Raw genomic sequence first — 55661 nt, forward strand, 5'->3', positions numbered from 1 at the left:
CTTCGTCGAAGCCCTGGCTTTGCAGCAGCAGTCGGCCGTGCGCGTCGTTGAGCTTGAAGTAGAAGCGGCCGTCGGCCTCGCGGTACTGCTTGAACATCGGCAACGCCGACTTGGACGGTGCGGCGTCGGACTGGCGCTTCGTCGTGCTCGACGCCAGCATCGGCCGCAGGCCGACGGCGTTGCGCAGCTGGGCCAGGAAGGGCTGGGCCACCGCGCGCGCCTTGGCGGCACCGGCCTGCAGGGTCTTCTCGATCTCTTCCGGATGCGCCATCAGCGCGTCGTAGCGCTCGCGCATCGGCGCGATCTGCGACTCGACCAGCTCGAACAGCTGCTGCTTCGCGTCGCCCCAGCCCAGGCCCTCGCGCAGCGCGGCGCGAAAGGCCCGGCGCTGCTCGGCGGTGGCGAAGGCGTCGTACAGCGTGACCAGCGTCGTGCCTTCGGGCTCCTTGGGCTCGCCGGGCAGGCGCGAGTCGGTGACGATGCGCGCGATCGACTCGCGCAGCGCCTTCGCGCCGCCTTCGAACAGCGCGATCGCGTTGTCGTAGCTCTTGGACATCTTGCGCCCGTCCAGGCCCGGCAGCTGCGCGACCTCTTCCTCGATCTCGGCTTGCGGCAGCACGAAGAGATCGTGGCCCTGTCCGAACAGGTGGTTGAAGCGCTGCGCGACATCGCGCGCCATTTCGATGTGCTGCACCTGGTCGCGGCCGACCGGCACGCGGTGCGCGTTGAACAGCAGGATGTCGGCGGCCATCAGGATCGGGTAGCTGTACAGGCCCATCGTGACGCCGGCGTCCGGGTCCTCGCCGGCCGCGACGTTGGCGTCCGTCGCAGCCTTGTAGGCGTGGGCGCGGTTCATCTGGCCCTTGGAGGTCACGCAGGTCAGAAGCCAGGTGAGCTCGGGCGTCTCGGGGATGTCGCTTTGCCGGTAGAAGACCACGCGCTGCGGATCGAGCCCGCAGGCGAGCCAGGTCGCGGCGATCTCCAGTCGCGAGCGCTCGATGCGGTCCGGCTCGTCGCACTTGATCAGCGCGTGATAGTCGGCGAGGAAGAAGAAGCTCTGCACGCCCGCCTCGCGGCTGGCGGCGATCGCGGGGCGGATCGCGCCGACGTAGTTGCCCAGGTGGGGCGTGCCGGTGGTGGTGATGCCGGTGAGGACTCGGACTTTCATGGGCTCTTCGATCAAGGGATCGTTCACAACTTCTCAGGCCTGGGCGCTCAGCACCGCGTTGAGCGACGGGAAGACGGCGCGCATCACATTCAGCGTCGCGCGCATGACCGGCAGCATCCACCAGGTCGCGACGAGCCCGGCGATCACCAGGCCCATCACGATGAAGAAGCCGAAGGGCTCGATGCGCGCGACCACCGCCGCCAGCGGCCGCGGCAGCAGGCCCACCAGGATGCGCCCGCCGTCCAGCGGCGGCACCGGAAACAGGTTGAGCGCGAACATCACCAGGTTGACCAGCACGCCGGCCTTGGCCATCAGCAGGAAGAAGGGCTCGGCCGTGCCGAGCATCAGCTGGGAGGTGCCGAACAGCGCCCAGGCGAAGGCCTGCACGAGGTTGGCGCCGGGGCCGGCCGCGGCCACCCAGACCATGTCGCGCCGCGGATGGCGCAGGCGGCGAAAGTCCACCGGCACCGGCTTGGCGTAGCCGAACACGAACTGACCCGACGTGGCGACGTAGAGCAGCAGCGGCATCGCGATCGTGCCGATCGGGTCGATGTGGCGCAGCGGGTTGGCCGAGATGCGCCCGGCCTCGGCCGCCGTCGTATCGCCGAACATGCGCGCCACGTAGCCGTGCGCGGCTTCGTGCAGCGTGATCGCGAACAGGACGGGCAGCGCATAGACGAGGATCGTGCGCAGAACATCGGACTCCATGGCCCGAGGATTCTAGGCGTCGCCCCTGGCCGGGCCGGCCGTGGGGACGGGCCTACACTGCGCGCCGTCATGAGCGTGCCCGTTCCCTCGTCTTCCCCTTCGTCGGCGCCTCGCCGGCGCATCGCGGTGCTCATCTCCGGCCGCGGCTCCAACCTGATGGCGATCGCCGAAGCCTGCGCGCGCGAGGCCTGGCCGGCCGAGATCGTCGCGGTGATCGCGAGCCGACCCGACGCGGGCGGCCTCGCCTGGGCCGCCGCGCGCGGCCTGCCGACGGTGGCGCTGGACCACCGCCAGTACCCGGACCGCGCGAGCTTCGATGCGGCGCTGGCCGCGGCCGTCGATGCCGCGCGGCCCGACCTCGTCGTGCTGGCGGGCTTCATGCGCATCCTCACCGAGGCCTTCGTGCAGCGCTACGAGGGCCGGCTGGTCAACATCCATCCTTCGCTGCTGCCGGCCTTTCCGGGGCTGCGCACGCACCGTCAGGCGCTGGACGCCGGCGTCAAGCTGGCCGGCGCGACGGTGCACCTGGTCACCGCGCGCCTGGACCACGGGCCGATCGTCGCGCAAGCGGTGGTGCCGGTGCACGCCGGCGACGACGAGGCGGCACTCGCGGCGCGCGTGCTCGAGGCCGAGCACCGGCTCTATCCGATGGCGCTGCGCTGGCTGGTCGAAGGCCGCGTCAGCGTCGACGCCCAGGGCTGCGTGACCCAGCTCGACGGCCAGGCGCAGCTGCTGATCACCTGACGATCAGGACGGGCAGCGTGGTGTGGATCAGCACCCGCTGCGTCTCGCTGCCCAGCAGCAAGGCGCTCATGCCGCGCCGGCCGTGCGAGGCCATCACGATCAGGTCGCAGCCGGTCTGCTTGGCGTGGTCGATGATCGCCTGCCATGGGTGCAGGGCTTCGATCGCCGTCGTGCGGCAGGCGATGCCGGCCGCTTCGCAGGCGCTCGCCACGGCCTTCAACCGCTGCTGCGCGATGCGTTCCTGCGCGTCGTAGTACTCCTGGGGCGCGATCGGCTGTATCTCGCTGACGGCGCTGTAGGGGAACGGATCCTTGGCGGCGAGCGCTTCGATGCTGGCGCCGGTCAGCTTGGCCAGCCCGACGGCGCGGTCGACCGCCTTGACCGTGATGTCGCTGCCGTCGGTCGGAACAAGAATGCGCTGGAACATGGCGTTCTCCTGCTCGAAGAAGGCCATCATGCTCCGTCGTCGCGTGCCACGCCAGCTTGATGCGGCGCAATGCTTCGGCTTGGATCCGCCCGGACCGATCCCTCAGCCGCGGGCCACGGGCCGCGCCGGGTCGGCACTCCATTCGCTCCACGAGCCCGGATAGAGCACGCCCTCGCCGAGCCCGGCCGCGGCCACCGCGAGCAGGTTGTGGCAGGCGGTGACGCCCGAGCCGCAGTGGTGCACGACGGCATCGGCCGCATGGCCCACCAGCAGCGGCGCCCAGGCGGCGCGCAAGGCATCGGCGTCGAGGAAGCGGCCGTCGGCCGCGAGGTTGTCCTTGAACGGCCGGTTGCGGGCGCCGGGGATATGGCCGGCCACCGCGTCCAGCGGCTCGATCTCGCCGCGAAACCGCTCTGCGGCGCGCGCATCGATCAGGCGCAGCTGACCGAGCCGGCGCGCGAGCGCGTCGGCCTCGACCGTGCGCGCGAGCGCAGCCCGCTCGGGATAGGGCGCACGCGGCGCGGGCACTGCGGCGGCGCCCGACACGAGCGCAGCGCCGGACGCGCTCCAGGCCGGCAGGCCGCCGTCGAGCACCAGCACCGGGTCGTGGCCCATCCAGCGCAGCATCCACCAGGCGCGCGCGGCGTACATCGAGCCCTGGCGGTCGTAGGCGACCACGGTCGTGCCCGGCCCGATGCCGAGCCGGCCCAGCGTGGCGGCGAAGGCCTCGGGCGAGGGCAGCGGGTGGCGGCCGCGAAAGCGTCCGTCGGCGCCGGTCTTGGGCCCGCACAGATCGCGGTCCAGGTGCACGTACAGCGCGCCGGGCAGATGCGCGTCGGCGAACTGCCGCTCGCCGGCGTCGGGATCGGTGAGCTCGAAGCTGCAGTCGAGCAGAACGGTTGGCTGGCCTTCGGCCAGGCGCGCGGCGAGCGCGGCGGCGTCGATCAACGGTGACGGGCAGGGCATCTAGGACTCCATGGAGCTGTGTTCGGCGTCGCGCGGCGCCGCGCGGCTGCGCAGCAGCGTCGCGCCGAGGCCGGCGGCGATGATCAGCACCATGCCGGCCACCGCCATCGGCTTGATGGGGTCGTCGAACAGCATGGCGCCGTAGATGAACGAGAACACGATGCCCAGGTACTGCAGGCTGGCGTTGACCAGCGGCCGCCCGCGCGCATAGGCCTTGGTCATCAGCAGCTGCGCGGCGGTGGCCAGCGCGCCGGTGGCCAGCAGCATCAGCACGCCGAACGGCGTGTGGCCGTGAAAGCCGTCCGAGGCGCCGGTGAAGGGCATGCTCAGCAGGCCCGCGACCATGCCGCCGACCGAGAAGTAGAACACCACGCGTTCTTCGGGCTCGCCGGCGCGGCCGAGCGCGGTGACCTGCAGGTAGGCCATGGCCGAGAGCATGCCCGACAGCAGGCCCAGCAGGCCGTGCCAGAGCTGGTCGCGCTCGATCGTCGGGCGCAGTACCAGCGCGACACCGACGAAGCCGACCAACACCGCGGCGATCAGGCGCGGATCGATGCGGTCGCGGCCCATCATGATCGCGCCGCCGATCAGGAACAGCGCCATCCACACCGAGGACATGTAGTTCAGCGTCATCGCGGTGGCCAGCGGCAGGCCGCCGATCGAATAGAACCACAGCGACAGCGCCGTGACGCCCGACAGGCTGCGCCAGAAGTGCATGCCCGGCACCCGGGTGCGCAGCGTGCCGCCGCGCGCACGCGTGAGCACGGCCATCGTCAAGGCGCCGACCAGGCCGCGGTAGAACACGATCTCGCCGGTCGCGTACAGCGCGGATGCGAACTTGACGCACACACCCATCGTGGCGAACAGCAGTGTGGCGAGGACGAGCAGCAGCGGTGCAGGCATCGGGCGATGCTAACCAAGGGCAGCAAAGAAAACGGCCGCCTCGAAGGCGGCCGTCCGGGGCGCTCGGGATCAGAGCGCGGCGCCCATCTTGCGCCGATACCACTCGTGGAAGTGCTGCATTCCGTCTTCCATCGGGCTCTGGTAGGGGCCGGCGTCGTCGTCGCCGCGTTTCATCAGCGCCTCGCGGCCGGCGTCCATGCGCAGCGCGATCTCGTCGTCCTCGATGCAGGTCTCCATGTAGGCGGCCTGCTGCGCCTCGACGAACTCGCGCTCGAACGCGGCGATCTCCTCGGGGTAGAAGAACTCGACCACATTTAGCGTCTTGCGCGGCCCCTGGGGGTGCAGCGTCGAGACCACCAGCACGTGCGGGTACCACTCCACCATCGTCAGCGGGTAGTACGTGAGCCAGATCGCGCCGTGCTTGGGTGCCACGCCCTCGCGGTAGTTCAGCAGCACGTCGTGCCACTGGCGGTAGATGTCGGAACCCGGCTTGCCGAGCGCCTGCCCGCCATGCTTGGCGACGCCCACCGTCTGCACCGAGTGCTCGGGGCCCCATTCCCAGCGCAGGTCTTCGCAGGTGACGAAGTTGCCCAGGCCCGGGTGGAAGGGGCCGACGTGGTAGTCCTCGAGGTAGACCTCGATGAAGGTCTTCCAGTTGTAGTCGCACTGGTGCAGCTGCACCTTGTCGAGCACGTAGCCGCTGAAGTCGAGGTCGGCCTTCGGCCCCAGGCCGGCGAGGTCGGTCGCGACATCGGGGGCGCCCTCGCCGCCTTCGAACAGCAGGCCGTTCCACTCCTGCACCGGAAAGCGCTTCAGGTGCAGGCAGGGATCCTCGGCGAAATGCGGCGCGCCGAGCAGCTCGCCTTGGGGCGAGTAGGTCCAGCGGTGCAGCGGGCAGACGATGTTGGCGCCGGTGTGGCCGCGCCCGCGCAGCATGACGGCCTGGCGGTGGCGGCACACGTTGGACAGCAGCTCGATGCCCGAGGCGCTGCGCACCAGCGCGCGGCCCTCTCCTTCCTGGGGCAGGGCGTAGTGGTCGCCGACCTCGGGCAGCGCGAGCGCGTGCCCGAGGTAGCGGGGCCCGGGCCTGATGAGCACCTCCTGCTCGCGGCGATACAGATCCGCATCGAAGTAACTGGCCACGCCGAGTTGCGTGCGTGGGCGAGCCAATGCCTGGGAGGTGATGCTCAGGTCGGACATGATCCCCGAAATCTCCAGCAGAAACCGAAGAAAGGCCGCCTCCCGCCGTACGTCTTGCGATTCGCGGCGCGGCCGGGGTAGACCATGCGCCGCCGCCGTGCGGGAAGGGAACTGCCCGTCGAGCGACGGGGACGCGAATTGTACCGAGGCCTCCGTCATCCTGGGGTTGGCAGGACCGAGGGCCCACGGTCCAATCGCCCCCCTCGTTGCATGCCGACACGCTCCTCACGAGGGCCGCGGCCGGAGCTGTCGGTCGGCTGACTACAATTCCAAGGTTTCTCGAACAATTCCATGGCGCTCGCTCCCACGTCCCCCCAGCCAGCGGCGAATGAACCCGCCAGCTACGAGACCGCGCTCGCGGAGCTCGAATCCCTGGTGTCCGCGATGGAAGAAGGGCAAATGCCGCTCGATCGCCTGCTCGACAGTTATCGACGCGGCGCCGAACTGCTGGGTTACTGCCGCTCGCGCCTCGAGGCGGTCGAACAGCAGGTGAAGGTCGTCGAGGACGGGCAGCTCAAGCCGTGGACGGACGCATGAGGCGCGACCACGATTTCGATGTCTGGATGTCCCGGCAGCTGGCGAGCGTCGAGGCGGCGCTGGGCCGCTGGGTGCCCGAGGAGGCGCCGGCCGGCCTGAGCGAAGCCATGCGCTACGGCGTGCTCGACGGCGGCAAGCGCCTGCGCCCGCTGCTCGTGCTGGCCGCCGCCGAGGCCGCCGGCGCGCGCGACAGCGACGCCGCGATGCGCGCGGCCTGCGCGGTCGAGCTGATCCACGCCTATTCGCTGATCCACGATGACATGCCCTGCATGGACAACGACGTGCTTCGCCGCGGCAAGCCCACGGTTCACGTCAAGTTCGGCGAGGCGCTGGCAATGCTCGCCGGCGACGCGATGCAGGCCCTGGCCTTCGAAGTCCTTACCCCCACCGACGGCAGCATCGAGCCGGCGCTGCAGGCGCGGCTGGTCGCCCTGCTGGCGCGCGCGGCGGGCCAGCACGGCATGGCCGGCGGCCAGGCGATCGACCTCGCCAGCGTCGGCCAGCCGCTCGACGAATCGGCGCTGGCCGACATGCACCGCCGCAAGACCGGCGCGCTGCTGCAGGCCAGCGTGGTGATGGGCGCGGCCTGCGGGCGCCTCGACGCTGCCGCGGCCCGGGCCCTGGCCGACTACGGCGCCGCGATCGGCCTGGCGTTCCAGGTCGTCGACGACATCCTCGACGCTACGCAAGGCTCAGACACGCTGGGCAAGACCGCCGGCAAGGACGCCGGCAACAACAAGCCCACCTACGTCACGGTGCTGGGCCTGGCCGCAGCGCGCGAGCATGCGCGCGCGCTGCATGCGCGGGCCCAGCAGGCGCTCGCGCGCAGCGGCCTGACCGACGCGGCCTGGCTGAGCCTGTTGGCCGATCGCGTCGTCGAGCGCGACAGCTGACGCATTCAACAAGAAGCCCCATGAGCGCCAAATACCCGCTGCTCTCGCGCATCGACTCGCCGGCCGACCTGCGCCAGCTCGCCCGCGGCGACCTGAAGCAGCTGGCCACCGAACTGCGCGACTACCTGCTGCAAAGCGTCGCCCAGACCGGCGGCCATCTCTCGAGCAACCTCGGCACGGTGGAGCTCACGATCGCGCTGCACTACGTGTTCGATACGCCGCGCGATCGCCTCGTCTGGGACGTGGGCCACCAGACCTATCCGCACAAGATCCTCACCGGCCGGCGCGACCGCATGGCCACGCTGCGCCAGCTCGGCGGCATCAGCGGCTTCCCGCGCCGCGACGAGAGCGAGTACGACACCTTCGGCACGGCGCACAGTTCCACCTCGATCTCGGCCGCGCTGGGCATGGCGCTGGCCTCGCAGATCAAGGGCGAGTCGCGCAAGGCCGTGGCCATCATCGGCGACGGCGCGATGACCGCCGGCATGGCCTTCGAGGCGCTCAACAACGGCGGCATGCCGCACGCCGGCAAGGTGCCCGACATCCTCGTCGTGCTCAACGACAACGACATGTCGATCAGCCCGCCGGTCGGCGCGCTGAACAAGTACCTCGCGCGGCTGATGAGCGGCAAGTTCTACGCCGCCGCGCGCGAAGGCGCCAAGGGCCTGCTGAAGAACGCGCCGCCGCTGTTCGAGCTGGCGCGCCGCTTCGAGGAGCATGCCAAGGGCATGGTCGTGCCTGGCACGATCTTCGAGGAGTTCGGCTTCAACTACGTCGGCCCGATCGACGGCCATGACCTCGACGCGCTGATCCCCACGCTGGAGAACCTGCGCGACAAGCCGGGCGCGCAGTTCCTGCACGTGGTCACGAAGAAGGGCCAGGGCTACAAGCTGGCCGAGGCCGATCCGATCGCCTACCACGGCCCGGGGAAGTTCAATCCGGCCGAGGGCCTGAAGAAGCCGGCCACCCCGCCCAAGCCGACCTTCACGCAAGTGTTCGGTCAATGGCTGTGCGACATGGCCGCCAAGGACTCGCGCCTGGTCGCGATCACGCCCGCCATGCGCGAAGGCTCGGGCATGGTCGAGTTCGAGAAGCGCTTCCCCGGCCGCTACTTCGACGTCGGCATCGCCGAGCAGCACGCGGTGACCTTCGCCGCCGGGCTGGCCTGCGAAGGGCTCAAGCCGGTCGTCGCGATCTACAGCACCTTCTTGCAGCGCGCCTACGACCAGCTGATCCACGACGTCGCGATCCAGAACCTGCCGATGGTGCTGGCGCTCGACCGCGCCGGCGTCGTCGGCGCCGACGGCGCGACGCACATGGGCGCCTTCGACATCGCCTACCTGCGCTGCATCCCCCACTGCAGCATCGTCGCGCCGGCCGACGAGGCCGAATGCCGCCAGGCCCTGACCGCGGCCTACGAGCAGGACCACCCGGTCGCGGTGCGCTATCCGCGCGGCGCCGGCGTCGGCACCGCGATGGCGGGCGACCTGCAGCCGCTGCCCTGGGGCCGCGGGGAGATCCGCCGCGAGATCAAGAAGCCGCTGCCTGGCCAGCGCGTCGCGATCCTCGCCTTCGGCACCCTGCTGTACCCGGCGCTCGAAGCCGCCGAGCGGCTCGACGCCACGGTGGCCAACATGCGCTTCGTGAAGCCGCTGGACACCGAGCTGCTGCAAGACATCGCGCGCCGCCACGACGCCATCGTCACGGTGGAAGAAGGCTGCGTCACCGGCGGCGCGGGCAGCGCCGTGATGGAGACGCTGCAGGCGGCCGGCGTCACACTGCCGGTGCTGGCGCTGGGCCTGCCGGACGAGTTCATCGAGCATGGCGATCCGGCCAAGCTGCTGTCGCTGATGGGCCTGGACGCCGCCGGCATCGAGCGCTCGGTGCGCGAGCGCTTCGTCGACCGCGCCGGCCGGCTGGAACTGGTGCGCGCCGCGAGCAACGGCTAAGGCCGCGATAGCGGCGCGAGCCCTTGCTCGCCCGCGGGTCGGGCCTCATCTGTCATGCTCGCGACTCGCCGCCGGGAGCGGCCGCGCCGACAATCAAGACTGCGATGAACGACCTGACCCATCCCACTACCGGGCTGCTGCACATCCCCGATACGCAAAGCGAGCGCGACGAGCGTCACCTCGCGATCCAGCGCGTCGGCGTGCGCGAGCTGCGCTACCCGATCAACCTGCGCATCGACGGGCAGGTGGTCGGCACCGTGGGCAGCTGGAGCCTGGACGTCGCGCTGCCGGCCGAGCAGAAGGGCACGCACATGTCGCGCTTCGTGGCCTGGCTCGACGCGCTGTCGCAGCGCGGCGCCGCCTTCGACCTCGCGACGCTGCGCGAGAGCTTCGACGCCATGCTCGACAAGCTGCACGCCACCGAAGGCCGCGTCGAGGCGCGCTTTCCGTTCTTCCTGCGCAAGCACGCGCCGGTCTCCGGCGTCTCCAGCCTGCTCGACTACCAAGGCGCCTGGATCGCCGAGCGCCGCGCCGGCGTCACCACGATCTGGTGCGAGGTGCTGGTGCCCGTGAAGAGCCTGTGCCCGTGCTCGAAGGAGATCTCCGACTACGGCGCGCACAACCAGCGCTCGCACGTGACGATCCGCGCCGAACTGAAGGCCGAGATCGGCTTCGCCGAGCTGGTGAAGATCGCCGAGGGTGCGGCCTCCAGCGAGATCTGGGGCCTGCTCAAGCGCCCGGACGAGAAGTGGATCACCGAGCGCGCCTACGAGAACCCGAAGTTCGTCGAGGACCTGGTGCGCGACGTCGCGCTGGGGCTCAATGCGGAGCCGCGCGTCGGGCGCTATCGCGCGACCGTCGAGAACTTCGAGTCGATTCACAACCACAGCGCGTTCGCGGTGATCGAGCGCTGAGGCACGAGGGTCAGTCGAGCATCAGGATCGGCCAGCTGTGCGCGACCGCATGCTCGCGCAGCCTCACGTCAGGCCTCACCGCAACCGGATCGCTGACCGCCTCCATCAGCGCCACGTCGTTGATCGAGTCGCTGTAGAACCAGCTGCGCTGCAGCGCGGCCCACGTGAGACCGCGCAAGGCCAGCCAGCGCTCGACATGGGCGCGCTTGCGTTCGCGAAAGCACGGCTCGCCCGCGATCGCGCCGCTCCAGCGTCCTTGTTCGTCGATGGCCGGTTCGCTGGCCAGCACCTCGTCGATGCCGAACAGCGGCGCGACGGCCTGGGCGATCGGCCGCGTCGTCGCGGTGAGCAGCACGCACAGATCGCCTTCGTCGAGGTGCCTGCGCACCAGCGCCCGCGCCGCCTGCGGCACGCGCGCGGCCAGTGCCTCGCGAAAGCCGGCCAGCTCCGCGTCGACGCGCTCGCGCGGGAGCGCGGCCAGCGGCGCGACCAGTTGCCGGTGCAGCGCATGGATATCGAGCGCGCCGGCCACGTGACGCTGGCAGGCGGCGAGGTAGTCCTCGGCATAGCCCGGCCCGAGCAGGCCCTGCGCGATCGCGTGGTGCGTCCACGCCATGCCGCTGTCGAAGGGCAGCAGCGTGTGGTCGAGGTCGAACAGCGCCAGTCGCATGGCGCGGCGGCTCAGGCCGCGATGGCGGCGTGCGCCAGCTGGGCGGGCAAGACGCCGCGCAGCGCATTGGTGACGACGATGGCCTTCGCGAGCGCGAGGTCGGCCAGCGTGAGGCTGCGTTCGCGCGCGCCCCAGACCGGATCGTCGAGCAGCACGCCGCGCATCACGCCGGGCAGCACGCCGTCGGCCACCGGCGGCGTGAACCAGCGGCCATCGAGCTGCACGAAGACGTTGCTGCGCCCGCCTTCGAGCAGGCGACCGTCGACGGTGTGGAACAGCGTGTCGAACGCGCCTTGCGCCTGCGCGGTGCGCACGCCGGCGTCCAGATGCGCGCGCAGCGTGGTCTTGTAGGGCGCGAGCACCGCGTGCGCGTCGCACGGCAGTGGCGCGAGCAGCAGCGAGACCGGCCCCGCCGCCAGCGCATCGAGCGCGGCGCGCGTGGTCGCGAGCGCGCCGTCGTGCGCGAGCTCGAGGCGCAAGCGCCATTCGCCGTCGGCGGGCAGCGCGGCCAGCGCGGCATCGAGCGACGCATTTACCTCCGCGGCGTCGGCGCGAAAGCCCAAGGCGCAGGCACTGCGCAGCAGCCGCGCGACATGGCGCTCACGATGGCGGATGCCGGCGGCGCGCGTCGCGTGCATGGTTTCGAACAGCGCGAAGCCTGGGTCGAGGCCGGTCAGGAAGCGCGCCTTGGTCTTGCACTCCTCGAACTCGTCGTCGTCGACGCTGTCGAGCACGATGCCCGCGCCGACGCCCAGGCGTGCGGAGCGCGTGCGGTCGGGCCGCTCATCGCCCAGCACCAGCGTGCGGATCGCCACCGACAGGCAGAAGTCGCCCAGCACGCGGCCCCCGGACGGCGCGTCGACCCAGCCGATCGCGCCGGTGTACAGGCCGCGCGGCGTGCTCTCCAGCGCGCGGATGTGCTTCATCGTCTGGCGCTTCGGCGCGCCGGTGATCGAGCCGCACGGAAAGCTCGCGCGCAGCAGCGCCGGCATGTCGAGCCCGGGGTCGAGCTCGGCCTCGATCGTCGAGGTCATCTGGAACACGGTCGCATGCGCCTCGACCTCGAACAGCGCGGGCACCCTGACGCTGCCGACGCGCGCGATGCGGCCGAGGTCGTTGCGCAGCAGGTCCACGATCATCAGGTTCTCGGCGCGGTTCTTCACGTCTTCGTGCAGGCCGCGCGCGGTCTCGCTGTCGGAGATCGGCCAGTTGACGCGCCGCGCCGTGCCCTTCATCGGCTGCGCGCCGAGGCGGCCGTCGGCGTGGCGAAGGAACAGCTCGGGCGAGCACGACAGCACGTGCGTCGGCGCCTGCGCATCGGGCGAGGCCGGCAGCGCGATGAAGGCGCCGTAGCGCACCGGCTGGCGCGCACGCAGCCGGCGGTACAGCGCGACGGGCGGCCCGAAGGCCGGGCCGTCGAGCCGGTAGGTGTAGTTGACCTGGTAGGTCTCGCCGGCACGGATGGCCTCGTGGATCGCGGCGATCGCGGCGCGGAACTGCGCGCGATCGACGCTGCGCGACAGGCGCAGCGTGCCGGCGGGCGAGGGCTCGGGGCGACCCTCGTCCTGTGCCGCGAGCCAGGCATCGACCTGCTCCCGCGAGAGCTGCGCGAGCGATTCGAACATCAACACGCGCAGGGCGCCCGGCGCACCATCGCGGTGGCCGGCGCCGACGATGCCACAGCCCCATTCATAGTCGGCCAGCAGCACCGCGTGCAAGCCGGCACGCTGGTCCGCGTGGACCGCGGCCCACGTCGCCTCGAGCGTCGACGCGTCCTCGCAGACATGCTCGCGCACGAACCCGGTGTACAGGCGCGAGCGCGGCTGCGAGGCAGTGGCCTCGCAGTCGTCGAGCAGTGCGAAGACGTGGGTCATCAGGACCAGTCGTCGTAGTCGTGCTTGATCTTGTGGCGGTTGGCGATCAGTTCGTCGATCGAAGGCTCGTTGTTCAGCGCGCGCTTGATCGCCAGCTTGGTCGCCTCGTAGTTGGTGCGGTACATGTCCTTCTTGTCGAGGTTCGGATCCTTGGCGCAGCGCGGGTCGATCCACACCAGGCTGATGATGCACAGCTCGTCGACCAGCTCCTTGGGGATCACGCCCTCGATCACGCAGTCGAGCACCGCATCGGCGGTGGCCGATTGCACCACGCCGCCGAAGAGATCGATGTTGGCGCTGTCTTTCAGCGTGACCTTGGGCACCGTGATCGTCGCGGGCCTGACCATCTGGTTGCAGGCGCGGATCGCGAACATCGCGGTGTGGCCCTTGGTCTGCGCCATCATGTTGGCGAAGGCCTGGCCCACGGGCCCGTCGGTGCGGCCGATGAGGATCTCGGGCATTGCATCGGTGGCCTGGCCTTCCTTGGCGAGCACGGTGGCCTCGCCGGCGTGGAAGAGGTACTTCTTGGCGGTCATTCAGGGATCTCCGGAAACGGATCAGGAAGCGGGGGATCAGGGGCTCGCAAGCCACCATTCTCCGCGGCCGTCGACCCCGAGGTCGCCGACCGCGCGCTGCGGCGTGCGACGCGAAAGCTCCGCGAACGCGTCGGCCACACCGTTGGCATGGGCCAGCCGTTCGATCTCGCGCGCAAGCAGCTGCCACGCCACGCGCACGTCGGATTGCACCGGCACGAAGGTCGCCGGCAGCTCGGGCCGCGCGCTCGCGAACACCAGGCTGCCGCGCCGTTGCGCATAACCGGGGTGGGCGCCGCAGCCGCCGGCCAGCGCGATCGTGCCGGCCACCAGGCGCGAGGCGAGGAAGTCGCCCGCGTCGCCGGCGATCAGCAGCGTGCCGCGGCGCATGCGGTCGGCGCAGCGCGCACCGACCGAGCCGTGCACGACGATCGTGCCGCCGCGCACGCCGTCCATCTCGCCCGGCAGCGCGCCGAGCGCGTGGTCGCCCAGGTCGCCTTGCACCGCGAGCAGGCCGCCGCGCATCGCGCAGCCGGCCAGCAGGCCGGCATTGCCGCACAGCAGGATCTCGCCGCCGGACAAGCCGGCCGCGAACCAGTCGCCGACGCTGCCTTCCACCTCGAGCCGGCCGCCGTCCATGCCTTGCGCGAGGCGGTCGCAGCGGTGCAGGTCGCCTTCGATGCGCAGGAACGGCGTCTCGCTCGGCACCGCGGCAACGTCGAACCAGTCGCCCAGCAGCGAGGGTTCGTTGCCGTGCCACACCGGCACGCGCAGCGCGTCGACGTTGGCCAGCGCCGCGGGCGAGACGCGGCGCAGATCGAGACGCTGCGTCGGTGCCTGGCGCAGGCGCAGATGCCAGCCGCTCATGGCGAGGCTCCTTCGCCCATGATGCGCCGCAGGTGGAAGTGGAAGGGCCCGAGCTTGCCGCCGTAGTTGCCGGCCGCGATGCGCGTGATGCCGGCCGCGGCGCCGCGCTCGATCACCGCCTGCATGCCGGCGCGCATTGCCGCGGCGACGTCGGCTTCGGTCAGGCCGTCGATCACGATCTCGAGCACGCAGCGCACCTCGGGCGTGAGGTCGGTCTTCCTCGCCAGGCCGATCAGGCTCGGGCAGTAGGCGTCGTTGGTCGAGGCGCTCAGCGCCGGGTACTTGCTGCCCACCTTGGAGCCCGAGCGCACGACACCGCCGGGAAACGGCATCACGACGCCCGGCACGCGGCGCATCGCCTCGACCGCGGCCTCGGCTCCGGCGAGCGCCTCGTCGGTGCCGGCGGCCAGCAGCAGCAGGTTGCCGCCGCCCACCGCCTTGACGACCGGCGTTGTCTCCTGCGCGACGAACTCGCCGTCCATCACCGGCACGCGCCAGTAGCGCTTGCCCGCGATCAGCTTGCTCTGCTGCCAGCCGTCGCCGAAGAAGCGCAGGTTCTTGCCCAGCGCGATCGCCTCGCCTGCATCGGCCGGCAGGCCGGCGTAGATCGCGGTGGTCGGGCAGGTCAGCACGCACTGGCCGACGCGGCGCTCGATCTGCTTGGCGAGCTCCTTGCCGCTCATCGAGAAGATCAGCACCGCGAGACCGGGGCGGCCGTCGGGCGTCTCGTCGGGCGAGAGCTCGCGCTCGATGCCGGCTTCGCAGCCGCAGGCGATCACGCTGGTCGCGAAGCCGGTCGCCGTGGTCGCCGCGTGGCGCGCCCACGTGAGGTTGTGGGCGGTGATGACGAGCCGCGTGGCCTTCATCGGGAAGGCTTCCGCAAAGCTCTCGTCGACGGCAACGCCATTGATGTTCATGGCGCCCCCACGCTTGCGGCTTCGCCGCTGCGCTGCCCCCCGAGGGGGCCCAGCTCGACTTGGGGCGGCCCAGCGTCGAGCTGATTCATTGCGCCCCCACCTGCAGCTTGCACGCATGCGGCAGCAGTGCGCCGTGGTTCGCGCAAGTGCACAGCTCGTCGCGGCCGATCGTCGAGCGCTGCGGGTCGAGCCGCCCGCTGCGCCGCGCCGCGTCGGCCAGCGTCTTCTCGATGCCGCGGTCGAACTCCGGCTCGGCGAAATGCACGCCGCCGGTCGGCGTCGCGACGATGCGGCCGTTCTCGGCGACCAGGCGGCCGTCCTTGAACACCCACACCGGCTTGGCAAACATCGCCTCGCGGTCGGGCTGGTCGCGGTAGACCGCGATGTCGGCCGCCGCGTCGGTGCCCAGGTGGCCGCGGTCGCGCAGGCCCAGCAGGCGCGCCGGGCCGGTGCGCGTGAGGATGGCGATCTCGTTGAGGTCGAGCTCGCGCGTCATCGCTGCCAGCGGCGAGCCGCTCGCGATGTCCGGATGCAGCTTGGCGAGCTGCTCGTCGCGGAAGCTCTTGTCCATCAGCAGGCGGATCAGGTGCGGGTAGCTGGTGAATGGCCCGCCGTTGGGGTGGTCGGTGGTCAGCACGATGCGCCAGGGGTCCTTGACCGAAAGGAACAGCTCCAGCCCGATCGCCCACTGCAGCGCGTTGACGTAGCTTTCCTCGCGGTAGCGAAACGGCACCACGCCGCAGCCGGCGTCGCACTCGATGTCGGCGCCGATCCACTTGCGCGGGCTCGCCAGATGCGCGTTGGCATGCTGGCGCATCGTGTCGCCCGAGGCGGTGACGGTCTGGCCGAAGATGATCTGGCCGACATCGATCGAGACGTTGGCGTTGGCGTTCACCGCGTCGGCGAGCTGCTGCGCGGCCGACGAGAACTTCTTCGGGCCCTCGGTGCCGTAGGCGTGGAACTGCACGTGGGTGAGATGGCCGCGGTGACCGTCGAGCGCGTCGATGGTCGCCAGCGTCGAGGCGATGTTGCCGGCCACGCCGAGGTTGCTGGCGTGGATGTGCAGCGGATGCGCAAGGCCCAGCTCGGCGACCGCGCGCGCCAGCGTGCGCACCACGCTGCGCGGCGTGATGCGCCAGTGCGCGTGCTCGGCGTCGACGTCGAGCGCGCGCTGGTTGAACTTGAAGGCCGAGATGCCGCCCGGGTTGACGACCTTCACGCCCATCGCCTTGCTCGCATGGATGGTCCAGCCCACCACGTCGCGGATGCGCTGGAAATCCTCGCCGCGCGCCATCATCTCGAGCACCAGCTCGTCGTTGCCGAGCATCACGTAGGCGCCGTGGTCGAGGATCGGCACGTCGCCCATCTCGAGGTGCGCGTGGCGTGCATTGCTGGCCACCATCGCCGGCTCGAACGCCGCGGTGTAGCCCATCTCTGCATAGCGGTAGCCGGTGGTGAGCGTGCCCGGCGTGCAGCAGCCGACCGAGGCCGCCTCGAGAGGGTTCTCGGGCAGCGGCAGGGGCTCGAGGCCGGCGCGGTGCTCCTCGGGCAGCAGCAGGCGCGCGAGGTTGACCTTGCCGCCGCCGATGTGGCTGTGCAGGTCGATGCCGCCGGCCATGATCACGCAGCCGCTGGCGTCGAACACGCGGTCGGCGTGCTCGCCGGGGGCGAGCGTGACGATGCGGCCGTCGCGGATCGCGAGATCGCGCACCGCATCGACGCGATGCGCCGGGTCGATGATGCGTCCGCCGCGCAGCAGCACGGTGCTCATGTGGACCTCACCTTCGCCGTCAGGCGCGCGACGATCTCGGCCACGCTCGGCAGCGGCTCGCTGCGCGCGGGCGTGAGCGGCATCAGCACGCTGAACTCGGCGCGGAACTGGTGGCCGCCGTGGCCGATGCCCGGCGTCGCGACCGGGATGAAGACGCTGTCGCCCGCGCGGCCCTGCGCGAGCGGCGCGAACGAAGGGTGGCCCAGCAGCACCAACGGCCCGGCCCACTCGGGCGGCGGCGGCTCGGTGCCGTGGCTGGCGATCCACAGCAGCGCGTCGATCGCGCCGTCGGCCGCGAGCGCGGCGGCGCCGTGACGCCAAGGGTCGTGCTCGAGGCCCAGCGGGCCATGGCGCGTGCGCAGGGGCAAGCCCGTCTGCCAGGCATGCACCTGCTGCGCGGTGGCCGCGCCGTCGCCGCCGCCGAGCACGAAGCCGGCCGCGCGCGTCGTGAGGTTGAGCGTGCCGATGGTGCGCTGCATCGACTCGATCGCCAGCTCGGCCGGCACCGGCAGTGCGCCGGGCTCCCACAGCAGCACCGCGTAGCGCGAGGCTCGCAGCAGTTCGGCAAGACGCCGCTGCGTGTCGCTCGCGCGCTCGACCGCGCGGCCGGCCACCAGCGCGGCCAGCGTCGCGAGCTCGCCGTGCAGGTCGGGGGCGGCAGGATGCGCCGCGATCGTGGCGGACGGCAGGGCCTGTGCGATGCGCGCACGCTCGGCGTCGGCGTCAGGCACGCCGAGCAGCACGACGTCGAGCGCGCGCGACGGCTCGCCGGCCGCCGGCGCGATGCGCTCCCACAGGCGCGGATGGCGTTCGGCCGGCGCGCTGCCGACGACGACGATCAGCTCGGCGCGCGTGCGGAGCTCGGCCAGCGTCGTGAAGTAGCCGCCTCGGTCCTGCAGCACGCGCAGCGCCGCCGTCTGGCCGGCGCTGGCGGCCGCGTCGCACACGGCACCGCAGGCCGCGGCCAGGCGCATCCAGGCGCGCGCGCCGGCGACGTCGCTGCCCAGGCCGCCGATCAGCGGCGAGCGCGCGCGCCGCAGCAGTCCGGCGGCGGATTCGAGCGCCAGGTCGAGCGGCACGGGTTGGCCGTCGACGCTGGGCGCGACCGGTGCCGCCGCGCCGAAGCGCGCGAGCGCCGCGCTGGCGCGCGGGCAGCGGCCGCCGGCGAGCGAAGGCACGCCCTGCGCATCGACATCGAGCGAGACGTCGTCGCACAGCAAGGCGCAGAAGGGACAGGTCCAGGCCGGCAGGCGGGACGGGGTGGTGGCAACGGAGGCTGACATGTCAGGGCCGGACCTACGCAAGCGATGTGCCGGCAGCGCCTGCCGGGCCGCCGCGGGGGCGCGCGGCGCAGCGCGCTTCGCCGCCGTGACAGCGCGCGGTGCGCGGTGCGACACAGTGTGGCGCGCGCGGGCCGTGCTGCATCGCGGCCGGCGTCGCGCCGTGCTGGCATGAATCCTGTTGGCAGGCGGTCATGGTCCCGGCCTTCGTTGCGGCTCTTGTCGGTGTTCGCACCTATGCCCGCGCCGCGTTCGCGCGGCGGTCGAGTGCCTGCGCGTGCAAGGCGCTCGCGACCAGCCAGGCCTCGGCGCCTGCCGCCGCGGCGGCGGCAAGGTCGGCCTCGTCGCGCACGCCGCCGGCACCGACCAGCCGCGTGCCGGTGGGCGCGCGTCGGCGCACGTCGGCCAGCGTCGCGAGGTCGGGGCCGGCGCCTGCGCCGACCGCGTCGAGCGACATCACGATCACCGTCGTGGGCCAGCGGTCGGGCTCGCGCCACCAGCCGGCGGGGTCGAGCAGTGCCTCGCCGCGCCGGTCGAGCGAGAGGATGGCCTCGCGCGGCAGCGCGTCGACCCGCAACGACTCGCTGCCGAACACCGGCGTCACGCGCGCCGGCCAACGCGCCAGGGCTGCGGCCTGCGGGCCGGCGAAGCCGGCGTCGAGCCACAGCTCGATGCCCGGCAGTGCGGACAGCAGCGCGTCGATCGCCTCGCGCTGCGGCCGGCCTTCGACGATGGCGTCGAGATCGGCCACGTACAGCCGGCGGCTCGCCGCGCGCTCGAGCAGTGCGCGCGCCACCGCGACCGGCTCGCAGCCTTCGGCCAATGGCGTGACCAGCGGCCGGTATGTGGCACGCTCGCCCCGCACCGCGCGCACGACGCGTCCGGCCTGCAGATCGATGACGGGAACCAGATCCATGACGACGATGATGATCGCGCGTCGCGCCGCGCCGGCGCCGGCGCGGGCATGAGCAGCCAAATGGGCGGCCACATGAGCGGCTCGGTCACGCCGAACAGCGTGCTCGTGCTCGAGTATCTCAGCGCCGGCGGCGAAGCTGCCGACGCCGACGGTGAACTGCTTTCACAGGGCCGCGCGATGCGCGACGCGCTCGCCACCGACCTGTGCGCGGTGCCGGGTCTCGCGGTCCATCTCGCGGTGGCCTCGCCCGACGAACCGCTGCCGGCCGCGCTGGCCGCGCAGCCGCGCCTTTCGCGCATCGCGCCGCACGAGGGCGAGGACACGCTCGCGTTCGCGGCGCGCGCCGCGCTCGCGGCGGATGCGAGCTGGATGGTCGCGCCCGAAAGCGGCGGCCTGCTGGCGCGACTGCAGGCGGCCGTCGGTCCGCGGCGCTGGCTGGGCTGCGACGCGCTCGCGCTCCACGTTGCCGAGAGCAAGCGCGAGACGCTGGCGCTGCTCGCGCGCGCCGGCGTGCGCACGCCGCTGGCCTGCGAGGGCAATTCGCGCGGCTGGGTCGTCAAGCCCGACGACGGCGCCGGCGCGGTGGCGACGCGGCGCCACGCGAGCCGCTCGCAGGCGCTCGCCGACTTGGCCGAGCGCTGCGCGCACGACGAGCCGGCCACCATCGAGCCGTGGATCGAGGGCGAGCCGCTGAGCCTGTCGCTGCTGGTCGATGCGCGCGGCGTCGCCAGCGTGCTGGCGCGCAACCGCCAGCGCATCGAGTTCGACGCGCAGGGCTTCGTGCACTTTCGCGGCGTCGACGCGGCGGTGATCGACGCGCGCGATCCGCGCGCGCCGGCGCTCGACATCCTCGCGCGCGCGGTCGTCGCGGCGCTGCCGGGGCTGCGCGGCTTCGTCGGCATCGACGTCGTCTGGTCGCGCGCGCTCGACGCGCCGGTGGCGATCGAGGTCAACCCGCGCCTGACCAGCGCCTTCGTCGGCTTGTCGGGCCGGCTGGGGCGCAACGTCGGCGCCGAGGTGCTGGCGGCGAGCTGGCGGCCCGAGCAGCTGCGGGAGCCGGCATGAGCCGCCGGGCCGCTCCCAAGGCGAATGCCGGAGTGCGCAGCACGGAGGACGCCCAATGAGCCCTGTTTTCGGCTGGGATGTCGGCGGCGCGCACGTCAAGGTCGCGTGCATCGAGGACGGGCGGCTGCGCGATGTCGCGCAGTGGTCCTGCCCGCTGTGGCAGGGCCTGGAGCATCTGCGCGGCGCGATCGAGCAGGCCGGCCTGCGCTGGCCCGCGCTGCGCGATGCACGGCACGCGGTCACGATGACCGGCGAGATGGTCGATCTGTTCGCCGACCGCGAGCAGGGCGTGCGCGCCATCGTCGCAACGCTGGCGCAGGCGCTGCGCGGCCCGCTCGCGGTGTGCGCGGTGGGCGAGCGCGACGAGGCGCTGCGCTGGATCGACGCGGCCGACGCGCCGCGCCACTGGCCCGCGGTGGCCTCCGCCAACTGGCTCGCGACCGCGGCGCTGGCCGCACGCGCGGTCGGCGAAGGCGTGCTGGTCGACATCGGCAGCACGACCTGCGATCTCATCGCGCTGGGCGAGGGCGCTCGCGTGCTGGCGCGCGGGCGCAGCGACGCCGAGCGCCTGGCCGCCGACGAGCTCGTCTATCAGGGCGTCGTGCGCACGCCGCTGATGGCGCTGGGCCCGCGCATCGTCTGGCGCGGCGTGCCGCACCAGGTGATGAACGAGTGGTTCGCGACCACCGCCGATGTCTACCGCCTCACCAGCGAGCTCGACCCCGCGCACGACCAGCAACCCACCGCCGACAACGCCGGCAAGGACCTGCCCGCCACGCGCCGTCGCCTGGCGCGCATGATCGGCCGCGATGCGCGCGAGGCGCCCGATGCCGACTGGCTGGCCTTTGCGCATGCCTGGCGCGCGCGCCAGTGCGAGCGCATCGGCGAGGCGCTCGAGCGCGTGCTCTCGGTGGCGCCGATCGCGCGCGACGCGCCGCTGGTGGCCGCCGGCTGCGGCGCCTTTCTCGTCGAATCGCTGGCGCTGCGCATGGGCCGCCCGTCGCGCAGCTTCGCGGCGCAGGCGGTGCCGCTGCACGACGGCGCCGGCGACGACGTTCCGCGCTGGGCCCAGGTCTGCGCGCCGGCCGTCGCGGTCGGCCTGCTGTACGCCGCGCTCGCCGAGCCGACGCCCGCCACCCGCGCGACCAAGGAGCTGCAGGCATGTGGGTCGTGAAGATAGGCGGCAGCGTCGCGCGCGATCCCGAGCTGCTGCCGCTTTGGCTCGAACTGCTGGCCGAGCACGGCGGCGGGCGTGTGATCGTCGTGCCCGGCGGTGGCGCGTTCGCCGACGAGGTGCGTGCCGCGCAGCGCAGCTGGGGCTTCGACGACCGCGTTGCGCACAACATGGCGGTGCTCGCGATGGCGCAGACCGCGATGCTGATGCAAGGCCTCAACCCGGCCCTGCAGCCGGCGCTCAATGAGCACCAGATCCGCCAGACGCTGCGCCGCCTGCGCCCGGCGCTGTGGGTGCCGCTGGAGCTGCTGCGCCAGACGCCCGACGAGCTGACGAACTGGGATGTCACCTCCGACAGCCTCGCGGTGTGGCTGGCGAAGCGGCTCAACGCGGAGCGGTTGATCGTCGTCAAGTCCTGCGAGGTGCCCGACGAGTGGCAACCCGACTGGCCCGCGCTCGCCGATGCCGGCGTGATCGACCGCGGCTTTGCCGGCTTTGCCTGCGACGCGCCGTTTCCGATCGGCCTCATCAACAAGGCCGAGCTCGAGCGCATGCGCTCGCTGCTGATCGAGCCGGCGCAGGCCATGCAGCAGTAGGCCCCCACGCTCACTGCGCTCGCTGCCCCCCGAGGGGCCCTTGCGGCGGATCGGCGAAGCCGGATCCGCGCGAGCCCTGGGATCAGGCACCTCCATGGGCGACCGAGGTGTCATGCGGCTGCGATAGGCTCGCGGCCCATGACGACGAACTTGCCCGGCTTCAACCGCCGCGCGCTGCTGCTGGCCGCCGGCGCGGCCTGTGCCCCGGCCTTCGTGCGCCACGCCCGCGCGGCCGACGTGCCGCGATTTGCGCTCGGCATTGCCTCCGGCCAGCCGCGTGCCGACGGCATGGTGCTGTGGACGCGGCTCACCGGGGCCGCGCTGCCCGAGCGTGTCGCGGTGCGCTGGGAGGTCGCCGATGACGAGCGCTTCACGCGCGTCGTCGCGCGCGGCGAGGAGATCGCCGAGTCCGACGGGGCGCACAGCGTGCATGCCGAGCCGCGCGGCCTGAAGCCGGATCGCTGGTACTGGTACCGCTTCAGCGCGCTCGGCCAGCGCAGCGACGCCGGCCGCACGCGCACCGCGCCCGCCGCCGATGCCGACGCCTCGCTGGACTTCGCGATCGCCAGCTGCCAGCGCTGGGACGACGGCCACTACGCCGCCTGGCGCGACGCCGCGGCCAGCGGGCTCGATCTCGTGATGTTCCTCGGCGACTACATCTACGAAAGCGCCGCGCGGCCCAATCGCATCCGTTCGCACGAAGGCCCGCTCGTGCGCACGCTCGAGCAGTACCGCGCGCGCTATGCGCAGTACAAGAGCGACCCGGCGCTGCAGACCGCGCACGCCGCGTGCCCGTGGCTGCTGGTGTGGGACGACCACGAGGTCGACAACGACTACGCCGGCCTCGTCGGCCAGTCGCTGCAGGCCGATTTCGCCGCGCAGCGCGCCGCGGCCTACCAGGCCTGGTGGGAGCACCAGCCGGTTGCCAAGGCGATGCGGCCCGTCGGGCCGGACCTGCGCGTCGTCGGGCGGCTCGACTGGGGCCGGCTCGCGCGCATTCACCTGCTCGACGACCGCCAGTACCGCGACCCGCAGGCCTGCCCGCGGCCCGACCGCGCCGGCTCCAACACCGTGCGCACGGCCGATTGCGCGGCGCTCGCCGACCCGAAGCGCAGTCTGCTCGGGCCGACGCAGGAACGCTGGCTCGCCGAGGGCTGGGACCTCGAGCGGCCGTGGAACCTGGTCGCGCAGCAGACCCTGATGGCGCGCTTCTCGTGGCGCGACCCGGCGGTCGACCCGACCTACTGGACCGACGGCTGGGACGGCTATGCGCCCTCGCGCGAGCGGCTGCTGCGCGACGTGGCCGCGCGCCAGGTACCCGGCGTCGTCGTGCTCGGCGGCGACGTGCACACGAACTACGTCGCCGACCTGAAGCCCGACTTCGACGACGAGAAGGCGCCGGTCGTCGCGAGCGAGTTCTGCGGCACCTCGATCGCGAGCCACGGCCTGGCGCAAGAGCGCATCGATGCGGCACTGCCGTTCAACCCGCACATCAAGTACGGCCGCGGCGACCGGCGCGGCTACGTGCGCTTTCGGCTCGACGCGAAGCGGCTCGATGCGCAGCTGCGCGTGGTCGAGCAGCCGCTGGACGCGGGCAGCGCGGTCGAGACTGCCGCGCGCTTCGTCGTCGAGGCAGGGCGCCCGGGGCCTCAACCGGCTTAGGTTTCATTGGCTCCCTCTCCCGCGTGCGGGAGAGGGAGCCAAGAGCCTACGGCGCGGGGCGCGCCGGAACCTTCAGCCCGCGCTGCACCGCCGGCCGCTCGAGGAAAGCCTTCAGCGCGCGGTCGACGTGCGCAAACTCGTGGAAGTCGACCAGCTCGCCGGCCTCGTAGAAGCCGATCAGGTTGTTGACCCATGGAAAGGTCGCGATGTCGGCGATCGTGAACTCGTCGCCCATGATCCATGCGCGCTCGGCCAGGCGCTGGTCGAGCACCGCGAGCAGGCGCTTCGATTCGCCGGTGTAGCGGTCGCGCGGACGCTTGTCCTCGTACTCGCGGCCGGCGAACTTGTGGAAGAAGCCGACCTGGCCGAACATCGGCCCGATGCTGGCCATCTGGAACATCAGCCACTGCAGCGTCTCGTAGCGCGCGGCGGGGTCGGCGGGCATCAGCTGGCCGGACTTCTCAGCCAGGTAGAACAGGATCGCGCCCGACTCGAACAGGGGCAGCGGGCGACCGCCCGGGCCGTTGGGGTCGATGATCGCGGGGATCTTGTTGTTCGGGTTCAGCGACAGGAACTCGGGCGAGAACTGGTCGTTGGCGTCGAAGCGCACCAAGTGCGGCTCGTAGGGCAGGCCGGTCTCCTCGAGCATGATCGACACCTTCACGCCGTTGGGCGTGGGCAGCGAGTAGAGCTGGATGCGCTCAGGATGCAGGGCGGGCCACTTGCGGGTGATCGGGAACTGCGACAGGTCGGCCATGACGCTCCGGAATCTGGGCTGATGCGATCGGCCGATTGTCCCGGCGCACGCGGGGCCGGCCCGGCGCGCGGCGGCGATGGCCGCAGGCGGAGTGGGGCCGCCCGGCGCGTGGCGCGCGCCGGTTCAGAGCTGCTTGTAGAAGAAGGTCGTGCCGCACAAGGCGCCGTCGGGCATCAGCGCGTAGTTCGGCACGGCGCCGGCGCGCTGCCAGCCGCTGCGCGCGTAGAGCCGCTCGGCGTCGCCGCCGGTCACGGTGTCGAGCACCAGCACGCTCTTGCCCTGGTCGCGCGCCGCGTCGTCGAGCGCTTGCAACAGGCGCTGCGCGATGCCCTGGCGGCGCGCGCGGCGCAGCACCAGCATCTTGGCCACGTCGGCGCGGTGCGGCTGGTTGTCGGGCAGTGCGGTGATCAGCTGCACGGTGCCGACGATGCGCCCGTCGCCGTCCTCGGCGACAAGCAGCACGCGTTCGCCGCGCGCCACGCCGTCGGCGACCCCGCGCCAGAACGCGAGCGCCTTGTCGCGCGCCAGCGGCCACATGAAGCTCACCGACGCGCCGCCTTCGACGCAGTCGATCAGCAGGTCGGCGAGGGGCTCGATGCAGGCGTGCGCCTCGTCGGCGCCGACGCGGCGTACGGTCGTGGTGGGGCTCATGGTTTCGGTCTGCGGGGGGCCATCTGCAGCGGCGAGGTGACGAGCGCGACCGCATAGCGCGCCGGCCGCGTGGTGGGGTTGTGGTAGCTGATCGGGCCGTCCAGCCGCATCGCGAGGCAATCACCGGCCTCGAGGCGCCATTGCCCCTGGCCCACCGCGAGCTCCATCGTGCCCTCGATCATCCAGACCAGCTGGTGCGTCTCGGCCGCGCGCGTGGCGTCGTCATAGGCGACGCGCTGGCCGGGCGGAAACACGACGTCGACCAGCTGGATCGGCGAAGCGCCGGCCGGCGCGACGTTGCGGCGCATGTAACCGGACGCCGGGTCGGTCCAGACCGGCTGATCGGCCAGCCGGGCGATCGGCGCCGGTTCGACCGCCGGTGTCTCGTCTTCGAACAGCGAGGCCAGCGTCACGCCCAGACCGCCGGCCAGCTTGTCGAGCACGGTGGCGGTCGGGCTGCTCTCGCCGCGCTCGATCAGCGAGATGTTGGAGCGGCTCACACCGCTGCGATCGGCGAGCGCCTCGAGCGAGAGGGCGCGGGCGTCGCGCAGCGCGCGCACCCGTCGGCCGAGCCGGGTGGTGATATCCATGCATCCAGTTTAATGGATGTTTATCCATAAAAGTGGATGCGCGCATCTGCGAGCCGTTCATCGACCGCATTCGACCGTCAGAACGACCGTTCGTCCTAACTCCATTGCTTGATGGATTGAAGTTTGTGAACGACCGCACAGAATGTAACGCTTAGTAAGCGTGGGGCAGCCCATTCAGCGCCGCTCCCACTGCTTGCGCCGGCCGAACGCCGGCCCACGTTTCCCGACACGGCTCGCCCCTGGGCGAGAGGTACGGCCCGACCGGCCGCGGTCTTGATGTTGACGAGGACGCTATGGCTGTCGAAGAAGTGAACAAGCCGCGCGCATGGCGTGCGACGGCGCGGGGCGTGCGGCACGGCCTGCTGCTGGCCATGGGTCTGTGCGGCGCGCTGCCCGCGCTGGCGGCCTCGCCGACGGTGGACATCAGCGTCGTGCCCGTCCCGGCGACGGTCAGCTACAGCCGCCCGAGCGCGACGCCGCCGCTGGTCACCCGCGCAGCCTACGAGGTGCGCATCGTCAACCAGAGCACCAACACCATCAACGACGTGCGCTTCCTGGCCACCTCGCAAGTGATCGGCGCGACGGCGAGCGCGCCGTTCGCCGAGGCCATCGGCGCGAGCTGCCAGGCGACCGATGCCGCCAAGCTCAGCGTCTCCTGCAGCCTCGGCCAGCTGCGAGGCGGCGGCGGCGCGGACGCGACCACGAGCTTCGTGCTGGTCTTCAACGCGCCGCCGGCCGGCAGCAGCATCTCGCTGGCCTGGACCGCGGCCTACGGCGAGGGCCTGGGCGACAGCACCGGCGCCAGCCACGTCGACACGCAGACCGGCAGTGCCGCCACACTGCTCGGCACGCCCACCGCGACCGACGTGCGCAGCTACATCCCGACGGCCGGCGCGAAGATCTTCACCGGCCTGAACGGCATCGCGACCCCGGGCGACCCGTGGACCACGACCGTCGTCGTGCCGGCCTTCGCGAAGGCCGAGGTGGTCGAGGATCTGGACGCCAATTCCTGCGCGCCGGACCTGCTGATCTGCGTGCGCTCGACGCTCACGATCCCCGGCAGCTTCAACTATCTGCTGGTCACGCTGCGCCGCGACGTCTCGACGCTCAAGCCGGGCGCCAAGATCGCCAACGCGGTGCTGCGCTACCAGCCCGGCAGCGTGATCAACGGCGAGTTCGTGCCCTCGGGCACGCCGGTGGACATCGTCGCGTGCGACCTGCTGCCCGGGCGCGTGCCGAACGCCACCACGCGTCGCTGCGTCGACTACCGGCTCGAGTACACGAAGAAGAACTCGCCATCGGCCGACTACCTCGGCGACTGGGAGTTCGGCCTCAAGGCGCTGGAGAACGGCCGCGTCTCGTGGTGATCGCCTGAACGCGGCGCGCGCCGCTCACGCGGCGCGCAGCGCCTGGACGCGCGCGCTCGAGACCGTGTCGCCCTTGGCGACGTAGATCGCCAGCGCCTCGTCGAGCAGCGCGCACGCCTCGTCGGCGCGATGCGCGTGCTGCAGCACCGTCGCCAGTTCGGCGAGCGACTCGGCCAGCAGCACCGGCACGTCGGTGCTGCGCGCGAGTTCCACCGCCGCGCGGCCCAGCGCCTCGGCCTGCTGCGCATCGCCTGCACGAGCGAGGATGGGCGCACGCGTCGAGCGCCACAGCACCTGCGCATCGACGTCGTCATCGGCCGCGTTGGACTCGGCCATGCGCGTGAGCGCCAGCGCCTCGTCGTCGCGGCCCGGCTGCTCACGCACCGCGCGCGCGAGCAGCGAGGCCATGGTCGAGAGGTAGAAGGTCTCGCCCATCGACTCCAGCACGGCGTAGTCGGGCCGCAGCTCGCGCTCGGCGGCGGCCGGCTCGCCGGCCAGCAGCTCGATCACCGCGAGGTCGAGCGACGACGACGCGACGTGCACGCCCTGGCCGAGGTCCTGCAGCTGCGCGCGGGCGCGCGCATAGTGGGCGCGCGCGGCGTCGAACTGGCCTTGCATGGCCAGCAGCTGCGCGAGCTTGCACAGGATCAGGCCCTCGACCTGCCGATCGCCCAGGCCGTCGGCCAGCACGCGCTCGCAGCGCGCCACCGCCTGCGCCACCGGCGTGGGGCCGTAGAGCAGGCTGAACACGAGGCCCAGCGCGCTGCGCGCGATCAGGCGCTCGTCGCCGGCCGAGCGCGCATGCGACATCACGCGGTCGATCGCTTCGCCGGCCTTGCCGAAGCGCCCGGCGATCTGGTGCACCAGCGCGACCAGCCGCCAGGCCTTGGCGAGTTCGCCGTGCGCGTCGAGCGCTTCGAGGCGCGGGATCAGCTCGCCGGTCAGCGTGAGCGTCGCGTCGCCCCAGTTGCCCGGCTCGCCGCTGTGCAGCCGCAGCTGCAGGCGCGCGAGCTGCGCGGCGGCGTTCACGCGCGGCAGGGTCTGCGCGTCGGCCGACTGCAGCGCCTCGTCGACCAGTGCGCGCGCCGCGTCGAATCGCCCGAGCTCGAGCAGCACTTCGGCCAGCTCGGGCAGCAGCGCGAGGCGCTGCGCGTCGCTGGCCGGCACCAGCATCAGCGCGCGGCCGTAGAGGTTGGCCGCGGCATGGCGGTCGCCGCGCGCAAACGAGCGCCGCGCAGCCGACGCGAGCCGGCGCGCGCCGTCGCGGCCGATCGCGACGCCTTGTTCGTCGAGCGGGCCCAGCTCGCTGAGATAGCGATGGGCCTGCTCGAGGTGGTAGCCGAGGATCTCCTCGAACTCCAGCGTGCGCCCGCGCTGCGCGTTGACCTGGTCGGCCCAGCGCACGAAGTCGTGGTGCAGCGTCGCGCGCGCGCGCTTGAGCAGGCCGCCGTAGACCGTGTCGCGCACCAGGTGGTGGTGGAAGCGGAAGATCGCCTCGCCGTCGACCGAGGGCGTGCGCGTGACGAAGCGCTTGCGGCTGAGCGTGTTCAGGTGCGTCTCGACCGCGCCCGACATCGCGCTCGGCGCGAGCGACATCACGGCCGGCGCGCTGAACTCCAGCCCGACCACCGAGGCCGGGTCGATGGTCGCGCGCTCCTCGCGAGCGAGCCGGCCCAGGCGCGCTTCGAGCAGCGCCTTGATGGTGGGCGGCACCGCGATGCCCGAGCCGTCGGCGACGTGCACCCAGCGCCCGTCTTCCTGGCGCAGCGTGCCGCTGTCGATCAGCATCGACAGGATCTGCTCCAGGTACAGCGGATTGCCTTCGGCCGCCTCGACGATGCGCACGACCACGTCGTCGGGCAGGCCGGTCGCACCGAGCAGGTTGTGCGCGACGCTGGCGGCCGCGTCGTCGCTGAGCGGGCGCAATACCAGCTGCAGCGCGCCGTCGCGCTCGGGCCACTGCGGACGCTCTTCGATCAGGTCGTGGCGCGCGGTGGTCAGCAGCAGGATGGGCGCGTCCTGCGCGGTGTCGAGCACGTGGACGATGAGATCCAGAAATGCCGGTTCGGCCCAGTGGATGTCGTCGATCACCGCGACCAGCGTGCCGCCGGCCGCGAACGACTCCAGGAACTTGCGCGCGCCCCAGTAGATCTCGTGCAGCGGAAACACCGCCGCGCTCAGGCCCGCGACCGCCGCGATGCGGTCGGCCACCGCATCGTCGGCCAGCGTCGCGCGCAGCTTGGCATGCGCGGCCGCGGGCGCGTCGTCGAAGCGGATGTCGGCCGCCGCGCTGGCCATCTCGCGCAGCGGCCAGAAGGTGATGCCGTCGCCGTAGGGCAGGCAGCGACCGCGCAGCACGCGGGCATCCGAGCCGGCGCGCGCGAGCACCTCGTAGGCCAGGCGCGACTTGCCGATGCCGGCATCGCCGACCAGCGTGACCAGGCGCGCGCCGCGCGTGCGCCGCGCCTCGGCCAGCGCCTCGTCGATCGCGGCCAGCTCGCGGTCGCGCCCGACCAGCGGCGCGTCGTGGCGGCGCTGGTAGCCGTCCAGGCCCTCGACGCTGACCAGCCGCCAGGCCGGCTGGGGTTCCGACTTGCCCTTGAGCGTGAGCGGCTCGACCGGTTCGGCCTCGACCGCGTCGCGCACCAGCTTCCAGGTCTCGTCGCCGATCAGGATCTGGTTCTCGGGCGCGGCCTGTTCCAGCCGCGCCGCGAGATTGACCGCGTCGCCGGTGGCGAGCTTCTGGTCGGCGCGCGGATCGTCGTTGGCCACCACCTCGCCGGTGTTGACGCCGGTGCGGTTGGCCAGCACGACGCCGTAGCGCGCGCCCAGCGCCTCGTTGACGCGATGCAAGGCGGCCTGCATGCCCGCGGCCGCGCGCACCGCGCGCAGCGCGTCGTCCTCGTGGACCACCGGCAGGCCGAACACGGCCATGATCGCGTCGCCGATGTACTTCTCGATCTTGCCGCCGTGGCGCGTGATCTCGGCGGCCATCGCGCTGAAGTAGCGCTCCTTGACCTCGTGCAGCGCCTCGGGATCGAGCTGCTCGCCCAAGGCGGTCGAGCCCTTGAGGTCGCAGAACAGCAGCGTCACCGTCTTGCGCACCTCGCGCACGGGCAGGGCCGGCGCGGCGGCCGCGAGCGGCTCGCCGCAGTAGCCGCACAGCCGGAACTTGGGCGGGTTCTCCTCGTGGCACTTGGGGCACAGGATCATGGCGTTCGCATCACTCGGTGTGCGTGTGGGCCGCTTGCAGCTCGTCGGACAGCGCGCGCACGCGCTGCGCCAGCTGGAGGTTCAGGTTGAGCAACAGCCGGGCCAGCAGGGCCGGATGATCGCGCTCCAGGCGGTCCAGCGCTGCGCGGGAAAGCGCCAGCAGCAGCGCGTCGTGGCCGGCGACCGCGTCGGCCGAGCGCGGCTGGCGCTGCAGCACGGCCATCTCGCCGAACACCACGCCCGGCGCGAAGGCCACCAGCCGCCGCGCGCGATGGCCCTGCGACGCCGGCAGCCAGATCTCGACATCGCCGCGCACCGCGACGTAGAGCGCGTCGCCGGCTTCGCCGCGCCGGAAGATCGTCGTGCCGGCCGCGACCTCGCGCTCGACGAGCAGCGAGCCGAGCAAGGCGGTCTCCTGCGCGTCGAGCCCGGCGGCGAGCTGGGTCTCCGACAGCGACAGCGTGTGGCCGCGCTCGGGCGCGGCCGCCAGGCGCGACAGCAGGTGGTCCTCGGCGCGCTCGAGCGCGAGGTCGACATCGGGCAGGAAGTCGGCCGCGCTCCACAGGCCCCGCGTGTCCATCTCGCGCAGCAGCCGGCCCCAGCGGCCGCCGGCATCGAGCGAGGCGAACATCAGCCGGCCGCCGCGCGCATGCAGCGCGTCGGCCGCGTGCGCCAGGCCGCGCGCGCCGCTCACGTCGAGCTCGCGGACGTGGCGGAAGTCGACCACGATCAGCTCGGCCTCGCGCGCCGTGCGCTCGACCGCGTCGGCCACCACGTCGGCGGTGCCGAAGAACAGCGCGCCGTCGAGCTCGATCACCGCGATGCGGCGGCCATGCGCTGCGAGCAGGCGGCTCGCGGCGCCGCCGCGCACCTTGAGTGAGCGGCGGCGGTCGCCGAAGCCGGTCGCGCGCACCGGCGAGCGGCTTTGCGTGCGCACGAAGGCCACCAGCGCGAGCAGCACGCCGACCGCGATGCCGTGCGCGAGCGTGAACAGCACCGAGGCCATTGCCACCGCCGCCATCACGGCGAAATCGGCCGCGAGGCCGGGCGGCGGGCGCTGCGCGTGGCGCAGCGCGCGCAGCAGCGTGAGCGTCGCGCGGCGCGCCCAGGCGTCGACCAGGCCCCAGGCGCTGGCCAGGAACAGCCCGGCGATGACCGCCAGCGGCAGGTGCTGCAGCGTGCCGGCGCCGACCGTGACCGCGAGCGCGAGCGTCACGGTGAAGGCGATGCGCGAGTACGGTCCGCGGGCGCCGGCGTCCATGCTGAGCTTGGTGCGCGACAGCGCCCCGGCCACCGGCAGGCCTCCGCCGATGCCGGCGACGAGATTGGCCATGCCCTGGATCGCAAGGCCGCGCTCGCGGTCGCCGCGCTGGCGCAGCAGGCCGTCGACCACCGAGCTGCCCATCAGCGACTGCAGGCTGCTGACCAGCGCGACGGCCAGCGCGAATTGCAGCAGCAGCGGCAGCAGCTCGCGCACGAGGCCGGCATGCGACTGCCACTGCCGCAGCGATTCGACCGGCGTGGTCGCCCAGGCCTGGGCTGGCAGCAGCCCGAGGACGGGGCCGAGCGCGCTGCCGAATCCGGCGGCCTGCAGGCCGTGGTGCAGCAGCGTGCCGGCCGCCAGCGCCGTCAGGAAGCGCGGCACGCGCCGCGTCCACGAAGGCGGGCGCAGCGCCACCGCCAGCGTCAGCAGCGTGACCACGACGGCGAGCGGCCGCGCCTGCGGCAGCGCCTGCGCCAGCTTGGCCTGGCCCGGCGCCAGGCCAAGCGCCACCGGCGCGATCGCCACCGCCATCAGCAGCGCGACGGCCCAGGTGAAGCCGGCACTGACGGGGTAGGGCACGTAGCGCACGACGCGGCCGACGCGCAGCAGCCACGACAGCGCTTGCATCACGCCGGCCAGGATCACGCCGAGCGAGGCGAGCGCGAACAGCAGCGGCGTGTCGGGGCTGCCGTCGGCGCGCACGAGTTCGGGACGCGCGAGCAGCGCAACGAGCAGCGGCGGCATCAGCAGCGCCAGCGGCGCGCTCGAGCCGCTCAGCAAGGGGCCGCGCGCGCCGGCCAGCGTCATCGCGGCATTGGCCAGCACCGCGGTCAGGATGCCGCAGGCAAAGGCCAGCGGCGTGAAGACCGTGCCCAGCGGCGCCAGCGCGATCAACCCGTAGCTGCCCTCGATGGCCAGCATCACGATGGCGGCGATCGCGCCGCCGGCAATGTCTTGCCGCATGCCGTGCGCAGCCGTGACCTGGGTGCCGGAGGCGGGTTCGCGATCGCGCATGGCAAACGACACTTCAACTCCCCGAACCTCGGTTCAGAACAGCACCGTCACCCTCAGGCTGTCGTCGGTCTTCTCCACGCTGACGTTCGTGCCGCCGGCGCGCGCCAGCTTCACCATGCTGGTGTTGGTGGGGAGGATTTCGGCGACGAAGCCGCGCACGCCGCGCGACTGTGCGTGGGCCATCATGCGCCTTTGCAGTGCGCCGCCCAGGCCCTGGCCCTGCCAGCGCGGGCTGATCATGAAGGCGGTCTCGGCGAGGTTGGTCGACGCGTCGATGAAGTAGCAGGCGTGCGCGACGATCTCCGGCTGCTCGCGCGTGCCGGCCACGGCGACGAAGGCGACCTCGGTCTCGAAGTTCACGTTGCACAGGCGCTGCACGTCGCGGTTCGACAGGCCGCGCAGGTTGCGGAAGAAGCGCGTGAAGACATCGAGCTGCGACAGGCTGTGGAACAGCGCGCGGATGCCTTCGGCGTCGCTGGCGATCGCGGGACGCACGAGCAGGCTGCGGCCGTCCTTGAGCGCGACGGTGAGCTCGTCTTCGACCGGGTAGGCGCGCAGATTGGACAGGGTCTGGTCCGCCGGCAGCAGGCCCATGGACTGCGCCTGCGAGAACAGCTCGGCGCGGAAATCCGGATGCGCCACGCCGATCAGCGCGACCGCGCGCTCGCGGATCGACTTGCCGAAGAGATAGGCGATGCCGTACTCGGTAATGACGTAGTGAACGTCGGTGCGCGCGATCGTGACGCTCTCGCCCTCGCGCAGTGCGGCGCGGATGCGCGAGTGACCGGCGTCGTCCGTCGAGGCCAGGCAAAGGATGGCCTTGCCGCCTTCGGAGCGCGAGGCGCCGCGCAGGAACTCGCCCTGCGCCGCGATGCCGCCGTAGAACTCGCCGCCTTCCTGGTCGACGCAGGCCTGGCCGCTGAGGTCGATCGCGAAGGCCTGTGTCACCGAGACCATGCGGTGCTGCGCCGCGATCACCGCCGGCTGGGCCACCGCCTCGATCGGCTGGAAGGAGAACAGCGGGTTGCGGTCGATGAGGTCGTAGAGCCTGCGGCTGCCCATCGCGAAGCTGCAGACGATCTTGCCGCGCTGCTGCGACTTGCGCCGCCCGGTGAGGATGCCCTTCTCGAGCAGCGGCACGATGGCGTCGGTGATGACGTCGGAGTGGATGCCGAGGTCCTTGCGGTCGTCGAGGTACTTCAGCGCCTCGTTCGAGAAGCGGCCCAGGCCGATCTGCAGCGTCGAGCCGTCGTCGATCACGCTGCCGATGTAGCGCGCGATCTGCTCGACCACCTGCTCGGCATGCACGCGGTGCCGGTACTCGATGACCGGCGTGTCGACCGGCACCAGGTGGTGGATCTGGCTCAGGTGCAGGGTCGAGTCGCCCATCGTGCGCGGCATGTGCGGGTTGACCTCGGCGATCACCAGCTTCGCGCGGGCCACGACGGCCGGCAGCACGTCGACCGAGACGCCCAGGCTCACGTAGCCGAACTCGTCGGGCGGCGAGACCTGGATCAGCGCCGCATCGACCGGGATGCGGCCGATCGCGATCAGCTGCGGCAGCCGCGCCAGCGACAGCGGCACGTACTCGGCCAGGCCCTGCCGCACCGCGGCGCGGATGTCCGCGCCGACGAAGAACGCGCGGTGGCGGTACTGCGTGGTCGCCGTGCCGTCCATGTCGTGCGGCACCGCGTGGTCGGTCAGGAAGTGCAGCAGCTCGACGTCGGCGATCGGCACGGGCAGCGCCTCGAGCGCGGTGACCAGCGTGCGCGGCGTCGCGCAGGCGGTGCCGACGAAGACGTGGCTGCCCGGCGCGATCTGCGAGACCGCGTTGGCGGCCGAGGCCAGCTTGTCGGCGTGCTCGCCCAGGCGTGCGGCGAGTTCGGCGCGCGGGTCGGGCTGGTCATGGCCGTTGCCGCGCAGGCGCTCGCGCAGGCTGGCGGCGAGGCGGCTCCACAGGCCGTGCGCCGCGTCCGAGGGGTGAGGGTCGGTTGCGGCGCTCATCGTTCCTGCTCCTTCAGGCCGCGCGCGCCCGGAAGCGCTCCAGCTGCTCCGGCGCCAGCGCATCCAGCACCTGCACCGCATGCGCATGGCCCTGCGCGACGATGGTGTCGAAGCGGTCCCACTGCAGCATGCCCACGCGCTCGAGCGGCGGGTTGAAGTAGAGGTCCGTCAGCTTGCGAGCGGCGCGCTGGCGCGACGAGCTGTACAGGATGGTCACGTTCATCAGGTAGGCCATCAGCGACGGGAACTTGTAGCGCCGCTTGGGCCGCGGGCGCAGGCGGTCGCGCAGCAGCGTCCACACGCCGGGCGGCTCGGCGTGTTCGATGCGCCTGGGCTTGCGGAACTCGAGGTCGACGCCGATCACCGAGCCGACGCCGGGTTCGTCGAGCATCGCGTCGACCGGGAAGTTGTTGAAGGTGCCGCCGTCGCACAGCAGGTCGCCGTCGTGGATCACCGGCGGCAAGGCACCCGGGATCGACAGGCTCGCGCGCACCGCCTTGGCGAGGTTGCCGCGGCGGATGCGGTGCTCGCTGGCCTGCGAGTAGTTGCTGGCGACGCAGTAGTAGTTCTTCCAGAGGTCTTCGACGTCGGCGTCGAAACCCAGCAGCTCGCGCACCGCGGTCTCGAGCAGGCGCCGCATGCGCCGGCCCTTGATCAGCGAGAGCATCGGCAGGACGTTGAAGTCGCCGGTCGGGTTGTCGGAGAAGGCGCGCTTGGCGAGTGCATGCACCTCCTCGTGCGGCCGGTCGCAGGCCACCAGCAGCCCCATCACCGCGCCGATGCTCGTGCCGCCGACATAGTCGACCTCGATGCCGCGCGCGGCCAGCTCGCGGCAGATGCCCAGGTGCGCGAAGCCGCGCGCGCCGCCACCGGCCAGCACCAGGCCGACCGCGTTGTGCGTGAGGATGCGCGCCAGGCGCGCCAGGTCGCGTTCCAGTGCCGGGCGCAGGTGCACGTGCGTCGCCACGGGCCGGCGCTCCAGCCAGCGGCGCGTGCCGCGCGGGCAGCGCCGGTCCTCGGGATGCAGCAGCACCAGGGTCTCCGCGGCCTCGTGGCGGCTGCTGCGCGCCATCAGGCAGCGGCGCTCGGTTTCGTGCAGTTCGGGCGGCTGGTCGGCGTCGGCCAGCAGCAGGATCTCGTCGCAGCGGTGGCTGCAGCGGTCGGTCCAGGCGTCGGGGGCGCCGTTGCCGAGCAGCAGCACGTACTCGTGCTGCGCCTCGATCTGGTCGAGCCGCAGCGCGGTCAGGCGGTTGACCTCGGCCACGTCGTGCGGTGCCTCGCCCAGCAGGCCGGCCTCGCGCAGCTCGGCCAGCATCGAGCGCTCGTCGACCACGCGCACGCGGCCGTAACCCGCCAGGTGCACGGCCAGCCGGTCGGCGAAGCCGCGCAGGTCGATGCCGGCGGTGATCGGCAGCAGCGCCAGCGTGACCGGGCGCGCGAGCCGCGAGCGGCTTTGCGTCGACTGCAGGCGCTGGATCAGCTGGCGCGTCAGCGTGATCGACAGCTGCGCGCTGCTGGCCAAAAGCGGCCCGAACTCGGCGCGGTCGAGCCGCACCAGCACCGAGTCGCGGATCGCGACCACGGTGGCCGAGCGCGGCTCGTCGGTGTAGAGGCTCATCTCGCCGATGACCTGGCCGCGCGCCATCTCGCGCACCATGTGCTCGATGCCGTCGTCGTCGCGCACGTAGGCGCGCAGCCGGCCGCTGACCACCAGGTACATCGAGTCGCCGCGCTCGCCCTGGCTCATCAGCGTCTCGCCGGCGCCGATCTCGACCCATTGCAGCCGCTCGCGCAGCAGGGCCATGGCCTCGGGCTCCAGGTTCCCAAGAAAGGTGCGCAGGTGCCGGTCGAGCAACTCTTCCTGGTAGGACTGGCGCATGAGAAGGACAGCAGTTCCTGGACGACGAGACGGCGCGCGACGGCGGCCGAACTGGTCGAGTATGGATGCCGGTCCCTGCCGCGACAACTGGCGCTTGCCAGCGAACAACGCGCCGTCGCGGGCGCTCTCCCCCCGCGGACGGAGGGGCGCGGGGGGCGCCCGTTTGCCGCAGCACGAAACTTGCAAGCTGGTGCGCATGCCATCTGCGCCATCCACCGAACTCGCGGGCTCGCCGGTCGAGGCCTACCTGCAGCAGCTGCACGCCGAGTTCAAGTCGCTCGATGGCGGCCAGCTCGCGAGCTACATCCCGGAGCTGCTGAAGGCGGACCCCGGCTGGTTCGGCATCGCGATCGCCACCGTCGACGGCCATGTCTACGAGGTCGGCGACGTTGCGCAGGCCTTCACGATCCAGTCGGTCTCGAAGCCCCTGGTCTACGGCATGGCGCTCGAGGACCGCGGCCTCGCGCGCGTGCTGGAGGCGATCGCGGTGGAGCCCAGCGGCGACGCTTTCAACTCGATCAGCCTCGAGCCCGGCAGCGGCCGACCGCTCAACCCGATGATCAATGCCGGCGCGATCGCCGCCTCGTCGCTGATCGCTGGCGCCGACGCGAGCGCGCGGCTCGCGCGTGTGGTCGACGCGTTGTCGGCCTACGCCGGGCGGCCGCTCGCGATCGACGAGGCGGTGGCCGAGTCCGAGCGCAGCACCGGCCACCGCAACCGCGCGATCGGCCACATGCTGCGCAACTACGGGATCATCGACGCCGATCCCGAGCCCTCGCTGGATCTGTACTTCAAGCAGTGCTCGGTGCTCGTGACCTGCCGCGACCTCGCGCTGGTGGCGGCCACGCTGGCCAACGGCGGCGTCAACCCGCTGACGCAGCAGCGCGCGGTGCGCAGCGAGTTCGTCAGCCCCATCCTCAGCGTGATGACGACCTGCGGCATGTACGACTTCGCCGGCACCTGGGCCTATCGCGTCGGCATGCCGGCCAAGAGCGGCGTCGGCGGCGGCATCATCGCCGTGTTGCCCGGCCAGCTCGGCATCGGCGTGTTCTCGCCGCCGCTGGACGCGCGCGGCAACAGCGTGCGCGGTGTGCGCGTGTGCGAGCGCCTGTCCGAAGACCTGGGCCTGCATTTCCTGCAGCCGCCGCGGCCCTCGGTGTCGACGGTGCGCGCGCGCTACACGCTGGCGGCGGTGCGCTCCAAGCGCCGCCGCGCGCCCGAGGAGAACGCGGTGCTCGAGCGCCACGGCCACGCGGTCGCGGTCTACGAGCTGCAGGGCGACCTGCGCTTCCCGACCATCGAGCAGGTGCTGCGCGACGTGGTGGCCGCCGGCGACGAGCGGCGCTTCACGCTGCTCGACTTCGAGCGCGTGAGCCATGTCGACCATGCCGCCGCGCGCCTGCTCGCGAGCCTGGCGCACTACTGCGCGACGCGCGACCAGCACCTCGTGCTCACGCGCGTGCGCCGCGGCAAGCTGCTCTGCGGGCTGGAGGCCGAACTCGACCCGCGCGACGCGCACTGGATCAGCTTCCAGCCCCAGCTCGAACTCGGCCTCGAATGGTGCGAGCGCCGCGTGCTCGAACGCCACGGCAGCCTGCGGGTGATCGGCACCGTCGACCTGGCCGGCCACCGCCTGTGCGTCGGCGCGAACGACGACGAGCTGGCCTGGCTTGCGGCCAACACCGAACGCCGCGACGACGAACCCGGGGCGCTGATCGTGCGTCGCGGCGATGCGTCGGACGCGGTCTTCCTGCTGATGCGCGGCGACGCCAGCGTCGTGGTCGAGCTGCCCAACGGCGGCCACAAGCGCCTGGCCACGCTGTCGGCCGGCATGAGCTTCGGCGAATCGGCGCTGCTGGCCGGCGGCGTGCGCTCAGCCGACGTGCGTGCCGACACCATGGTCGAGTGCCGCGTGCTGCGCCGCGATCGTTTCGAGGCGCTGCAGGCCGAGCATCCGGCGCTGGCGATCCGGCTGCTGCGCAACCTGCTTCAAAGCAGCGCCGAGACCACGGTGCGGCTGACCGCCGAGGTCAGCGCGCTGGGCGGCTGAGCTTCAGGGCAGGGCGCGCAGCGCCGACACCAGGCCGGGAAGGACGCGTTCGCGCAACTCGGGTGGCCCGCCTTCCTGCGCCGCGATGTACAGCGGCATCAGGAAGCCCTTCACATCGTGCACACGCGCCAGCGATGCAAGCGAGGCCGGCTCGCCCGGCGGCACGGCCGCTTTCGTCAACTGCGTGAACCACTGCCGCCATTCCTCGGTGGAATGCAGCCCGCGGCGGGCGACGAACAGCACCGGCCGCGCCAGCCGCTCGCTCTCGCCGTGCACGTAGGCGTGGCCGGCCGGCATGACCTGGCTCGCCACCGCGGCGAGGATGCGGTCGAGCTGCTCGCGCGTGAGCGCCGGGTTCAGCGCGAACTGCATCAGCGCGTCGGAGGCGTGCGCGACGCTGTGGCGCCAGCCGATGCCGGGCTCGAAGCCCCGGTAGTCGGTGACCGCGCGCAGCTGCTCGGCCACGCGCGTGAGCGTGGCGTCGCGTTCGGCGCTCGTCCACACGCCGCGCAGGCGGTCGTCGCGCACGACCTCGGCCAGCGCCAGCATCGCGAACGGCCGCGCGACGCCGTCGGGGTCGGGCGCCGAGAGCATGTCTTGCAGGCGCACGCCGAGCTCGCGCGAGGTTGCGCTCGTCAAGGCGCCGGTGCGCAGCCAGGTCTGCAGCGCCTCGAAGGCGAGCTGATCGCGCAGCTGCGGATCGGGGCTGGCCAGGCAGGGCAGAAGATCAAAGGCGAGGCGCGTGCGCCGCTCGGCATCGGCGAGCTGCCACTGGGACGCCTTCAGCGCTTCGAGCTGCGCACGGGGCCATTCGGATGGCGGACAGGCGTGCGCGGCGATCGACACGGCGACCAGCAGCCCTGCGGCGGCGAGGCGGCGCATCGCGTCAGCCCCGCAGCGGCAGCGCCGCGCCGATCGCGACGAACACGCCGCCGCAGGCCTGGTTGAAGCGCCGGCCGACGCGCGCGAGCCAGGGGCTGATGCGCTGGGCCAGGCTGGCGATCAGCAGCTCGGTGGCGATCTCGACGACGGCGAAGCTGCCGGCCATTACCGCGAACTGCAGCGCCAGGTCGCGCGACGGATCGACGAACTGCGGCAAGAAGGCGGCGAAGAACAGCAGCGCCTTGGGGTTGGTGACCGCCGAGAGCAGCCCCTGCCGGAACAGCGACGCGCCGCCGCGCGGCGCCGCGGCGGCGGCCTTCGGCCCGAGGCCGATCGGTGGCGAGCGCCAGACCTGAATGCCCAGCCAGACCAGATAGGCACCGCCGATCCACTTCATCACCGTGAGCCAGGTCAGCGAGGCCTGCAGCAGTGCGCCGATGCCGAACATCGACAGCGCGATCAACGTGACGAAGCCCAGCGCGCCCCCGGCGATCGTGAAGAGCGCCTTGCGCCGGCCGTGCAGCGCGCCGTGGGTGAGCGCGAGCAGGCCGTTCGGGCCGGGCGACAGCGACAGGCCGATCGAGGCGAGGAGGTAGACGAGCCAGGTATGGAGATCCATGCCCGGCGATGCTGTCGGGCCTTGCGCGGCGGGTCAAGCGGCCAGTCGATGGCGCACGGCCGCGATGGCGCGCCGATAGACCTCGTGCCACGCGGCATCGGGTTCGGCATGCAGCGGATGCCAGAAGAACTCGAACACGAGGCCGCCGCCGTCGAGCGTGCGGTGGGACCAGCGATCGGCCAACGGGTCGGACACTTCGCAGCGCTGGAACGACCACACCTGACCGTCAAAGCCGCTGGCCCACGGGCCCAAGTCGCGCGAGACATGCGTGGCGACGAGGCCGGACTCCTCGCACAGCTCGCGCAAGGCAGCGTGGGCGGGACTTTCGCCGGGCTCGATGCTGCCCTTGACGAGCTGCAACCCTGCGAGCGGGTGGCGAAAGGCGAGGAGCTCGGTGTGCGCGCTCGCGTTGCGCAGCACGATGGGGCAGGCTTTGCCGGGCGTCATCGATCGCCGAGGGGCGTGCCTTGGTGGAACACCAGCTGCCAGCCCGACGGGCCGAGCTGCCAGATCGACGATCTGAGCGTCTCGCGTTCGATGCCGCCGTCGGGACGGCGCCGGACCGACCGGTAGGTCAGCAAGGCGACATCGGCCCCGAGCTTCCTCACCGCATATCCGGACGACTCGATGCTGCCGGCGCCCGTGTCCTCGCACGCCATGCGCGAAAGGATCTGCGCACGGTCGTAGCACGTGCCGGAGCGGCCGAACTCGGTGAAGTCCGAATGGATCAGGTCGCCCACACGCTGCGGTGAACGCCGCACGGCGGGCGATTGCAGTGCGAGCTCCAGTGCGATCAGCTGGCGCGCGAGTGCGTCGGAAGCGGACAGGTTCATCAGCAGATCAAGCTCACCGAGGTCTCGGCATTCTCGGCCCGGCCGGGCCCCGCCCGAACCCGCTTACGAAATGGTGGCAATGGCCGCGGCCTTGCCGACCCGCGCCGTGCTCAACAGGGCCGCCAGCCGCGCGGCATCGAGCCCTTGCCGCCGATCCCCGGCGCAGACCGCGCCGCGAAAGCCGGCCACGTCCGGCGCCAGCGCGGCGATGCGTGGCCAGTCGGCCAGGCGCAGCGAGCCGGCCAGGCCGGCCCTGGCGCCGGTGCGGTGCGCGCGGGCGATGAAGCGCGCGAGCGTCGCGTCGTCGTGCCGCTCGAGCAGCGAGCGCGACTTGTCGGACGTGTCCAGCATCCACGCGGGGAAGCGGTGCCGCGCCGCGTGGTCGAGCAGCCCGTTCGCGACGCCGCCGTCGGCGATGAAGACCGGCACGACGGGCGTGGGCTGCGAGGCCAGCAGGTCCAGCAGCGCCGTCGCCTGCGCCGGCGAGCCGGTCGACGCGTCGACACCCACCTTGACCCAGTCGACGCCGCAGGCCGCCGTGGCGGCGATGCGCCGGGGCAGGGCGGCCATCGCGGCCGCATCGTCGAGCCGCAGGTCGCCGACGGTGGCGCTGATGCGCGCTGGCGAGCCGGCGCGCTTCACGGCGCGCACGACGGCATGGATGCGCGCGATCGGCAGCGCACCGAGTGCACCGTCGTTCGGCTCCTTGAGATCGATCAGCGCGACCCCGGCCGCGGCTGCGGCCAGCGCTTCGGTTTCGTCGCGCACGCTGACGAGCACGCGGATGTTCGCCAGGCCGCTCATGAGGATCCCTTCGCAGCGGCGGCCTCGCGCTGCTGGCGCACCGCGGCCATCAACCAGCCCCAGGCCTCGCGCTCCGCGTCGCCGGCGGTCTTGTCGATCGCGATGCGCAGGTACTCGACCTCGCCGTCGACCTTCTCGCGCGGCAGCATGTGCAGCCGGCTGACCAGCACCGCGCCCTCGATCACCGCGGCCTGCGCGCGGTTGAAGCCGGCGAAGGGCGCATGGGTCTCGTCGCGCACGCGCGCGAAGCGCAGCGTCGGCCGCTCGGCGTGGTCGTCGTCGTGCACCAGTTCCAGCTCGCTGTGGGCCAGCGCGTTGGCGAGCCTCATGCCGGGCACCGCGGACGTCGGGACCAGCGGCCATTCGCGCGGGCCCAGCCAGCGCGCGCAGACCGCGCCGGCGAACACGCGCACGTCGGTGGTCAGGTTGAGCACCGCGTGGCCGCTGGCGCGGATGTTGTCGAGCGTCGCGCTGGGCTTGAACGGCATCAGCACGACCTCGCGGCCGCGGTAGCGCACGCCGAACGGCGCGACGTGGGCGCGGCCTTCGCGATCGACCGTGGTCACCACGGTTTCGTAGATCATCTCGTTCATGCGGCGTTCTTCTTGTTGTGCGTGAGGGTGGTGCCCGGCGCGCATTGCTCGTTCGCATCGTCGGGCGCGCGCTCGACGGCCGCGCCCCAGTCGAGCGGCTGGTCCTGCGCGTAGCGCTTGCCGAGCTGCCACGCGACTTCGGCGCGCGCCAGCTCCACGCCCATGTAGAAGGCGTGCGCCGCGTCGTCCTCGAGCCCGAGCTGCGGCCACAGCGCGAACGGGTCGCGCTCGATGCGCATGCCGTCGCGGTTGTAGACATGCAGGCCCGCCGGCGAGATCTGGACGCGGAAGTTCGGGTCGCGCACCTGCGCCGCGGTGGCCGCGATCTCTTCGGGCGTGTCGGGAAAGGGCTGCTTGGCGTGCACCGTCATCAGCGCGTCGCTCAGGCCCTTGGGCAGGCTGTGCGTGCTGGCGGCCGCGTGCATGATGCGCCGCGCCCAGTCGGCCTCGCGCACGGCGCGGCGCGCGTGCTGGCTGACCTGCGTGGTGAGGATGGCCGCGGCATCGAGCTCGGCGCAGATGCCCAGCATCAACGCGTTGATGCCGCTGGTGTCGGCCTCGGTCAGCTCGGTGATGTTGCCCACGCCGACCAGGATCTCGACCTCGGGCTCGCGCTCGCGCAGCCGGTGGTAGCGCGCGAGCGAGGCGAGAAAGCCGAACGGCAGCGGGTCGAGGATGGGGTCGGCCATGAAGGGCCGGCCCTTGGCGCGCATCGCGGCAATGGCCGCATCGAGCGAGGCTTCGTCTTGCGGCGTGCGCGGGATCAGCACCGGCGTCGAGGCCACCTCGTCGGCCAGCCACAGCGTGTCGACCGTGAGGCTGAGCAGGTAGTCGGCGCCGGCTTGGCCGCCGCGGCGCAGTTCGTCGACATCGAGCGAGTCGACGCTGACCGTGAAGCCTTCGGCCTTGAGCGCGCGCACCGCGTCTTCCAGATGCGCAAAGGGCGTGGCCGGCAGGCCGCCGAGGTCGATCACGTCGGCGCCGTCGGCCTTCAAGGCGCGGGCGCGCTCGACGGTGGCGGCCACGTCGAGCCGCGGCGCGTCGACGATCTCGGCGAAGATCCTCGTGCGCCAGCGGCTCAGGTCCACCGGCTGCGCCTCGCGGCTGAAGAAGCGCGGCAGGTCCTTGAGCTCCTCGGGGCCGCGCTGAACCGGGATGCCGTAGTGGGCCGTGAGCGCATCGACGTCGCCGCGCGCGCGGCCGGGCAGGATGATGCGGTCGGCCTGCACCGGCGCGGCGACGCGGCGCTTGACCATGTCGGTCGTCATCAGCGCGGCGACCTGCAGCCCGATCTCGCGCACCTCCCAGCTGAAGGCCGGCGGCTCGATGCCCGCGAGCACGCGCCTGAGCGCGGGCTCGGCCAATCGGCCGGTCAGGAAGAGGATGTGTTCCATGCGAGCTTCAACGCCGCAAGTCTCGCGCCCAGAGCGGCGACCAGCTCGTCGGGCGTGGTCACGACCTGGCAGAAGTCGATCGCGCGCAATCGCTCGACGTTGTCGAGCTCGAGCCGGCGCGGGCGCAGCGTGAGCCACTCCTCGTGCGAGGTCTGCGGCGCGCGCGTCACGACCACCGGCTCGGTGTCGCACGCGAACACGATGCCCGGGATGCCCAGCTTGCCGGCCTGCGCGAACATGTTGGTCGGCAGCGTGTCGCTGAAGCCGTAGGCGCACTTGGCGACCGTGTTGCTGGTGGCCGGCGCGACCACCACCGTGTGGTAGATGTCGTCGTAGAGCGAGCCCACCGGCACCGAGCTGGCGCTGTTGTCGCGAAAGACGCGAAAGCGCTCGCGCAGCTGCTCGATCCGATGGCCATACAACGGCAGCACCTCGTTGGCCGCGGCCGACAGGAACAGGTCCACGTCGGGCAGGCGCCGCGCGATCTCGAGCGATTCGTCGAGATAGTGGCCGGAACCGGTGACGCACCAGGCGAAGCGCGAGCGGCGCTTGGCAGCGATGGCGGGAACGTCGTCATCCTGCGCCGCGTCGTGCGCGGCGGTCGCGCGGGTGCTGTCCGCACGCTCGCCCCGCTGGCGGGGAGAGGGTGGGGATGAGGGGTGCGTCGCGGCGTCGCGCGTTGCCCTCACCCCAGCCCTCTCCCGCATGCGGGAGAGGGAGCCGGCTTCACCGGCGCCCGGGCGGGAGAGGGAGCCGCTATCGCTGGTGCGAGAGCGGGATGTGGAGCTTGTGGAGCTTGCGGTAGAGGGTGTTTCGGCTGACATGGAGCGCCTTGGCGACGTTGCTCACGTTCCAGCGTTGATCTTGCAGCAGGCGCAGCAGCACTTCGCGTTCATTGGCTTGGATGAGGTTGAGCCCGGCGGTCGCGGCCGCGGTCTCGTCGGGCGCCTCGTCGTTGGCGGCTTCGGGCTCGGCGGCCATCACCGTCGGCGCGGGCAGCGCCATCGGCGTGCCCGCGACGGCGCCGTCGGGGCTCAGCGCCGGCAGGTGGGCGACGTCGATGCGGTCGCCGTCGGCCAGCGCCACCGCGGTGCGCAGCACATGGCGCAGCTGGCGCACGTTGCCGGGCCAGGCGTGCTGCATCAGGCGCGCCAGCGCGGCCGGCGACAGCGTCGCCTGCGCGCCCGCCTCGGCCGCGAGCAGGCCGAGGATCAGCTCGCGCTTGTCGCTGCGCTCGCGCAGCGAGGGCAGCGCGACGGTGTAGCCGCACAGGCGGTAGTAGAGGTCTTCGCGAAAGCGCCCGGCCTGCACCAACGCGCCCAGATCGCGGTGGCTGGCGCTGACGAGCTGGAACTGCACCGAGACCACGTCCTCGCTGCCCAGCGGCGTGACCTGGCGCTCGTCGAGCACGCGCAGCAGTCGCGCCTGCAGCTCGAGCGGCATGTCGCCGATCTCGTCGAGGAACAGCGTGCCGCGGTCGGCCTGCAGGATCTTGCCGCGCCGGCCGGTGCGCTGCGCGCCGGTGAAGGCGCCGGCGCGGTAGCCGAACAGCTCGCTCTCGATCAGGCTCTCGGGCAGGCTCGCGCAGTTGACCGCGACGAAGGCGCCGGCGGCGTTCGGACTCTTGGCGTGCAGCGCGCGCGCGAAGACCTCCTTGCCCGCGCCGGTTTCGCCGTGCAGCAGCACCGGGATCTCGCGTGCGATCGCGCGCGTGGCGCGCAGGAACTGCTCGGCCAGGCGCGGATCGCCGAAGCCCACGTTCTCGCGCGCGGCCACCGCCGGCGGCGAGCTGATCGCGGCGTCGACCGCGTCGACCGTCGCGCCGCGCGAACGCTGGGCGGCGGGCGAGGGCCGCAGGTTGCGCTCGCTCGCCGCGTCGGCGGCCGGACGGCGCGCCACCGCGAAGAAGCGGTTCGCCGCATTGGCCGCGCGATACGTCACCACCGGGTGGTAGGCGCTGCGGCTGCTGCGATCGAGCAGGTTCTCGAGCGAGGTCTGGAAGATGTCCTCGACGCGCTTCAGGCGCAGCTCCTCGACGCTGCGAAAGCCCAGCTGCATCAGCGCGCTGCGATTGCCCGCGAGGATGTGGCCGTCGGCCGCGACGGCGAGCTTGCCCTCGTGCAGCGTGTAGACGAACTCCGGGCGCGAGTGGAAGTGCACCGGGTGGGCATCGCGGTAGCGCAGGTCGAGCAGGCGGTTCTCGATCATCTGCGCGGTCATGCCCAGCAGCACCAGCAGGTGCTGCTGCTGCAGGCCCGAGCGGCTGGTGACGTCGAGCACCGCGCACATGCGCCCGCTGGCGTCGTGCACCGGCACGGCCGAGCAGGTCAGCGAGGTGAACTGGGTGAAGAAGTGGTCCTCGCGCCGCACCGCGACCGGGCCGGCCGCCGCGAGGCAGGTGCCCATGCCGTTGGTGCCGGCCTCGGCCTCGCTCCACACCGCGCCGACGTGAAAGCCCAGCGGCGCCACTTCCTCGGCGAATTCGGGCGACGAGACCATGTGCATGATCACGCCGTCGGTGTCGGTCAGCACCACGGCCGACTCGGGATCGGCGAGCTGCTGGTACAGCGTCGTCATCTCGTAGCGCGCGCAGTCGATCAGGTCGGCCAGGCGCAGGCAGCGTTCGTCGAGCGCGGCCTTGCCGATCACCGGCGGCTTGCGCGGGCGGTCGGGATGCAGGTGGTGTTCCTGCAGGCAGCGCTGCCAGGAGCGGGCGACGAGGTCGCTCGTCTCGGCCGCGGTTCCGACAGCATTTCCATGCTCGACGACTTCCAGCACGCGGTGCGCGTGGCGGTGGTCGGTGGGCGTCAACGTCAGGCTCATGTCTCCTCCGCGGTGGGCGGATGCGGCCACGTCAGCCCCGGCAGGACTGCGAGCCGTCTGGGATGCGCATTCTCGCGCTCTGTTCGATCACGCGCAGGGGGAAACCCCGAGGGCCCGCCATCCTGCCGGCGACCGGAGCGCAATTCGCGTGCCCGCGCGGCCCGCGCCCCGAGGCCATGCGTTGGCCCGTGATTTGCTGCCTTGCCGATAATCCCGACTGCGCCGCCAGGAGACCCCGTGACCGCCTACCCCCTGCAAGTTCTTGCGCAAGCGCCCGTCGCGAGCGCTGCCGAGCCGCTCGATCTGGTCTTCATCGAGGGTTTCACCGGACACACGGTGATCGGCATCCACCACGACGAGCTGCACGACACGCAGCCGCTGCGCATAGACGTGGTGGCCGGCGTGCCGCGCCCGCGCGCCTGCGACACCGACAGCATCGCCGACACGATCGACTACAGCGTCGTGCGCACGCGGCTGCATCGCCACCTGCAGGAGCATCGCCTGCAGCTGCTCGAGGCCTTCGCAGAATCGGTGGCCGACATCCTGCTCGACGAGTTCGGCGCCCACTGGGTGCGCGTCGCGGTGGCCAAGCCGCGCAAGTTCGATGACGTGGAGGCGGTTGGCGTGGTGATCGAGCGCCGCCGCGATCCACACGAGCGCCTGACCCACAAGGGCGCCGCAGTGCTCTCGCTCATCGGCGCCGGCCACGTTCCGAAATAGAGCCCCCACGCTTGCGGCTACGCCGCGGCGCTGCCCCCCGAGGGGACCCTTGCTGCGGACCGGCGTAGCCGGATCCGCGCAAGCTCTTGGTCAAGAGCCACTCGGGCGTTCATTGCACCCATGCAAGAACGGAAAAAGCGCCCCGAGGGGCGCTTTTTCCGGTGCTACGCACAAGGAGAGGCGCGCTGGGAACGACGGGGGCGGGTGGAACGTACCTCGGCGCTTGCGCGCCTCGGCGAGGGACCGCCCCTTGGTCCTTACTTCGCCTGGAACGGGTGGGCGACGCTGCCCTTCTTGGCGACGACGTCGCGCGCCGAGGGTTCGCCACGGACCGCGCGCTGGATCGACTCGCGCACGGCCTTGTAGTTGAACTCCTGGATCTTCTTGTCGTCTTCGGCCAGCCAGTGGATGAAGACGCCGACGCAGATGAACAGGTTGTCGGCCTCGTCGGCCGGGATGGTGCCGTCCTCGACGCTGTCGGCCACCGCCATTGCGACGCCGCGCTGGGCCGGGCCGAACATCTGCACGGCCTGCTTGGCGCCCTTGATGGTGACCTTGTTGAACATCACCGTGTTGGGCTTGGTCAGCAGGTTCGGCGCGACGACGGCCAACAGCGACGTGAAGCCGTCCTTGTTGTTCGTCAGCGCGTTGGCGAACGCCGATTCCGCGGGGCTGCCGCGCGGGCCGATGATCAGGTCGATGTGGGCAACTTCATTGCCGTCACCGACCAGCGACTCGCCGACCAGCATGCGATCGATCTTTGCCATGGCATTCAGTCTCCGGTTGGGGTTTTAGGGATTGGTACTTCGGGCTCTAGAGCGCCGGGACGAAAGACCCAGCAACCGATCAGTTATCACGTTCCATGCCAGCGAAGGCCCGATCGTCGAGCAAGGCGGCCAGCATCAGGGTTGCCACGGTGAGGTCGGCACTGGTGCCGGGGTTCAAGCCCTGGCGCTTGAGGGACTGGTCCCAGGCGGCGAAGGCGGGATCGGCATCGAGGTGCTCGCCGGCCTCGGCGCGGCGGGCCCAGACGGCCGCTTCGGCGGTGACAGCCTGTGCCGCCGGCGCGCCCTGGCGTCGAACAATGTGTGAATCGGCTTCGCTGGAGAGCCAGGCCAGGTAGACCGCCTGCACGCCGGGCGCCGGGTCGTCCCAGCGGCCATGGCGGTCCCATGCGGCGAGACCGAGGTCGAACAGCTCGGCGCCGCCCTCGGCGTACTGCCGCGCGATGCGGTCGCGGTGCGCGGCCAGCTGCATCGCCTGGCGCAGCGTCATCGTCGCGGGCGCGCGCACGTCGGCCTCGCTGCTGTGGCCGAGCCCGCCGGGGTTGGCCACCGTGATTGCGCGAAAGGTGCGCTCGGCATCGTCGAGCGTCAGCGCCGCGAACACGGCCGCGAGCGCGGTGCGCAGGTCGCGTCCGACCTCGGCGGCCATCGCGATCGGCGCGGCCAGCAGCAAGATGCCCAGGTTGGTGTTGCAGCCGGCGACCGCCTGCGTGGCCCACACGCCGACCTCGATGCGCTCGCCGACCGAGGCGCCGTCGAGCGTGATCGCGTCGCGCGCGGCGTGCGCGCTGTCGACGAACTGCTGCGCGCGCATGCCGTGGCCCGGCGAGACCAGGCTCACGTTGCCCGGCTTGCGCACCGCGACGTCGAGGGTGCAGGCAAGTTCGAAGGCGGCGGCGATGCGCTCACGCACGTCGCGCACCTTGTTCGGCCTGCGCGGTGGCGCCGCCCAGGCGCCGCTCAAGCAGGTCGTCGACGATGGCCTGCGCGAGATTGAAGTCGGTCACGCGCTGCAGGCCCTGCCAGGCCGCGACGCCGTTGACCTCGAGCACCTGCGGCTCGCTGGCGGTGGGGATCAGGTCGACGCCGGCATAGTCCATGCCCAGCGCCTGCGCGGCGCGCTGCGCCACGTGCGCGAGCTCGGGCGTGAGCATCGCGCGCACGACCTTCGCGCCTTGCGCGACGTTGTGGATCCAGTGCGTGCTGACGCGCTGCATCGCCGCGCGTGCCGTGCCGCCGATCACCAGCACGCGCCAGTCGTGGCTGCTGGCGTCCTTGCCGGCGACGTGGTGCAGCGGTGCGACGTAGCGCTGCAGGTAGGCGAGCTGGCCGAAGCCGGACAGCGGCGGCAGCGGCATGTGCTCGCCGTCGACGCAGCCCACGCGCACCAGGCCCTTGCCCTGCGAGCCGAACAAGGGCTTGAGCACCAGCGCGCGGCCGGCGGCGCTTTCGCGCATCACCAGCCGCTCGGCCTCGGCCTGCGACTCGATCGCCCAGGCCGCCGGCGTCGGCACGCCTTGCGCGTGCAGCAGCGCGCTGGTCATCGACTTGTCGACGCTGCGCTCGATCGCGCGCGCATCGTTGTAGACCGGCACGCCCAGCTCGCGCAGCGCGTGCAGGATGCCGAGTCGCTTGGTGACCTGCTCGAAGCTGCCGCCGGCGATGCCGCGCACCAGCGCTGCATCGGGCAGCGCGCCGCCGAAGCCGGGGATGGCCAGGCCGTGCCAGCCGGCCGTGAGGTCGATGCGGCAGTCGGCCAGGTCGACGCAGCGGCCCTGCGCGCCGCGCGCGCGCAGCGCGGCCTGCAACTGGCGCGTGTGCCAGCCGATCTCGTCGGTGAAGATCGCGACGCGGGTCATGTCGGCTCCCCGCTTGCCGATAGGGGCGGGCCTTGCTTGGGGCGGCCCGGTGCTGCGGCCCGGGTGGATCTCATTGGCTCATCCATTGGCGCTTGAGCAGCTCCAGGTCCGTGTGTCCGCCGTGATGCGTGAGGCCGGTGCGCAGGTTGGAGACCCACACCTCGGCCGGCGCGAACAGCGCGGGATCGATCTTGTAGAAGTCGTAGTTCGCCGCGGCAAAGGTCTCGGCGAAGCCGCGGCCGTAGTCGCGCGAGTTGGTGCACGAGAGTGTGCCGGCAAGCCGGCGCGCGTGCTCGTCGTCGGCATCCACCGTCAGGTGGACGCGGCCGCCGTAGAGGATGGCGTCGTTGGTGCGGCCCATCGCCTGCACGCCGTCGGCGGCCGGCGGCGGCAGCGGCGCGCTGGCCGTGCCGTCGACGATCTGGTGCAGCGGGAAGTGCAGCTCGTGCGCCTGGTGCAGCGCGGTCTCGAGCACGCGCGCGACGATCTGCGTCGTGCCGGCGGCGCTGCGCGTGGGCGTCAGCACGATGGCCAGCCGTTCGGGCGCGAGCGCGCAGTCGTGCAGCAGCTTGTCGATCACCACGTCCGGCGGCGCGCGGTCGACCTCGAGCACGATCACGCCGCGCTCGCAGCGGTCGCGGTAGCCGAGCTCGCCGAACAGCGCTTCCTTGCCGGCCAGCGCGCGCGCCGGGCCCGAGCCGAGCGCGAAGAACTTCTTGCCGCCGGTCTCCTCCTTGCTGGCCGCCAGGCTCCAGCCGGCGTACTGGCTGGCCAGGCAGGCGAGCACCGGCTGCGAGCTGGCAACGTCGATCCAGGTCGGCCAGCCGCTGGCGGCGTCATGGCGCAAGCTCACCTGCCCGAGCCCGCCCATGCAGATGCGCGCGACCGCGAGCCCGGCCTCGATGCCGCCGGGCGACTCGATGCCGGCATCGACGATCGTCACGCCGCGCGCGTCGCGCGCGACGCCCACGCGCAAGGCGGCGGCGCGCGCCAGCAGGTCGTCGAGCAGGGGTGCGGCGAGCGCGTTGACGCTGATGTCCGCGAGGGGCGAGGTCATTCGGGATTCTCCAGGTCGGCAAGCAGTGCCTCGCGCGATCGCGCGAGCGCGGCGCGCACCGCGCCAACGTCGTCGCCGCGCGCGCTGAGGCTGGCGATCGGCTGGCCGGCGTCGAAGCTCTGGCCGGCCGCGGGCAGGTCGTGCGCGTCGTCGCGCGCGGCAAGGTCTTGCGCGGCGCGCGTGCCGATCCGCACGCGGCGGCGCGCATAGACGATCTCGAGGCCGCGCAGCTCGGCACCGCCGCCGCGCGCGCTGCCCTCGCGCAGCATCGCCGCGCTCGGCAGCTCGCCGCGGCAGGCGTCGACATGCGCACGCATCAGCGGGCAGTGCGGGTAGAGCGCCAGGCTGCCGGGTGGGCGCGCGTTGAGCTCGAGCACCCGGATCGGCTGCTCGTCCGCCTCGTCGGTCACCAGCAGGTCGAGGCTCGCGAGGCCGCGCACCTGCGTGGCCGGCACCAGCTGCGCGAGCGCGCGCTCGATCGCCGCGAGCACGCGCGGCGCCAGCACGATCGGGCCGATCACGCCGGCATAGACGTGGCGCAGCGCGCCGACCGTGGTGACGAGCTGGCGCTGGCAGCCGACCAGCACCGCGCGCTGGCCGTCGGCGACGAACAGCGCCGAGATCGGCGTCGCGTGCAGCAGCTCGCGCTGCACGCATTCGCTGTCGGCCAGGCGCGTCGCGCCTTCGGCCGGCCGCACCGACCAGCCGCCGCTGGCGTGCAAGTCCTTGACCAGCCAGCCGCTGCGGTCCACGCCCTCGGCGGGCAGCTCGAAGCGCGTCGGCGGATGCGCCAGGCCCAGGCGCGCGAGCAGCGGGAACCACTTCAGCGGATCGCGCAGCGCGCGCAGCGCCGCCGGCGCCGTGCCGAGCAGCGGCAGGCGCTCGGCGGCCTGTTCGAGCCACAGCGGCGCATGGTCGAAGCCGCTGCCGGCCACCCAGCCGATCACGCCGCGCTCGCGTGCGCGAGCGGCCAGCGTCTGCAGCAGCAGCGAGCCGTCGATCGACAGTGCATCCGGCCGCGCGATCGACAGCCAGGCCGCGCTGGCGCGGCGTGTGTCGAGGTCGCCGAAGGCGTCGAGCGCGATCACGCGATAGCCGTCGCGCGCCGCGGCCTCGGCCATCAGGCGCGCGGAGATGCCGGCGACGATCAGCGTGGGCGTGGCCATGGCCGCGCGGCTGCCGGTGCCCGGCTCAGCCCTTGGCCTCGGCGAGCACGCCGCGCGCGACCTCGAACGCCGCGTCGAAGCTCAGCATCACCGGCTTGTCGGTCTCGCGCATGCGCACGAGCAGGCGGTGCTGGGTCTGGTACTTCACGTTGCCGACCGCCAAGGCGCCGATGCACACGGCCTGCGTGCCGGCCAGCGGCTTGCCGTCGTCCATCACGCCGACGCCGGCGATGCCTTCCGGCGGCACCGCGTTGACGTCGGCCGCGACCTTGAGCTGCTTCGCGAAGCCCAGGTCCTCGGCCGAGACCACCTGCACGCCGGCCGCGGCGGTCGCGAGCACGACGTCGGCCTCGGCGATCGAGCGGCGCACCGCCTCGCGGTCGCCGCCAGAGACGCCGTGCAGCGTGGCGTCGAAGCGCTTGCCGGTTTCCTTGGCGGCTTCCTCGGCGACATCGATGCCGTGGCGGCTCGACAGCACGACCAGTGCGCCTTCCCTGGCCGCCAGCACGCCGGCGATGCGGCCCACGGTGCCGGTGCCGCCGAGGATGGTCACGCGCTGGCCCTTGAGCGACTCGCCGCGCGCCTTCAGCTTGGCCTCGACGCAGGCCACCATTGCCGCGGCGGTGGTGTAGGAGCCGCTCGGGTCGGCCATCGCCGAGACGACGAAGGGCTTGACCATCGAAGCCTTGGCGCGCTCGAGCATGTCGGCCGCCAGCAGCACGTCGCGCCCGCCGATGAACAGGCCGGTGCGCGCGACACCCTTGGGGCCGCGCGAGAAGATCGCGTCCTGCGTCAGGCCCATCACCGACTCGAGCGTCACGTCGGTGTAGGTGGGCACCAGCTGCCAGCCGGCATCGGCCGCCATGTTGATGTCGAACGGGCTCATCTGCTTGCCGGGCGTGAGCATGTGGAGGATGTAGGGACGTTCCATGGTCGGCGGCTGAAGGATCGAAGGAGAAGGGCGAAAGAGCGCGCCGCCTCAGGCGGCGGCCGCGATGCGGCCGGCCGGCACCGAGGCGTCGGCCAGCACCTGCGCGCCTTGCGAACGCGCGCGCACGAGCTCGACCTGCAGCGCGGCGTCGAGCACGCCCGCCGCGCGCGCCGCGGCGATCAGCGCCTCGCCGCGCGCCGCATCGGGCACGAAGGCAAAGCCGGTCGGGCCCCACGAACTCTGGCCGATGGCCACCGGCGTGCCGGCGAGCTGCGCCGCGTGGGCGTCGATCCAGCCCAGCAGGCGCGCGACGCCTGCGCTGGTGAAGGCGCCGTGCGGCTGGGCCGGCGCGAAGTGCTCGCCGAGCAGGCGCTGCACCGTGCCCAGGCCGAGCGCAAAGGACTCGAAGTCGCCGTCGGCCGCGCCGGGCAGCACGCGCATCAGCACCTCGTGGCACAGCGCGGCGGCGCGCTCGGCGGCAAAGGGCGAAAGCCGCGCCAGCGCGGCCTTCTCGGCCTCGCCCGACAGGCCCGCGGCCCGCGGATCGCGCACGAGGATCACGCGCCAGGCGGACGGCAGGGCGATGCGCGACAGCAGCGGCGCGGGCCGCCCGTCGGGCCCCGGGCCGCCGTCGAGCAGCAGCCCGCCCTGGTCGAAGCCGGCGATGCCGATGCCCGAGCGCAGGCCGCGGCCGAGCAGATGGGCGAGTTCGGCGCTGGCGATGCCGGCGGTCTCGTGGCCCATCAGCCGCGCGTAGGCGCGCCCGATCGCCAGCGCCAGCTGCGTGCCGGAGCCGAGACCGGCATGCGCGGGCAGCGCCGACAGCAGCTGCAGCTGCAGCGCGCCGTGGCGCAGCGGCGGCAAGGCTTCGCGCAGCCGGCGCAGGTGGCGCGCGGCGCGCACGACCTCATGCTGCGCGCCGGGCGCGGCGCCGACGTCGTCGGTACCGCTGCCACGCCAGGCCAGGCGCACGACGGTCGACGGCCCGTCGATCACCAACCCCAGGCTGCCGAAGCGGCGCCCAAGCGTCGCGCTCGGATCGAGAAAGCCCAGGTGCAGCCGTGCTGGAGCGCGCACCTCGACCTGCAGGGCTTCGGTGGTCGCGAGGAAGGCGGGCAGGGCGGGGGTCATGTCGGTCGGCGCAGTCGCGGGTCGTGCCCCGAAGTTAGCAAGGCGCATTCCCCGCGTGCCGCTCGATGCTATTCCTTGCGCGCCGCGATGGCGCCCGGACTTGCGCTGTGCCGCGGACAGCGCAGGCTGCGCCGATTGCGCAACGCCGCCTGCGTTGCGGGGCGGGGGCCGTCAGAACTTCATCCGCAAGCCCACATAGAACGACCGCCCCGCTCCCGGCGCGACGAACAGCGCATCGCGCTCCTGCCCGGTGTAGGCCCCCGTCGGGCTGAACATCGTCTCGGCCAGCGCGCCGAAGGTCTCGTAGCGGCGGTCGAACACGTTGTTGACGTTGGCGTACAGCTCCCAGGTCTTGTTCGGCTTCCAGTTCGCGCGCAGGTGGAGCAGGCCGTAGCCGGGCACCTTGAGCCGGTGCGCCTCGGGCTGCTCGCCGTCCACGGGGTCCTCGAGCAGGCCGTCCTCGTTGCCCGAGACCGTGCGGCTCGAGTAGAGCTGCGCGTCGGCGCCGAGCGTGACGCCCGCGGCCACGCGCCAGTCCGCCGCGAGCTTGAGCGAATGGCGCGGCAGCCCCGCGATGCGCGTGCCGGGCGTGATCGTCACGTTGCGCTCGCCCTGGCGCAGCACGCCATGGGCCTGGTAGGTCGCGTCGAGGAAGCTGTAGCCGACACCGAGCTCAAGCGCGCCGAGCGTGGCGCTGAATTCGCTGTCCACGCCCTGGTGGCGCGTCTTCGGGAAGTTGGCGAAGTAGCCGAGCTGGCCGTTGACGCTGACGCTGCGAAACAGGATGTCGTCGCGGTTGTCGGTGCGAAAGGCCTCGACGTTGAGCCGCATGCCGGGCGCGATCGGCCAGCGCATGCCGGCCTCGACGGTGGTCGACTTGACCTGCTCCAGGTAGGGGTCGGCCTGCAGGCCGGCGGGCAGGCGGCACGGCTCTTCGGGGTCGGCGCAGCCGAGCTCGATCACGGTGGGCACGCGCGTGTTGCGCGCGACGTTGGCGAACAGCGTCGGTCCGCCTTCGAGCCGGTGCGCGACGCCCAGCGCCGGGTTGAGGCTGGTGTAGCTGAACCGTTCGCGCGGCTTGTCCTCGATCTGGCCGCTGTCGTCGTCGCGCGTGGTGAGCTGGTTGCTCACGCGCGAGCGGTTGTAGCGCAGCGTGCCGGTCAGGTGCGTGCGAGAGGCGACTTGCCAGGTGTCGGTCGCGTAGACGCCGACGCTGGTCGAGCGGCCCTCGACATCGGCGGCCAGCTCGACCGGCTCGCCTTCGGCCGGCACGACGCCGCGGTCGGGCGTGAAGAAGCCTTCCTGCTCGAGCTGGCGGTAGCGCACGCGGCTCGCGTCGACGGTGGCGCCGAGCTGCCACTGGTGCGCCCCGCTGTTGCGCGCATAGCTGATGCCCGCGCCGTAGCCGGTCTGGCGCGTGCGCGTGGTGTTGAACGCGGCATTGGTCCCGCTGGGTTCGGGGTTGCCTTCGCCGCCCGTGTTGTCGTCGTCGGTGTCGGCCTCGTCGCCGTTGACGGTGTCGCGCCCGGTGCGCCGCACGT

The 55661-nt window shown here is 72.3% G+C and carries 50 protein-coding genes (2 of these 50 only partly in view); 12 read left to right on the forward strand and 38 right to left on the reverse strand.

The features are described 5' to 3' along the window. Together ACO2TI_RS17290 and ACO2TI_RS17295 are read right to left on the reverse strand one after the other, a co-directional pair. Positions 1-1168, reverse strand: the 5' portion of a protein-coding gene (locus ACO2TI_RS17290; protein WP_423286219.1) for a tryptophan--tRNA ligase. 146 nt of this gene lie to the left of the window's left edge; the window shows 1168 of its 1314 coding nt (coding positions 1-1168); it begins with the start codon at positions 1166-1168; its stop codon lies off the left edge, out of view. Positions 1169-1201: 33 nt separating this feature from the next. Then, the gene (locus ACO2TI_RS17295) at positions 1202-1876 is read right to left on the reverse strand and encodes a site-2 protease family protein (RefSeq protein ID WP_423286221.1); all 675 of its coding nucleotides are present in this window, start codon (positions 1874-1876) and stop codon (positions 1202-1204) included. A 69-nt stretch (positions 1877-1945) separates the two neighbouring features. Here ACO2TI_RS17295 and purN point away from each other — a divergent pair, with 69 nt between their 5' ends. Then, complete coding sequence (purN, locus tag ACO2TI_RS17300; protein WP_423286223.1) at positions 1946-2620, forward strand: phosphoribosylglycinamide formyltransferase; 675 nt, start codon at positions 1946-1948, stop codon at positions 2618-2620. Here the strand turns inward: purN and ACO2TI_RS17305 are convergent. From ACO2TI_RS17305 to ACO2TI_RS17320, 4 genes are all read right to left on the reverse strand, one after another. Next, the gene (locus ACO2TI_RS17305; RefSeq protein ID WP_423286397.1) at positions 2613-3047 is read right to left on the reverse strand and encodes a universal stress protein; all 435 of its coding nucleotides are present in this window, start codon (positions 3045-3047) and stop codon (positions 2613-2615) included. The two genes, purN and ACO2TI_RS17305, sit on opposite strands and share 8 nt — an antisense overlap. A gap of 102 nt (positions 3048-3149) precedes the next feature. After that, a complete protein-coding gene (locus ACO2TI_RS17310) occupies positions 3150-4013 on the reverse strand; it encodes a sulfurtransferase (protein WP_423286225.1) in 864 nt (287 codons plus the stop codon). Continuing rightward, complete coding sequence (locus ACO2TI_RS17315) at positions 4014-4916, reverse strand: DMT family transporter (protein WP_423286227.1); 903 nt, start codon at positions 4914-4916, stop codon at positions 4014-4016. A gap of 69 nt (positions 4917-4985) precedes the next feature. Then, entirely contained in the window at positions 4986-6116 is a 1131-nt protein-coding gene (locus tag ACO2TI_RS17320) for an aromatic ring-hydroxylating oxygenase subunit alpha (protein ID WP_423286230.1), read from the reverse strand. A gap of 291 nt (positions 6117-6407) precedes the next feature. On the opposite strand from ACO2TI_RS17320, the gene ACO2TI_RS17325 reads away from it, so the two are divergent. The 4 genes from ACO2TI_RS17325 (at position 6408) to folE2 (ending at position 10409) form a co-directional block, all read left to right on the forward strand. Further along, the gene (locus ACO2TI_RS17325; RefSeq protein ID WP_423286232.1) at positions 6408-6653 is read left to right on the forward strand and encodes an exodeoxyribonuclease VII small subunit; all 246 of its coding nucleotides are present in this window, start codon (positions 6408-6410) and stop codon (positions 6651-6653) included. Beyond that, positions 6650-7546 carry a polyprenyl synthetase family protein gene (locus ACO2TI_RS17330; protein WP_423286235.1) on the forward strand — a complete coding sequence of 299 codons (897 nt, stop codon included), beginning with the start codon at positions 6650-6652 and terminating at the stop codon, positions 7544-7546. The genes ACO2TI_RS17325 and ACO2TI_RS17330 overlap by 4 nt, the downstream gene beginning before the upstream one ends. A gap of 20 nt (positions 7547-7566) precedes the next feature. Then, on the forward strand, positions 7567-9495 hold the full coding sequence (dxs, locus tag ACO2TI_RS17335) for a 1-deoxy-D-xylulose-5-phosphate synthase (protein ID WP_423286237.1): 1929 nt from the start codon (positions 7567-7569) through the stop codon (positions 9493-9495). A 104-nt stretch (positions 9496-9599) separates the two neighbouring features. Then, a complete protein-coding gene (gene folE2, locus ACO2TI_RS17340) occupies positions 9600-10409 on the forward strand; it encodes a GTP cyclohydrolase FolE2 (protein ID WP_423286239.1) in 810 nt (269 codons plus the stop codon). Positions 10410-10419: 10 nt separating this feature from the next. Here the strand turns inward: folE2 and ACO2TI_RS17345 are convergent, their stop codons facing one another. The 8 genes from ACO2TI_RS17345 to ACO2TI_RS17380 form a co-directional block, all read right to left on the reverse strand. Then, positions 10420-11079, reverse strand: coding sequence for an HAD family hydrolase (locus ACO2TI_RS17345; protein WP_423286242.1), 660 nt, complete (start codon positions 11077-11079; stop codon positions 10420-10422). An 11-nt stretch (positions 11080-11090) separates the two neighbouring features. Then, the gene (locus ACO2TI_RS17350; protein WP_423286245.1) at positions 11091-12953 is read right to left on the reverse strand and encodes a chorismate-binding protein; all 1863 of its coding nucleotides are present in this window, start codon (positions 12951-12953) and stop codon (positions 11091-11093) included. Further along, positions 12953-13489, reverse strand: coding sequence for a formaldehyde-activating enzyme (fae, locus tag ACO2TI_RS17355; RefSeq protein ID WP_423286247.1), 537 nt, complete (start codon positions 13487-13489; stop codon positions 12953-12955). The genes ACO2TI_RS17350 and fae (ACO2TI_RS17355) overlap by 1 nt, the downstream gene beginning before the upstream one ends. Before the next feature lie 36 nt (positions 13490-13525). Next, positions 13526-14353 carry a formylmethanofuran dehydrogenase subunit C gene (locus ACO2TI_RS17360; RefSeq protein WP_423286249.1) on the reverse strand — a complete coding sequence of 276 codons (828 nt, stop codon included), beginning with the start codon at positions 14351-14353 and terminating at the stop codon, positions 13526-13528. Further along, positions 14350-15270 carry a formylmethanofuran--tetrahydromethanopterin N-formyltransferase gene (fhcD, locus tag ACO2TI_RS17365; protein WP_423286251.1) on the reverse strand — a complete coding sequence of 307 codons (921 nt, stop codon included), beginning with the start codon at positions 15268-15270 and terminating at the stop codon, positions 14350-14352. Before fhcD ends, ACO2TI_RS17360 begins: the two co-directional genes overlap by 4 nt. An 85-nt stretch (positions 15271-15355) precedes the next feature. After that, a complete protein-coding gene (locus ACO2TI_RS17370) occupies positions 15356-17041 on the reverse strand; it encodes a formylmethanofuran dehydrogenase subunit A (protein ID WP_423286254.1) in 1686 nt (561 codons plus the stop codon). Next, on the reverse strand, positions 17038-18324 hold the full coding sequence (locus ACO2TI_RS17375; protein WP_423286257.1) for a formylmethanofuran dehydrogenase: 1287 nt from the start codon (positions 18322-18324) through the stop codon (positions 17038-17040). The genes ACO2TI_RS17370 and ACO2TI_RS17375 overlap by 4 nt, the downstream gene beginning before the upstream one ends. 232 nt (positions 18325-18556) lie before the next feature. Beyond that, positions 18557-19237, reverse strand: a complete 681-nt coding sequence (locus ACO2TI_RS17380; protein ID WP_423286259.1) for a HisA/HisF-related TIM barrel protein — start codon at positions 19235-19237, stop codon at positions 18557-18559. A 48-nt stretch (positions 19238-19285) separates the two neighbouring features. Between ACO2TI_RS17380 and ACO2TI_RS17385 the strand changes: the two genes are divergently transcribed. The 4 genes from ACO2TI_RS17385 (at position 19286) to ACO2TI_RS17400 (ending at position 23734) form a co-directional block, all read left to right on the forward strand. Continuing rightward, positions 19286-20302, forward strand: coding sequence for an ATP-grasp domain-containing protein (locus ACO2TI_RS17385; protein ID WP_423286261.1), 1017 nt, complete (start codon positions 19286-19288; stop codon positions 20300-20302). A gap of 55 nt (positions 20303-20357) precedes the next feature. Continuing rightward, positions 20358-21476 (forward strand): hydantoinase/oxoprolinase family protein, encoded by a 1119-nt coding sequence (locus ACO2TI_RS17390; RefSeq protein ID WP_423286264.1) that lies wholly within the window; start codon positions 20358-20360, stop codon positions 21474-21476. After that, positions 21464-22072: an aspartate kinase gene (locus ACO2TI_RS17395; RefSeq protein WP_423286266.1), complete on the forward strand. Its 609-nt coding sequence runs from the start codon at positions 21464-21466 to the stop codon at positions 22070-22072. The genes ACO2TI_RS17390 and ACO2TI_RS17395 overlap by 13 nt, the downstream gene beginning before the upstream one ends. A gap of 138 nt (positions 22073-22210) precedes the next feature. Beyond that, positions 22211-23734, forward strand: a complete 1524-nt coding sequence (locus ACO2TI_RS17400; RefSeq protein ID WP_423286269.1) for an alkaline phosphatase D family protein — start codon at positions 22211-22213, stop codon at positions 23732-23734. 46 nt (positions 23735-23780) lie between these two features. On the opposite strand, the gene ACO2TI_RS17405 is transcribed toward ACO2TI_RS17400, so the two are convergent. From ACO2TI_RS17405 to ACO2TI_RS17415, 3 genes are all read right to left on the reverse strand, one after another. After that, entirely contained in the window at positions 23781-24491 is a 711-nt protein-coding gene (locus ACO2TI_RS17405; RefSeq protein ID WP_423286272.1) for a glutathione S-transferase N-terminal domain-containing protein, read from the reverse strand. A gap of 123 nt (positions 24492-24614) precedes the next feature. Continuing rightward, entirely contained in the window at positions 24615-25142 is a 528-nt protein-coding gene (locus ACO2TI_RS17410; protein WP_423286275.1) for a GNAT family N-acetyltransferase, read from the reverse strand. Continuing rightward, positions 25139-25732 (reverse strand): helix-turn-helix domain-containing protein, encoded by a 594-nt coding sequence (locus ACO2TI_RS17415; RefSeq protein ID WP_423286277.1) that lies wholly within the window; start codon positions 25730-25732, stop codon positions 25139-25141. Before ACO2TI_RS17415 ends, ACO2TI_RS17410 begins: the two co-directional genes overlap by 4 nt. A 293-nt stretch (positions 25733-26025) precedes the next feature. Here ACO2TI_RS17415 and ACO2TI_RS17420 point away from each other — a divergent pair, with 293 nt between their 5' ends. After that, positions 26026-27099, forward strand: a complete 1074-nt coding sequence (locus ACO2TI_RS17420) for a hypothetical protein (RefSeq protein ID WP_423286280.1) — start codon at positions 26026-26028, stop codon at positions 27097-27099. Positions 27100-27123: 24 nt separating this feature from the next. On the opposite strand, the gene ACO2TI_RS17425 is transcribed toward ACO2TI_RS17420, so the two are convergent. Genes ACO2TI_RS17425 through ACO2TI_RS17440 form a run of 4 tightly spaced genes read right to left on the reverse strand, consistent with a single transcriptional unit; the run spans position 27124 to position 36473 of the window. Further along, on the reverse strand, positions 27124-30312 hold the full coding sequence (locus ACO2TI_RS17425; protein ID WP_423286283.1) for an AAA family ATPase: 3189 nt from the start codon (positions 30310-30312) through the stop codon (positions 27124-27126). A gap of 10 nt (positions 30313-30322) precedes the next feature. Then, positions 30323-32590: a SulP family inorganic anion transporter gene (locus ACO2TI_RS17430; RefSeq protein WP_423286286.1), complete on the reverse strand. Its 2268-nt coding sequence runs from the start codon at positions 32588-32590 to the stop codon at positions 30323-30325. A gap of 33 nt (positions 32591-32623) precedes the next feature. Then, positions 32624-34594 (reverse strand): GNAT family N-acetyltransferase, encoded by a 1971-nt coding sequence (locus ACO2TI_RS17435; RefSeq protein WP_423286288.1) that lies wholly within the window; start codon positions 34592-34594, stop codon positions 32624-32626. Positions 34595-34607: 13 nt separating this feature from the next. Beyond that, positions 34608-36473, reverse strand: coding sequence for a patatin-like phospholipase family protein (locus ACO2TI_RS17440; RefSeq protein WP_423286292.1), 1866 nt, complete (start codon positions 36471-36473; stop codon positions 34608-34610). Positions 36474-36669: 196 nt separating this feature from the next. Here ACO2TI_RS17440 and glsA point away from each other — a divergent pair, with 196 nt between their 5' ends. Beyond that, complete coding sequence (gene glsA / locus ACO2TI_RS17445; protein WP_423286294.1) at positions 36670-38523, forward strand: glutaminase A; 1854 nt, start codon at positions 36670-36672, stop codon at positions 38521-38523. Between the two features lie 3 nt (positions 38524-38526). Here glsA and ACO2TI_RS17450 read toward each other — a convergent pair whose 3' ends face one another. From ACO2TI_RS17450 to ACO2TI_RS17490, 9 genes are all read right to left on the reverse strand, one after another. After that, positions 38527-39405 carry a DUF2785 domain-containing protein gene (locus tag ACO2TI_RS17450; protein ID WP_423286296.1) on the reverse strand — a complete coding sequence of 293 codons (879 nt, stop codon included), beginning with the start codon at positions 39403-39405 and terminating at the stop codon, positions 38527-38529. A 4-nt stretch (positions 39406-39409) separates the two neighbouring features. Continuing rightward, positions 39410-40024 carry a LysE family translocator gene (locus ACO2TI_RS17455; RefSeq protein ID WP_423286298.1) on the reverse strand — a complete coding sequence of 205 codons (615 nt, stop codon included), beginning with the start codon at positions 40022-40024 and terminating at the stop codon, positions 39410-39412. A gap of 33 nt (positions 40025-40057) precedes the next feature. Beyond that, positions 40058-40471 carry an NUDIX hydrolase gene (locus ACO2TI_RS17460; protein ID WP_423286301.1) on the reverse strand — a complete coding sequence of 138 codons (414 nt, stop codon included), beginning with the start codon at positions 40469-40471 and terminating at the stop codon, positions 40058-40060. Then, the gene (locus tag ACO2TI_RS17465; RefSeq protein ID WP_423286303.1) at positions 40468-40857 is read right to left on the reverse strand and encodes a DUF4440 domain-containing protein; all 390 of its coding nucleotides are present in this window, start codon (positions 40855-40857) and stop codon (positions 40468-40470) included. Before ACO2TI_RS17465 ends, ACO2TI_RS17460 begins: the two co-directional genes overlap by 4 nt. Positions 40858-40920: 63 nt before the next feature. Beyond that, positions 40921-41661 (reverse strand): (5-formylfuran-3-yl)methyl phosphate synthase, encoded by a 741-nt coding sequence (locus tag ACO2TI_RS17470; RefSeq protein WP_423286305.1) that lies wholly within the window; start codon positions 41659-41661, stop codon positions 40921-40923. After that, a complete protein-coding gene (locus ACO2TI_RS17475) occupies positions 41658-42245 on the reverse strand; it encodes a DUF447 domain-containing protein (protein WP_423286400.1) in 588 nt (195 codons plus the stop codon). The genes ACO2TI_RS17470 and ACO2TI_RS17475 overlap by 4 nt, the downstream gene beginning before the upstream one ends. Positions 42246-42250: 5 nt before the next feature. After that, a complete protein-coding gene (locus ACO2TI_RS17480; RefSeq protein WP_423286307.1) occupies positions 42251-43648 on the reverse strand; it encodes a DUF6513 domain-containing protein in 1398 nt (465 codons plus the stop codon). Continuing rightward, positions 43627-44208 carry a flavoprotein gene (locus ACO2TI_RS17485; RefSeq protein ID WP_423286403.1) on the reverse strand — a complete coding sequence of 194 codons (582 nt, stop codon included), beginning with the start codon at positions 44206-44208 and terminating at the stop codon, positions 43627-43629. The genes ACO2TI_RS17480 and ACO2TI_RS17485 overlap by 22 nt, the downstream gene beginning before the upstream one ends. Before the next feature lie 196 nt (positions 44209-44404). Continuing rightward, on the reverse strand, positions 44405-46471 hold the full coding sequence (locus ACO2TI_RS17490; protein ID WP_423286309.1) for a sigma-54-dependent Fis family transcriptional regulator: 2067 nt from the start codon (positions 46469-46471) through the stop codon (positions 44405-44407). A gap of 237 nt (positions 46472-46708) precedes the next feature. Here ACO2TI_RS17490 and ACO2TI_RS17495 point away from each other — a divergent pair, with 237 nt between their 5' ends. Next, positions 46709-47191, forward strand: coding sequence for a dihydroneopterin aldolase (locus ACO2TI_RS17495; protein WP_423286311.1), 483 nt, complete (start codon positions 46709-46711; stop codon positions 47189-47191). A gap of 257 nt (positions 47192-47448) precedes the next feature. On the opposite strand, the gene fae (ACO2TI_RS17500) is transcribed toward ACO2TI_RS17495, so the two are convergent. The 8 genes from fae (ACO2TI_RS17500) to ACO2TI_RS17535 all read right to left on the reverse strand — a co-directional run. Then, positions 47449-47958 (reverse strand): formaldehyde-activating enzyme, encoded by a 510-nt coding sequence (fae, locus tag ACO2TI_RS17500; protein WP_423286313.1) that lies wholly within the window; start codon positions 47956-47958, stop codon positions 47449-47451. 79 nt (positions 47959-48037) lie between these two features. After that, a complete protein-coding gene (locus ACO2TI_RS17505) occupies positions 48038-48889 on the reverse strand; it encodes a triphosphoribosyl-dephospho-CoA synthase (protein WP_423286316.1) in 852 nt (283 codons plus the stop codon). Next, complete coding sequence (locus tag ACO2TI_RS17510; RefSeq protein ID WP_423286318.1) at positions 48882-49835, reverse strand: ATP-grasp domain-containing protein; 954 nt, start codon at positions 49833-49835, stop codon at positions 48882-48884. Before ACO2TI_RS17510 ends, ACO2TI_RS17505 begins: the two co-directional genes overlap by 8 nt. A 70-nt stretch (positions 49836-49905) precedes the next feature. Further along, positions 49906-50892: a methenyltetrahydromethanopterin cyclohydrolase gene (gene mch, locus ACO2TI_RS17515; protein WP_423286320.1), complete on the reverse strand. Its 987-nt coding sequence runs from the start codon at positions 50890-50892 to the stop codon at positions 49906-49908. Further along, a complete protein-coding gene (locus ACO2TI_RS17520) occupies positions 50889-52058 on the reverse strand; it encodes an ATP-grasp domain-containing protein (protein WP_423286322.1) in 1170 nt (389 codons plus the stop codon). Before ACO2TI_RS17520 ends, mch begins: the two co-directional genes overlap by 4 nt. Positions 52059-52083: 25 nt before the next feature. After that, on the reverse strand, positions 52084-52989 hold the full coding sequence (locus ACO2TI_RS17525) for an NAD(P)-dependent methylenetetrahydromethanopterin dehydrogenase (protein ID WP_423286324.1): 906 nt from the start codon (positions 52987-52989) through the stop codon (positions 52084-52086). A gap of 48 nt (positions 52990-53037) precedes the next feature. After that, on the reverse strand, positions 53038-54120 hold the full coding sequence (locus tag ACO2TI_RS17530) for a beta-ribofuranosylaminobenzene 5'-phosphate synthase family protein (protein ID WP_423286327.1): 1083 nt from the start codon (positions 54118-54120) through the stop codon (positions 53038-53040). Between the two features lie 171 nt (positions 54121-54291). Beyond that, positions 54292-55661, reverse strand: the 3' portion of a protein-coding gene (locus ACO2TI_RS17535; protein ID WP_423286329.1) for a TonB-dependent receptor. Its footprint extends 916 nt past the window's final position; only the last 1370 of its 2286 coding nucleotides appear in the window; its start codon lies off the right edge, out of view; the stop codon is at positions 54292-54294.

It is taken from the genome of Caldimonas sp. KR1-144 (assembly GCF_049446155.1).
Lineage (GTDB): Bacteria > Pseudomonadota > Gammaproteobacteria > Burkholderiales > Burkholderiaceae_C > Rivibacter.

Coding starts and splice junctions, on each gene's coding strand:
- ACO2TI_RS17465 (WP_423286303.1), bottom strand. CDS start 40,857: ATGAACCTGTCCGCTTCCGACGCACTCGCGCGCCAGCTGATCGCACTG.
- ACO2TI_RS17395 (WP_423286266.1), top strand. CDS start 21,464: ATGTGGGTCGTGAAGATAGGCGGCAGCGTCGCGCGCGATCCCGAGCTG.
- ACO2TI_RS17475 (WP_423286400.1), bottom strand. CDS start 42,245: ATGATCTACGAAACCGTGGTGACCACGGTCGATCGCGAAGGCCGCGCC.
- ACO2TI_RS17480 (WP_423286307.1), bottom strand. CDS start 43,648: ATGGAACACATCCTCTTCCTGACCGGCCGATTGGCCGAGCCCGCGCTC.
- ACO2TI_RS17440 (WP_423286292.1), bottom strand. CDS start 36,473: ATGCGCCAGTCCTACCAGGAAGAGTTGCTCGACCGGCACCTGCGCACC.
- ACO2TI_RS17435 (WP_423286288.1), bottom strand. CDS start 34,594: ATGAGCGCCGCAACCGACCCTCACCCCTCGGACGCGGCGCACGGCCTG.
- ACO2TI_RS17360 (WP_423286249.1), bottom strand. CDS start 14,353: ATGAGCGGCTGGCATCTGCGCCTGCGCCAGGCACCGACGCAGCGTCTC.
- ACO2TI_RS17305 (WP_423286397.1), bottom strand. CDS start 3,047: ATGTTCCAGCGCATTCTTGTTCCGACCGACGGCAGCGACATCACGGTC.
- ACO2TI_RS17325 (WP_423286232.1), top strand. CDS start 6,408: ATGGCGCTCGCTCCCACGTCCCCCCAGCCAGCGGCGAATGAACCCGCC.
- ACO2TI_RS17345 (WP_423286242.1), bottom strand. CDS start 11,079: ATGCGACTGGCGCTGTTCGACCTCGACCACACGCTGCTGCCCTTCGAC.
- ACO2TI_RS17520 (WP_423286322.1), bottom strand. CDS start 52,058: ATGGCCACGCCCACGCTGATCGTCGCCGGCATCTCCGCGCGCCTGATG.
- ACO2TI_RS17420 (WP_423286280.1), top strand. CDS start 26,026: ATGGCTGTCGAAGAAGTGAACAAGCCGCGCGCATGGCGTGCGACGGCG.
- fae (WP_423286313.1), bottom strand. CDS start 47,958: ATGGCAAAGATCGATCGCATGCTGGTCGGCGAGTCGCTGGTCGGTGAC.
- ACO2TI_RS17385 (WP_423286261.1), top strand. CDS start 19,286: ATGAGCAGCCAAATGGGCGGCCACATGAGCGGCTCGGTCACGCCGAAC.
- ACO2TI_RS17450 (WP_423286296.1), bottom strand. CDS start 39,405: ATGCGCCGCCTCGCCGCCGCAGGGCTGCTGGTCGCCGTGTCGATCGCC.
- ACO2TI_RS17380 (WP_423286259.1), bottom strand. CDS start 19,237: ATGGATCTGGTTCCCGTCATCGATCTGCAGGCCGGACGCGTCGTGCGC.
- ACO2TI_RS17460 (WP_423286301.1), bottom strand. CDS start 40,471: ATGACGCCCGGCAAAGCCTGCCCCATCGTGCTGCGCAACGCGAGCGCG.
- ACO2TI_RS17350 (WP_423286245.1), bottom strand. CDS start 12,953: ATGACCCACGTCTTCGCACTGCTCGACGACTGCGAGGCCACTGCCTCG.
- ACO2TI_RS17295 (WP_423286221.1), bottom strand. CDS start 1,876: ATGGAGTCCGATGTTCTGCGCACGATCCTCGTCTATGCGCTGCCCGTC.
- ACO2TI_RS17430 (WP_423286286.1), bottom strand. CDS start 32,590: ATGCGCGATCGCGAACCCGCCTCCGGCACCCAGGTCACGGCTGCGCAC.
- ACO2TI_RS17320 (WP_423286230.1), bottom strand. CDS start 6,116: ATGTCCGACCTGAGCATCACCTCCCAGGCATTGGCTCGCCCACGCACG.
- ACO2TI_RS17370 (WP_423286254.1), bottom strand. CDS start 17,041: ATGAGCACCGTGCTGCTGCGCGGCGGACGCATCATCGACCCGGCGCAT.
- ACO2TI_RS17425 (WP_423286283.1), bottom strand. CDS start 30,312: ATGATCCTGTGCCCCAAGTGCCACGAGGAGAACCCGCCCAAGTTCCGG.
- purN (WP_423286223.1), top strand. CDS start 1,946: ATGAGCGTGCCCGTTCCCTCGTCTTCCCCTTCGTCGGCGCCTCGCCGG.
- folE2 (WP_423286239.1), top strand. CDS start 9,600: ATGAACGACCTGACCCATCCCACTACCGGGCTGCTGCACATCCCCGAT.
- dxs (WP_423286237.1), top strand. CDS start 7,567: ATGAGCGCCAAATACCCGCTGCTCTCGCGCATCGACTCGCCGGCCGAC.
- mch (WP_423286320.1), bottom strand. CDS start 50,892: ATGACCTCGCCCCTCGCGGACATCAGCGTCAACGCGCTCGCCGCACCC.
- ACO2TI_RS17410 (WP_423286275.1), bottom strand. CDS start 25,142: ATGAGCCCCACCACGACCGTACGCCGCGTCGGCGCCGACGAGGCGCAC.
- ACO2TI_RS17315 (WP_423286227.1), bottom strand. CDS start 4,916: ATGCCTGCACCGCTGCTGCTCGTCCTCGCCACACTGCTGTTCGCCACG.
- ACO2TI_RS17390 (WP_423286264.1), top strand. CDS start 20,358: ATGAGCCCTGTTTTCGGCTGGGATGTCGGCGGCGCGCACGTCAAGGTC.
- ACO2TI_RS17415 (WP_423286277.1), bottom strand. CDS start 25,732: ATGGATATCACCACCCGGCTCGGCCGACGGGTGCGCGCGCTGCGCGAC.
- glsA (WP_423286294.1), top strand. CDS start 36,670: ATGCCATCTGCGCCATCCACCGAACTCGCGGGCTCGCCGGTCGAGGCC.
- ACO2TI_RS17400 (WP_423286269.1), top strand. CDS start 22,211: ATGACGACGAACTTGCCCGGCTTCAACCGCCGCGCGCTGCTGCTGGCC.
- ACO2TI_RS17310 (WP_423286225.1), bottom strand. CDS start 4,013: ATGCCCTGCCCGTCACCGTTGATCGACGCCGCCGCGCTCGCCGCGCGC.
- fae (WP_423286247.1), bottom strand. CDS start 13,489: ATGACCGCCAAGAAGTACCTCTTCCACGCCGGCGAGGCCACCGTGCTC.
- ACO2TI_RS17375 (WP_423286257.1), bottom strand. CDS start 18,324: ATGTCAGCCTCCGTTGCCACCACCCCGTCCCGCCTGCCGGCCTGGACC.
- ACO2TI_RS17490 (WP_423286309.1), bottom strand. CDS start 46,471: ATGAGCCTGACGTTGACGCCCACCGACCACCGCCACGCGCACCGCGTG.
- ACO2TI_RS17525 (WP_423286324.1), bottom strand. CDS start 52,989: ATGGAACGTCCCTACATCCTCCACATGCTCACGCCCGGCAAGCAGATG.
- ACO2TI_RS17405 (WP_423286272.1), bottom strand. CDS start 24,491: ATGGCCGACCTGTCGCAGTTCCCGATCACCCGCAAGTGGCCCGCCCTG.
- ACO2TI_RS17510 (WP_423286318.1), bottom strand. CDS start 49,835: ATGACCCGCGTCGCGATCTTCACCGACGAGATCGGCTGGCACACGCGC.
- ACO2TI_RS17455 (WP_423286298.1), bottom strand. CDS start 40,024: ATGGATCTCCATACCTGGCTCGTCTACCTCCTCGCCTCGATCGGCCTG.
- fhcD (WP_423286251.1), bottom strand. CDS start 15,270: ATGAACATCAATGGCGTTGCCGTCGACGAGAGCTTTGCGGAAGCCTTC.
- ACO2TI_RS17530 (WP_423286327.1), bottom strand. CDS start 54,120: ATGACCCCCGCCCTGCCCGCCTTCCTCGCGACCACCGAAGCCCTGCAG.
- ACO2TI_RS17470 (WP_423286305.1), bottom strand. CDS start 41,661: ATGAGCGGCCTGGCGAACATCCGCGTGCTCGTCAGCGTGCGCGACGAA.
- ACO2TI_RS17330 (WP_423286235.1), top strand. CDS start 6,650: ATGAGGCGCGACCACGATTTCGATGTCTGGATGTCCCGGCAGCTGGCG.